At 74.7% G+C, this 56,135-nt stretch carries 51 protein-coding genes and 1 riboswitch (1 of these 52 running past the window's edge); of the genes, 31 read left to right on the top strand and 20 right to left on the bottom strand.

What is annotated here, in order from left to right:
• The 9 genes from ACIA8Q_RS25940 to ACIA8Q_RS25900 form a co-directional block, all read left to right on the top strand.
• Positions 1-1,290, top strand: the 3' portion of a protein-coding gene (locus ACIA8Q_RS25940) for a 3-hydroxybutyryl-CoA dehydrogenase (protein ID WP_360211760.1). It extends 486 nt beyond the left edge of the window; only the last 1,290 of its 1,776 coding nucleotides appear in the window; its start codon lies off the left edge, out of view; it ends in the stop codon at positions 1,288-1,290.
• 194 nt (positions 1,291-1,484) lie between these two features.
• Positions 1,485-2,405, top strand: coding sequence for a TetR family transcriptional regulator (locus tag ACIA8Q_RS25935; protein WP_396317748.1), 921 nt, complete (start codon positions 1,485-1,487; stop codon positions 2,403-2,405).
• A gap of 368 nt (positions 2,406-2,773) precedes the next feature.
• Positions 2,774-4,111, top strand: coding sequence for a crotonyl-CoA carboxylase/reductase (gene ccrA / locus ACIA8Q_RS25930; protein ID WP_360211754.1), 1,338 nt, complete (start codon positions 2,774-2,776; stop codon positions 4,109-4,111).
• Positions 4,112-4,121: 10 nt separating this feature from the next.
• Positions 4,122-6,152 carry a protein meaA gene (locus ACIA8Q_RS25925; RefSeq protein WP_360211751.1) on the top strand — a complete coding sequence of 677 codons (2,031 nt, stop codon included), beginning with the start codon at positions 4,122-4,124 and terminating at the stop codon, positions 6,150-6,152.
• A 27-nt stretch (positions 6,153-6,179) separates the two neighbouring features.
• Positions 6,180-7,142 carry a CoA ester lyase gene (locus ACIA8Q_RS25920; protein WP_360211748.1) on the top strand — a complete coding sequence of 321 codons (963 nt, stop codon included), beginning with the start codon at positions 6,180-6,182 and terminating at the stop codon, positions 7,140-7,142.
• A 3-nt stretch (positions 7,143-7,145) separates the two neighbouring features.
• The gene (locus ACIA8Q_RS25915; RefSeq protein WP_360211745.1) at positions 7,146-7,649 is read left to right on the top strand and encodes a MaoC family dehydratase; all 504 of its coding nucleotides are present in this window, start codon (positions 7,146-7,148) and stop codon (positions 7,647-7,649) included.
• A 153-nt stretch (positions 7,650-7,802) separates the two neighbouring features.
• Positions 7,803-9,005 carry an acyl-CoA dehydrogenase family protein gene (locus ACIA8Q_RS25910; RefSeq protein WP_360211742.1) on the top strand — a complete coding sequence of 401 codons (1,203 nt, stop codon included), beginning with the start codon at positions 7,803-7,805 and terminating at the stop codon, positions 9,003-9,005.
• Positions 9,006-9,518: 513 nt separating this feature from the next.
• Positions 9,519-10,211, top strand: a complete 693-nt coding sequence (locus ACIA8Q_RS25905) for a phosphatidylserine decarboxylase (RefSeq protein ID WP_360211740.1) — start codon at positions 9,519-9,521, stop codon at positions 10,209-10,211.
• Positions 10,198-11,076, top strand: a complete 879-nt coding sequence (locus ACIA8Q_RS25900; RefSeq protein WP_387901683.1) for a CDP-alcohol phosphatidyltransferase family protein — start codon at positions 10,198-10,200, stop codon at positions 11,074-11,076. Before ACIA8Q_RS25905 ends, ACIA8Q_RS25900 begins: the two co-directional genes overlap by 14 nt.
• A 110-nt stretch (positions 11,077-11,186) precedes the next feature.
• On the opposite strand, the gene ACIA8Q_RS25895 is transcribed toward ACIA8Q_RS25900, so the two are convergent.
• From ACIA8Q_RS25895 to ACIA8Q_RS25885, 3 genes are all read right to left on the bottom strand, one after another.
• The gene (locus ACIA8Q_RS25895; RefSeq protein ID WP_360211737.1) at positions 11,187-12,509 is read right to left on the bottom strand and encodes a hypothetical protein; all 1,323 of its coding nucleotides are present in this window, start codon (positions 12,507-12,509) and stop codon (positions 11,187-11,189) included.
• Positions 12,510-13,295: 786 nt separating this feature from the next.
• Positions 13,296-14,408: an alpha/beta hydrolase family protein gene (locus ACIA8Q_RS25890; protein ID WP_387901687.1), complete on the bottom strand. Its 1,113-nt coding sequence runs from the start codon at positions 14,406-14,408 to the stop codon at positions 13,296-13,298.
• 219 nt (positions 14,409-14,627) lie between these two features.
• Positions 14,628-15,338, bottom strand: coding sequence for a transcriptional regulator (locus ACIA8Q_RS25885; protein ID WP_360211731.1), 711 nt, complete (start codon positions 15,336-15,338; stop codon positions 14,628-14,630).
• Positions 15,339-15,634: 296 nt separating this feature from the next.
• Positions 15,635-15,767: riboswitch (cobalamin riboswitch) on the top strand.
• Positions 15,768-15,922: 155 nt separating this feature from the next.
• Here ACIA8Q_RS25885 and ACIA8Q_RS25880 point away from each other — a divergent pair.
• From ACIA8Q_RS25880 to cpt, 6 genes are read left to right on the top strand one after another with little or no spacing between them, the layout of a single operon-like run.
• Positions 15,923-16,903 carry a cobalamin biosynthesis protein gene (locus tag ACIA8Q_RS25880; RefSeq protein WP_360211728.1) on the top strand — a complete coding sequence of 327 codons (981 nt, stop codon included), beginning with the start codon at positions 15,923-15,925 and terminating at the stop codon, positions 16,901-16,903.
• On the top strand, positions 16,900-18,414 hold the full coding sequence (locus ACIA8Q_RS25875) for a cobyric acid synthase (protein ID WP_360211725.1): 1,515 nt from the start codon (positions 16,900-16,902) through the stop codon (positions 18,412-18,414). Before ACIA8Q_RS25880 ends, ACIA8Q_RS25875 begins: the two co-directional genes overlap by 4 nt.
• Entirely contained in the window at positions 18,411-20,525 is a 2,115-nt protein-coding gene (locus tag ACIA8Q_RS25870; protein ID WP_360211722.1) for a putative cobaltochelatase, read from the top strand. Before ACIA8Q_RS25875 ends, ACIA8Q_RS25870 begins: the two co-directional genes overlap by 4 nt.
• Positions 20,526-20,531: 6 nt before the next feature.
• Positions 20,532-21,137, top strand: a complete 606-nt coding sequence (gene cobO / locus ACIA8Q_RS25865) for a cob(I)yrinic acid a,c-diamide adenosyltransferase (RefSeq protein ID WP_360211719.1) — start codon at positions 20,532-20,534, stop codon at positions 21,135-21,137.
• A 10-nt stretch (positions 21,138-21,147) separates the two neighbouring features.
• Positions 21,148-22,533 carry a cobyrinate a,c-diamide synthase gene (locus tag ACIA8Q_RS25860; RefSeq protein WP_396317747.1) on the top strand — a complete coding sequence of 462 codons (1,386 nt, stop codon included), beginning with the start codon at positions 21,148-21,150 and terminating at the stop codon, positions 22,531-22,533.
• A 27-nt stretch (positions 22,534-22,560) separates the two neighbouring features.
• Entirely contained in the window at positions 22,561-23,103 is a 543-nt protein-coding gene (gene cpt / locus ACIA8Q_RS25855; RefSeq protein ID WP_360211888.1) for a chloramphenicol phosphotransferase CPT, read from the top strand.
• A 9-nt stretch (positions 23,104-23,112) separates the two neighbouring features.
• Here cpt and ACIA8Q_RS25850 read toward each other — a convergent pair whose 3' ends face one another.
• The 4 genes from ACIA8Q_RS25850 to ACIA8Q_RS25835 all read right to left on the bottom strand — a co-directional run bounded on the left by ACIA8Q_RS25850 (position 23,113) and on the right by ACIA8Q_RS25835 (position 26,273).
• Positions 23,113-24,759, bottom strand: coding sequence for a serine/threonine-protein kinase (locus tag ACIA8Q_RS25850; RefSeq protein ID WP_360211713.1), 1,647 nt, complete (start codon positions 24,757-24,759; stop codon positions 23,113-23,115).
• Between the two features lie 103 nt (positions 24,760-24,862).
• Positions 24,863-25,219 carry a hypothetical protein gene (locus ACIA8Q_RS25845; protein WP_360211710.1) on the bottom strand — a complete coding sequence of 119 codons (357 nt, stop codon included), beginning with the start codon at positions 25,217-25,219 and terminating at the stop codon, positions 24,863-24,865.
• Positions 25,216-25,677 (bottom strand): prevent-host-death family protein, encoded by a 462-nt coding sequence (locus tag ACIA8Q_RS25840; protein ID WP_396317746.1) that lies wholly within the window; start codon positions 25,675-25,677, stop codon positions 25,216-25,218. Before ACIA8Q_RS25840 ends, ACIA8Q_RS25845 begins: the two co-directional genes overlap by 4 nt.
• Before the next feature lie 89 nt (positions 25,678-25,766).
• The gene (locus tag ACIA8Q_RS25835) at positions 25,767-26,273 is read right to left on the bottom strand and encodes a MarR family transcriptional regulator (protein WP_360211704.1); all 507 of its coding nucleotides are present in this window, start codon (positions 26,271-26,273) and stop codon (positions 25,767-25,769) included.
• Between the two features lie 130 nt (positions 26,274-26,403).
• Between ACIA8Q_RS25835 and ACIA8Q_RS25830 the strand changes: the two genes are divergently transcribed.
• Together ACIA8Q_RS25830 and ACIA8Q_RS25825 are read left to right on the top strand one after the other, a co-directional pair.
• Positions 26,404-27,390: an EamA family transporter gene (locus ACIA8Q_RS25830; protein WP_360211701.1), complete on the top strand. Its 987-nt coding sequence runs from the start codon at positions 26,404-26,406 to the stop codon at positions 27,388-27,390.
• A gap of 61 nt (positions 27,391-27,451) precedes the next feature.
• A complete protein-coding gene (locus ACIA8Q_RS25825; RefSeq protein ID WP_360211698.1) occupies positions 27,452-27,748 on the top strand; it encodes a DUF1330 domain-containing protein in 297 nt (98 codons plus the stop codon).
• A 110-nt stretch (positions 27,749-27,858) separates the two neighbouring features.
• Here ACIA8Q_RS25825 and ACIA8Q_RS25820 read toward each other — a convergent pair whose 3' ends face one another.
• From ACIA8Q_RS25820 to ACIA8Q_RS25810, 3 genes are all read right to left on the bottom strand, one after another.
• Positions 27,859-28,827, bottom strand: a complete 969-nt coding sequence (locus tag ACIA8Q_RS25820) for a hypothetical protein (RefSeq protein ID WP_360211695.1) — start codon at positions 28,825-28,827, stop codon at positions 27,859-27,861.
• A gap of 66 nt (positions 28,828-28,893) precedes the next feature.
• Positions 28,894-29,928, bottom strand: a complete 1,035-nt coding sequence (locus ACIA8Q_RS25815) for a TolB-like translocation protein (RefSeq protein WP_360211693.1) — start codon at positions 29,926-29,928, stop codon at positions 28,894-28,896.
• A complete protein-coding gene (locus ACIA8Q_RS25810; RefSeq protein WP_360211691.1) occupies positions 29,925-31,385 on the bottom strand; it encodes an MFS transporter in 1,461 nt (486 codons plus the stop codon). The genes ACIA8Q_RS25815 and ACIA8Q_RS25810 overlap by 4 nt, the downstream gene beginning before the upstream one ends.
• 313 nt (positions 31,386-31,698) lie before the next feature.
• Here ACIA8Q_RS25810 and ACIA8Q_RS25805 point away from each other — a divergent pair, with 313 nt between their 5' ends.
• Positions 31,699-32,940, top strand: coding sequence for a cobalamin biosynthesis protein (locus tag ACIA8Q_RS25805; RefSeq protein ID WP_360211689.1), 1,242 nt, complete (start codon positions 31,699-31,701; stop codon positions 32,938-32,940).
• Positions 32,937-33,983 carry an Rv2231c family pyridoxal phosphate-dependent protein CobC gene (gene cobC, locus ACIA8Q_RS25800; RefSeq protein WP_360211687.1) on the top strand — a complete coding sequence of 349 codons (1,047 nt, stop codon included), beginning with the start codon at positions 32,937-32,939 and terminating at the stop codon, positions 33,981-33,983. Before ACIA8Q_RS25805 ends, cobC begins: the two co-directional genes overlap by 4 nt.
• 73 nt (positions 33,984-34,056) lie before the next feature.
• On the opposite strand, the gene ACIA8Q_RS25795 is transcribed toward cobC, so the two are convergent.
• From ACIA8Q_RS25795 to ACIA8Q_RS25770, 6 genes are all read right to left on the bottom strand, one after another.
• Positions 34,057-34,860: an MOSC domain-containing protein gene (locus ACIA8Q_RS25795; protein WP_360211685.1), complete on the bottom strand. Its 804-nt coding sequence runs from the start codon at positions 34,858-34,860 to the stop codon at positions 34,057-34,059.
• Complete coding sequence (locus ACIA8Q_RS25790; protein ID WP_360211683.1) at positions 34,857-35,447, bottom strand: hypothetical protein; 591 nt, start codon at positions 35,445-35,447, stop codon at positions 34,857-34,859. Before ACIA8Q_RS25790 ends, ACIA8Q_RS25795 begins: the two co-directional genes overlap by 4 nt.
• 121 nt (positions 35,448-35,568) lie before the next feature.
• Positions 35,569-36,591, bottom strand: coding sequence for a glutamine synthetase GlnII (gene glnII, locus ACIA8Q_RS25785; RefSeq protein ID WP_360211681.1), 1,023 nt, complete (start codon positions 36,589-36,591; stop codon positions 35,569-35,571).
• A gap of 198 nt (positions 36,592-36,789) precedes the next feature.
• Positions 36,790-37,821, bottom strand: a complete 1,032-nt coding sequence (locus tag ACIA8Q_RS25780) for an SCO1860 family LAETG-anchored protein (protein ID WP_360211679.1) — start codon at positions 37,819-37,821, stop codon at positions 36,790-36,792.
• Positions 37,822-37,974: 153 nt separating this feature from the next.
• Positions 37,975-38,652, bottom strand: coding sequence for a uracil-DNA glycosylase (locus ACIA8Q_RS25775; RefSeq protein ID WP_360211677.1), 678 nt, complete (start codon positions 38,650-38,652; stop codon positions 37,975-37,977).
• Between the two features lie 147 nt (positions 38,653-38,799).
• Positions 38,800-39,891 (bottom strand): amidohydrolase family protein, encoded by a 1,092-nt coding sequence (locus tag ACIA8Q_RS25770; protein WP_360211675.1) that lies wholly within the window; start codon positions 39,889-39,891, stop codon positions 38,800-38,802.
• A 171-nt stretch (positions 39,892-40,062) separates the two neighbouring features.
• On the opposite strand from ACIA8Q_RS25770, the gene ACIA8Q_RS25765 reads away from it, so the two are divergent.
• Complete coding sequence (locus ACIA8Q_RS25765; RefSeq protein ID WP_360211673.1) at positions 40,063-41,142, top strand: aminotransferase class V-fold PLP-dependent enzyme; 1,080 nt, start codon at positions 40,063-40,065, stop codon at positions 41,140-41,142.
• 218 nt (positions 41,143-41,360) lie between these two features.
• Here the strand turns inward: ACIA8Q_RS25765 and ACIA8Q_RS25760 are convergent, their stop codons facing one another.
• The 3 genes from ACIA8Q_RS25760 to ACIA8Q_RS25750 all read right to left on the bottom strand — a co-directional run bounded on the left by ACIA8Q_RS25760 (position 41,361) and on the right by ACIA8Q_RS25750 (position 44,439).
• Entirely contained in the window at positions 41,361-43,001 is a 1,641-nt protein-coding gene (locus tag ACIA8Q_RS25760; RefSeq protein ID WP_360218379.1) for an amino acid permease, read from the bottom strand.
• Between the two features lie 137 nt (positions 43,002-43,138).
• Positions 43,139-43,816 carry a hypothetical protein gene (locus ACIA8Q_RS25755; protein ID WP_396317745.1) on the bottom strand — a complete coding sequence of 226 codons (678 nt, stop codon included), beginning with the start codon at positions 43,814-43,816 and terminating at the stop codon, positions 43,139-43,141.
• Positions 43,813-44,439, bottom strand: coding sequence for a hypothetical protein (locus ACIA8Q_RS25750; protein WP_396317744.1), 627 nt, complete (start codon positions 44,437-44,439; stop codon positions 43,813-43,815). The genes ACIA8Q_RS25755 and ACIA8Q_RS25750 overlap by 4 nt, the downstream gene beginning before the upstream one ends.
• A 184-nt stretch (positions 44,440-44,623) precedes the next feature.
• Here ACIA8Q_RS25750 and ACIA8Q_RS25745 point away from each other — a divergent pair, with 184 nt between their 5' ends.
• Positions 44,624-46,198, top strand: coding sequence for a TauD/TfdA family dioxygenase (locus tag ACIA8Q_RS25745; RefSeq protein WP_360218387.1), 1,575 nt, complete (start codon positions 44,624-44,626; stop codon positions 46,196-46,198).
• 95 nt (positions 46,199-46,293) lie between these two features.
• Here the strand turns inward: ACIA8Q_RS25745 and ACIA8Q_RS25740 are convergent, their stop codons facing one another.
• Positions 46,294-47,118 (bottom strand): GntR family transcriptional regulator, encoded by an 825-nt coding sequence (locus ACIA8Q_RS25740; RefSeq protein WP_360218390.1) that lies wholly within the window; start codon positions 47,116-47,118, stop codon positions 46,294-46,296.
• Between the two features lie 349 nt (positions 47,119-47,467).
• Here ACIA8Q_RS25740 and ACIA8Q_RS25735 point away from each other — a divergent pair, with 349 nt between their 5' ends.
• The 10 genes from ACIA8Q_RS25735 to ACIA8Q_RS25690 all read left to right on the top strand — a co-directional run bounded on the left by ACIA8Q_RS25735 (position 47,468) and on the right by ACIA8Q_RS25690 (position 55,971).
• On the top strand, positions 47,468-48,631 hold the full coding sequence (locus ACIA8Q_RS25735; protein WP_387901742.1) for an ABC transporter substrate-binding protein: 1,164 nt from the start codon (positions 47,468-47,470) through the stop codon (positions 48,629-48,631).
• A gap of 7 nt (positions 48,632-48,638) precedes the next feature.
• Positions 48,639-49,655, top strand: a complete 1,017-nt coding sequence (locus tag ACIA8Q_RS25730) for an ABC transporter permease (RefSeq protein WP_396317743.1) — start codon at positions 48,639-48,641, stop codon at positions 49,653-49,655.
• Positions 49,655-50,464, top strand: coding sequence for an ABC transporter permease (locus ACIA8Q_RS25725; protein WP_387901877.1), 810 nt, complete (start codon positions 49,655-49,657; stop codon positions 50,462-50,464). The genes ACIA8Q_RS25730 and ACIA8Q_RS25725 overlap by 1 nt, the downstream gene beginning before the upstream one ends.
• A gap of 67 nt (positions 50,465-50,531) precedes the next feature.
• Positions 50,532-51,614 (top strand): ABC transporter ATP-binding protein, encoded by a 1,083-nt coding sequence (locus ACIA8Q_RS25720; protein ID WP_360218399.1) that lies wholly within the window; start codon positions 50,532-50,534, stop codon positions 51,612-51,614.
• A 148-nt stretch (positions 51,615-51,762) separates the two neighbouring features.
• Positions 51,763-52,461 (top strand): HAD family hydrolase, encoded by a 699-nt coding sequence (locus tag ACIA8Q_RS25715; protein WP_387901747.1) that lies wholly within the window; start codon positions 51,763-51,765, stop codon positions 52,459-52,461.
• 4 nt (positions 52,462-52,465) lie between these two features.
• Entirely contained in the window at positions 52,466-52,786 is a 321-nt protein-coding gene (locus ACIA8Q_RS25710) for a multidrug efflux SMR transporter (RefSeq protein WP_360218405.1), read from the top strand.
• Positions 52,787-53,086: 300 nt separating this feature from the next.
• On the top strand, positions 53,087-53,383 hold the full coding sequence (locus ACIA8Q_RS25705; RefSeq protein WP_396317742.1) for a hypothetical protein: 297 nt from the start codon (positions 53,087-53,089) through the stop codon (positions 53,381-53,383).
• Positions 53,380-54,699, top strand: a complete 1,320-nt coding sequence (locus ACIA8Q_RS25700; protein ID WP_360218411.1) for a putative T7SS-secreted protein — start codon at positions 53,380-53,382, stop codon at positions 54,697-54,699. Before ACIA8Q_RS25705 ends, ACIA8Q_RS25700 begins: the two co-directional genes overlap by 4 nt.
• Positions 54,689-55,363: a hypothetical protein gene (locus ACIA8Q_RS25695; RefSeq protein ID WP_360218413.1), complete on the top strand. Its 675-nt coding sequence runs from the start codon at positions 54,689-54,691 to the stop codon at positions 55,361-55,363. The genes ACIA8Q_RS25700 and ACIA8Q_RS25695 overlap by 11 nt, the downstream gene beginning before the upstream one ends.
• A complete protein-coding gene (locus tag ACIA8Q_RS25690; protein ID WP_360218415.1) occupies positions 55,360-55,971 on the top strand; it encodes a hypothetical protein in 612 nt (203 codons plus the stop codon). The genes ACIA8Q_RS25695 and ACIA8Q_RS25690 overlap by 4 nt, the downstream gene beginning before the upstream one ends.
• The last annotated feature ends 164 nt before the right edge of the window (positions 55,972-56,135 follow it).

The following is a 56,135-nucleotide window of genomic DNA, read 5'->3' as shown; positions in this document are numbered from 1 at the left end:
CCGCAGACCGCCGAGGACGCCGCCGCGTTCGCCCGCGACCTCGGCAAGGAGCCGGTGGCGGCCGGCGACCGGGCCGGCTTCGTGGTGAACGGCCTGCTGTTCGCCTACCTGAACCAGGCCGCCGCGATGTACGAGTCCAAGTACGCGTCCCGGGAGGACATCGACGCCGCGATGCGGCTCGGCTGCGGCCTGCCGATGGGCCCGCTGGCGCTGCTGGACCTGATCGGCGTGGACACCGCGCGGACCGTCCTGGAGGCGATGTACGAGCAGTCCCGCGACCGGCTGCACGCGCCCGCCCCGATCCTCGGCCAGCTGGTCTCGGCCGGGCTGCTGGGCCGCAAGTCGGGCCGCGGCTTCTACACCTACGAGGCGCCCGGATCGTCCCGGGCCGTGGACGCGGCCACCGGCCCGGCCACGCCGAAGGTCGCCGGCCGGGAGGTCCGGACGGTCGGCGTCTGCGGCTCGGGCACCATGGCGACCGGCATCGTCGAGGTGTTCGCCAAGGCCGGGTACCCGGTGCTGCTGGCAGCCCGCAGCCAGGAGAAGGCCGACGCGGCGAAGGCACAGCTGTCGAAGTCGCTGAACCGCTCGGTCGAGCGCGGCCGGATGGGCGCCGAGCAGCGCGACGCCGCGCTGGAGCTGGTCACCCCGGTCGGCCAGTACGCCGAACTGGCCGACGTGGACCTGGTGGTCGAGGCGGTCGCCGAGGACCTGGCGGTCAAGCGGGAGCTGTTCGCCGTCCTGGACAAGATCGTCAAGCCGGGCGCGGTGCTCGCCACCACCACCTCCTCGCTGCCGGTGATCAGCTGCGCGACCGCCACCTCGCGGCCGCAGGACGTGATCGGCATGCACTTCTTCAACCCCGCCCCGGCCATGAAGCTGGTCGAGGTGGTCTCCACCGTGCTGACCGCGCCGGACGTCACGGCCACCGTGCTGGAGCTGGCCGCCAAGGTCCGCAAGCACCCGGTGGAGTGCGGGGACCGCGCCGGCTTCATCGTCAACGCGCTGCTCTTCCCCTACCTGAACGACGCGGTGCGGATGCTCCAGGAGCACTACGCGACGGTGGACGACATCGACACCGCGATGAAGCTGGGCTGCGGCTACCCGATGGGCCCGTTCGAGCTGCTGGACGTGGTCGGCCTGGACGTCTCGCTGACCATCGAGCAGGTGCTGCACCAGGAGTTCCGCGAGCCGGGCCTGGCCGCCGCGCCGCTGCTGGAGCACCTCGTCGCGGCCGGGTGCCTGGGCCGCAAGACCGGCCGCGGCTTCCGCGACCACGCCCGCCGGTGACCACGCCGCCGACCGGGGGCGCCGCCGCGCGGGAGTCGGCGCCCTACGGCAGCTCCGGAGCGTCCCGGCCGCCGGGCTGGAACCCGGGCACGGTGTCCGCGCGCTGGCCCCGGCCCGCCGTCACCGGGCCGGTCACCCCGGTCCGCCGGGGAAGGGCCGCGGCCGCGCCCGCCGGGCCGTGTAGCGTTCCGGACATGGATCGGGTTCAGGCAGCCACCCCGCAGCACTCCGCCGGACCGCGCGGCGCAGACCGGACGACCTCCTCGACCGGGGGCACCGGCCCGGACGCCGGGCCGGGCAGCCGCCGGGCGGCGGCGCAGCGCCAGCAGATGCGCCAGGACCTGGCCACCGCCGCGATGGAGCTGTTCGCCTCGCAGGGCTACGAGGAGACCACGGTCGACCAGATCGCGGCCGCCGCCGGGGTGGCCCGGCGGACCTTCTTCCGGTACTTCCGGTCCAAGGAGGAGGCGATCTTCCCGGACCACGACGACACCCTCGTCCGGGTCGCCGACCTGCTGGCCAGCGCCGAGCCGGAGGAGCACCCGCTGGACGTGGTCTGCCGCGGCATCAAGGAGGTGCTGCGGATGTACGCCTCCACGCCGGGGGTGTCGGTCGCGCGGTACCAGCTGATCCGGCAGGTCCCGGCGCTGCGCGAGCGGGAGATCGCCGTGGTGGCCCGGTACGAGCGGCTGTTCACCCGCTACCTGCTGGGCCGTTTCGACACCGGCGAGTCGATCCCGTCGGGCTGGCAGCGCGGCGGCGAGGACGACTCGATGCTGGCCGAGGTGTCGGCGGCGGCGGTCGTCGCGGCGCACAACCACGTGCTGCGGCGCTGGCTGCGGGCCGGCGGCCGGGGGGACGTGGAGGCGCAGCTGGACCACTCCTTCGAGGTCATCCGGCGGACCTTCTGGGCCTCCAGCGAGCCGGGTGCCAGACGCCGGGGCTCCCTGGTGGCACCCGGTGCCAGTGGGGCGGGCGTGGAAGGGGTGGCGGAAAGCGCACTGAGTGTCAGCCCCGGAGGTGAGGTACTCATCACAGTCGCCCGGACGGACGCTCCACTGGACGTCGTGGTGGACAGCATCCGGGCCGCGCTGAGCGGCGCCAGGGAGTCCTGAGCCCGAAGTATTCGCAGGTCAGGGCAGTTTCGAGGGCCCGCGCCGAACAGTCGGCGCGGGCCCTTCGCATGCCCGCTCAACGCGCGTCACACCCCGCCGCGACGCCCCGGAATTCCTGACACCCGGTGTCTTTACGAGTGGCACAGGGTGCCACTACCTTGTTACTCACCAGTCGCGGCGCCGCGGCTCCCCACCTCGGCGCGCCGTCGTCCGGCGTTCCCACACCCCGGGAGCAGTGCCAGATCGGCCCGGCCCAGTCCGGGCGCCCAGCAGCACCCACCCACCCACCTCAGCGAAGCCGGTGTCCGCTCCCGGCTCCCCCAGACGCCCTGTGCGCCCTCAACACAGGTACGCCTTCGGAGGCAGCCATGCAGGAAATCCTCGACGCGATCCTCAGCAACGACGCCACGTCGGAGGACTTCGCCGCCGTCAAGCTCCCCGAGTCCTACCGGGCGGTCACGCTCCACAAGGACGAGGAGCAGATGTTCGCGGGCCTCGACAGCCGCGACAAGGACCCCCGGAAGTCCCTCCACCTCGACGAGGTGGCCCTGCCCGAGCTCGGCCCCGGCGAGGCCCTGGTCGCCGTCATGGCCAGCTCGGTGAACTACAACACCGTGTGGAGCTCGATCTTCGAGCCGGTCTCCACCTTCGGCTTCCTGGAGCGCTACGGCCGGCTGTCCCCGCTCACCAAGCGCCACGACCTGCCGTACCACGTCCTCGGCTCCGACCTGGCGGGCGTGGTGCTGCGCACCGGCGCCGGGGTCAACGCCTGGAAGCCGGGCGACGAGGTCGTCGCGCACTGCCTCTCCGTCGAGCTGGAGTCCCCGGACGGCCACAACGACACGATGATGGACCCGGAGCAGCGCATCTGGGGCTTCGAGACCAACTTCGGCGGCCTGGCCCAGATCGCCCTGGTGAAGACCAACCAGCTGCTGCCCAAGCCGAAGCACCTCACCTGGGAGGAGGCCGCCTCCCCCGGCCTGGTCAACTCCACCGCCTACCGCCAGCTGGTCTCCCAGAACGGCGCCGGCATGAAGCAGGGCGACAACGTGCTGATCTGGGGCGCCAGCGGCGGCCTCGGCTCGTACGCCACCCAGTACGCCCTGGCCGGCGGCGCCACCCCGATCTGCGTGGTCTCCAGCGAGGCCAAGGCGGACATCTGCCGCGCCATGGGCGCCGAGGCGATCATCGACCGCTCCGCCGAGGGCTACCGGTTCTGGAAGGACGAGAACAACCAGGACCCGCGCGAGTGGAAGCGGCTCGGCTCCAAGATCCGCGAGTTCACCGGCGGCGAGGACGTCGACATCGTCTTCGAGCACCCGGGCCGGGAGACCTTCGGCGCCTCGGTGTACGTCACCCGCAAGGGCGGCACCATCGTCACCTGCGCCTCCACCTCCGGCTACATGCACCAGTACGACAACCGCTACCTGTGGATGTCGCTCAAGCGCATCGTCGGCTCGCACTTCGCCAACTACCGCGAGGCCTTCGAGGCCAACCGGCTGGTCGCCAAGGGCAAGATCCACCCGACCCTGTCCAAGGTCTACTCGCTGGAGGAGACCGGCCAGGCCGCCCTCGACGTGCACCACAACAAGCACCAGGGCAAGGTCGGCGTGCTCTGCCTCGCCCCCGAGGAGGGCCTGGGCGTGCGCAACGAGGAGCTCCGCGCCAAGCACGTCGACGCCATCAACCGCTTCCGGAACGTCTGAGGCCCCTCCGATGACCGAGCAGCAGCAGAAGCGCGACCGGCCCTGGCTGATGCGCACCTACGCCGGACACTCCACCGCGAGCGACTCCAACGCGCTCTACCGGCGGAACCTGGCGAAGGGTCAGACCGGTCTGTCCGTGGCCTTCGACCTGCCGACCCAGACCGGCTACGACTCGGACCACATCCTCGCCCGCGGCGAGGTGGGCCGGGTCGGCGTCCCGGTCGGCCACGTGGGCGACATGCGCACCCTGTTCGACGGCATCCCGCTCGAGCAGACCAACACCTCGATGACGATCAACGCCACCGCCATGTGGCTGCTCGCGCTCTACCAGGTGGTCGCCGAGGAGCAGGGCGCCGACATCGCCCTGCTCACCGGCACCACCCAGAACGACATCGTCAAGGAGTACCTGTCGCGCGGGACGCACGTCTTCCCGCCCGGCCCGTCGGTGCGCCTGATCACCGACATGATCGCCTACACGGTCGGCAACATCCCCAAGTGGAACCCGATCAACATCTGCAGCTACCACCTGCAGGAGGCCGGCGCGACGCCCGTCCAGGAGATCGCCTACGCGATGTGCACCGCCATCTCGGTGCTCGACGCCGTGCGCGACTCCGGCCAGGTGCCGGCCGAGCGGATGGGCGACGTCGTCGCCCGGATCTCCTTCTTCGTGAACGCCGGCGTGCGCTTCGTCGAGGAGATGTGCAAGATGCGCGCCTTCGCCCAGCTGTGGGAGAAGGTCACGCTGGAGCGCTACGGCGTCCAGGACCCGAAGCAGCGCCGGTTCCGCTACGGCGTCCAGGTCAACTCGCTGGGCCTGACCGAGGCCCAGCCGGAGAACAACGTCCAGCGGATCGTGCTCGAGATGCTGGCCGTCACCCTCTCCAAGGACGCCCGCGCCCGGGCCGTCCAGCTGCCCGCCTGGAACGAGGCGCTCGGCCTGCCCCGGCCCTGGGACCAGCAGTGGTCCCTGCGGATCCAGCAGGTGCTGGCCTACGAGTCGGACCTGCTGGAGTACGGCGACCTCTTCAACGGCTCCGAGGTGGTCGAGTCCAAGACCGCCGCGCTGCTGGCCGGCGCCGAGGCGGAGATCGCCAAGGTGCTGGAGATGGGCGGTGTGATCCCGGCCGTCGAGTCCGGCTACCTGAAGTCCAACCTGGTCGCCTCGCACGCCGCCCGCCGGGCCCGGATCGAGTCCGGCGAGGACAAGATCATCGGCGTCAACTGCTTCGACACCACCGAGGAGAGCCCGCTCACGGCCGACCTCGACACCGCGATCATGGTCGTCGACCCGGCCTCCGAGCAGTCCGTGCTGGCCGCGCTGGAGGCCTGGCGCGGCGGGCGCGACGAGGCCGCCGCGCAGACGGCGCTGGCCGAGCTCAAGGCCGTCGCCGCCACCGACGTCAACCTGATGCAGGCCACGCTCGCCTGCGCCCGGGCCGGCGTCACCACCGGCGAGTGGTCCTTCGCCCTGCGCGAGGTCTTCGGCGAGTACCGCGCACCCACCGGCGTCGGCGGCGCCCCGGTCGCCGTCGCGGCCGAGCCCGGCGGCGAACTGGCCGCGGTGCGCGCCGCGGTCGCCGCCACCGCCGAGGAGCTGGGCGCCGGCAAGCTGCGCCTGCTGGTCGGCAAGCCCGGCCTCGACGGCCACTCCAACGGCGCCGAGCAGATCGCCGTCCGGGCCCGCGACGCCGGGTTCGAGGTGGTCTACCAGGGCATCCGGCTGACCCCCGAGCAGATCGTCTCCGCGGCCGTCGCCGAGGACGTGCACTGCGTCGGCCTGTCGATCCTCTCCGGCGCGCACTCCGAGCTGGTCCCGGACGTCCTGCAGCGGCTGCGCCGGGCCGGGGTGCAGGATGTCCCGGTGATCGTGGGTGGCATCATCCCGGCAGCGGACGGCGAGGCCCTCAAGGCCGCCGGCGTCGCCGCCGTGTTCACCCCGAAGGACTTCGGCATCACGACCATCATCGGCCGGATCGTGGACGAGATCCGGCTCGCCAACAAGCTCCAGCCCTGGACGCCCGCACCCGCGACCACCAGCTGACCACTGGGAAGGAACCGAACGACCCTCATGACCACCACGAACCGACTGCGCCCGCGCCGCTCCTGCCTCGCCGTGCCGGGCAGCAACCCGCGCTTCCTGGAGAAGGCCCAGGGCCTCCCCGCCGACCAGGTCTTCCTCGACCTGGAGGACGCCTGCGCCCCCCTCGTCAAGGAGAGCGCCCGCCACACCATCGTCGACGCCCTCAACAACGGCGACTGGGGCGGCAAGACCAGGGTCGTCCGGGTCAACGACTGGACCACCCACTGGACCTACCGCGACGTGATCACCGTCGTCGAGGGCGCCGGCCCCAACCTCGACTGCATCATGCTGCCCAAGGTCCAGGACGCCGGGCAGATCAAGGCGCTCGACCTGCTGCTCACCCAGATCGAGAAGACCATGGGCTTCGAGGTCGGCAGGATCGGCATCGAGGCGCAGATCGAGAACGCCAAGGGCCTGATCAACGTCGACGCCATCGCCGAGGCCTCGCCCCGGCTGGAGACCATCATCTTCGGCCCGGCCGACTTCATGGCCTCCATCAACATGAAGTCCCTGGTGGTCGGCGAGCAGCCGCCCGGCTACCCGGCCGACGCCTACCACTACATCCTGATGCGCATCCTGATGGCCGCCCGCGCCAACGACCTGCAGGCCATCGACGGCCCGTACCTGCAGATCCGCAACCAGGAGGGCTACCGCGAGGTCGCCGGCCGCTCCGCCGCCCTGGGCTTCGACGGCAAGTGGGTGCTGCACCCGGACCAGGTCGCCGCCGCGAACGAGATCTACTCGCCCTCGCAGGAAGACTACGACCACGCCGAGCTGATCCTCGACGCCTACGACTACTGCACCTCCGAGGCGGGCGGCGCCAAGGGCTCCGCGATGCTCGGCGACGAGATGATCGACGAGGCCAGCCGCAAGATGGCCCTGGTCATCTCCGGCAAGGGCCGGGCCGCCGGGATGCAGCGCACCACCAAGTTCGAGATCCCGGGAGCCTGAGCCATGCAGTTCGGACGCACCTACGAGGAGTTCGAGGTCGGCGCGGTCTACAAACACTGGCCCGGCAAGACGGTCACCGAGTACGACGACCACCTCTTCTGCCTGCTCACCATGAACCACCACCCGCTCCACATGGACACCAACTATGCGGAGAAGACGACGGACTTCGGCAGGAACGTCGTGGTGGGCAACTACGTCTACTCGCTGCTGCTGGGCATGTCCGTCCCGGACGTCTCCGGCAAGGCCATCGCCAACCTGGAGATCGAGTCGCTGCGCCACGTCGCACCGACCTTCCACGGCGACACCATCTACGGCGAGACCACCGTCATCGACAAGTGGCCGTCCAAGTCGAAGAACGACCGCGGCATCGTCCACGTCGAGACCAAGGGGTACAAGCAGGACGGCACGGTCGTCTGCATCTTCCGCCGCAAGGTGATGGTGCCGACCGGGACGTACATCGAGGAGCGCGGCGGCGAGCAGCCCGGCCGCCCCACCCCGCTCTCCTGACCCCTCCTGACCCCGGACGGGTAGGCCGCCGTCATCGGCCGATCCCCACCCCGGTACCGGGGGCCCCGTCGCCACGCCGGCGGGGCCCCCGGAAATCCCCCCCCGGGGGATCCACGACTTCCCCCCGACCCCCAGACCTTTCGGAGCCGCACGATGGGACGCCTCGCACAGACCGACGGCCTCACCGAGATCCAGCGGGACATCCTCGCCACCGTGCGGGATTTCGTCGACAAGGAGATCATTCCGGTCGCGACCGAGCTGGAGCACAAGGACGAGTACCCGACCGCCATCGTCGAGGGCATGAAGCAGCTCGGGCTGTTCGGCCTGACCATCCCCGAGGAGTACGGCGGCCTCGGCGAGTCGCTGCTCACCTACGCCCTGGTGGTCGAGGAGATCGCCCGCGGCTGGATGAGCGTGTCCGGCATCGTCAACACGCACTTCATCGTGGCGCACATGATCAACGCCCACGGCACCCAGGAGCAGAAGGACCACTTCCTGCCGAGGATGGCCGCCGGCGAGATCCGCGGCGCCTTCTCGATGTCCGAGCCCGGCCTCGGCTCCGACGTTTCGGCCATCTCCACCAAGGGCGTCCGGGACGGCGACTGCTACGTCCTCAACGGCCAGAAGATGTGGCTCACCAACGGCGGCACCTCCACCCTCGTCGCGGTCCTGTGCAAGACCGACGAGGGCGGCAACACGCCGTACAAGAACATGACCACCTTCCTGATCGAGAAGGAGGCCGGTTTCGGCCCGAACCCGAAGGTTCCCGGCCTGACCGTGCCCGGCAAGATCGAGAAGATGGGCTACAAGGGCGTCGACACCACCGAGCTCGTCCTGCAGGACGTCCGGATCCCGGCCGACCGCGTCCTCGGCGGCGTGCCCGGCCGCGGCTTCTACCAGATGATGGACGGCGTCGAGGTCGGCCGCGTCAACGTCGCCGCCCGCGGCTGCGGCGTCGCCCGCCGCGCCTTCGAGCTCGGCATCTCCTACGCCCAGCAGCGCTCCACCTTCGGCAAGAAGATCGCCGAGCACCAGGCCATCCAGTTCAAGCTCGCCGAGATGGCCACCAAGGTCGAGGCCGCCCACCAGATGATGGTCATGGCCGCCCGCAAGAAGGACAGCGGCGAGCGCAACGACCTCGAGGCCGGCATGGCCAAGTACCTCGCCTCCGAGTACTGCAAGGAGGTCGTCGAGGACGCCTTCCGCATCCACGGCGGCTACGGCTTCTCCAAGGAGTACGAGATCGAGCGGCTCTACCGCGAGGCCCCGATGCTGCTCATCGGTGAAGGAACTGCGGAGATCCAGAAGATGATCGTCGGACGCCGGCTCCTGGAGGAGTACCGGATCGCCGACTGAGCACCCGGTCGACCCGCCCGGACGACGTGGCCCCCGGGCCGCCGCGGACGGCCGGGTCGGCCCCTCCGAACCGCCGGTCGACGGGCGTGCGGGCCCGTCCCGGCACCCCGCCGTGCCCACCACGGCCCCGGCCTGGTCCGCCTGGGGTCCGGCACGGCCCGCCGGAAGCGGCCGCAGGGCGTACAGCTGCAACGACGCGCCCTGCGGCCGCTTCCGCACACCCTCGCCAGGGCGCGTACGGGCCGCTCCGCCCCCCGGGTTCCGCCGGCACCCCCGCTGAGACAAGAGTCACCAGCCGCGTCCGGTCCCTTGGGAACCGGACCGGGTCGAGCTACGGTCGTAGGGGTGGGACGCGCAGACGCGCCTCCCCCGGACACATGAACGAGCAGGCGGGTTGCCCACCCACCGTGTGCTCCCGATAGCATCCACCGGGACAGCAAGCCGTCCCTCTATTACCCGATCCCGCGGTGGCCCCCGTCCAGCGGCCATGATCCCCCGCGACAAAGGTCTTCGATGCCCATCAGCCCGTCCCCTCACTCCTCCGTCACGGACCGCGATGCCCTCGCAGCCACGACGGCCGGTCGGCGACCCCGCGTGACCATCGCGCGCGGAGCCACCCCCTGGTTCGTCCCCACCCTCGCCACGGCCGCCGTGACCACCGCCCTCACCCGGCGCAGCGGCAAGTGGGCCCTGGCGGCGGTTCCCGCCTGCGCGCTCGGCGCCGGCATGCTGTGGTTCTTCCGCGACCCCGAGCGTGAGATCGGCACGGGCAGAGTGATCTCGCCCGCCGACGGCGTGGTGCAGAGCATCGACGCCTGGCCGGACGGCCGCACCCGGGTCGCGATCTTCATGAGCCCGCTCAACGTCCACGTCAACCGCGCGCCGCTGCCCGCCACGGTGACCTCCGTCGAGCACGTCGCCGGCGGCTTCGTCCCGGCGTTCAACAAGGACAGCGACCAGAACGAGCGGGTCGTCTGGCACTTCGACACCGAGCTCGGCGACATCGAGATGGTGCAGATCGCGGGGGCCGTGGCCCGCCGCATCGTGCCGTACGTGGCCGCCGGTACCAAGGTCGAGCAGGGCGACCGGATCGGCCTGATCCGGTTCGGCTCCCGGGTCGACACCTACCTGCCGGCCGGCGTCGAGGTCGGCGTCGAGGTCGGCCAGAAGACCACAGCCGGGGTGACGCGCCTTGACCGTGACTGATCCTGAGACAATCGTCGGCCTGGACGACGAGGAGACGGCCCTGCGCCGCCGCCGCTGGGCGCGCGACCGCGAGCTGCGCGCCCCGCGCTCTCCCCAGCACCTGTCCACCGCCGACTTCCTGACCCTGGGGAACGCCGTCTGCGGCTTCCTGGCGATCTACTCGATCACCACCGGGGTCCTCGTCCCGCACATCACCAACCCGGACGCCGCACCCGACCGGCACAGCGCCGCCACCGCGGTGACCCTGCTGCTCATCGGCTCGATGTGCGACCTCTTCGACGGCCTGGTGGCGCGCAAGCTGCGCTCCTCCGCCCTCGGAGCGGAACTCGACAACCTGGCCGACCTGATCAGCTTCGGCATCGCGCCGGCCTACTTCGTCGCGGTCTGGGGCATGGTCTCCCAGGGCTCCAACAGCAAGCTCTCGGCACTGATCGCGCTGACCGTGCTGCTCGCGGTCGTCCTGCGGCTGGCCCGCTTCTCGGCCGTGAAGATGCGGCCCGGGGTGTTCCAGGGCATGCCCTGCCCGATGGGCGCGATGACGGTCATCGCCATCGTGCTGCTCGACCCGCCGTTCCTGCCCGGTCTGCTCGCCATCTTCGGCGCGGCGTACCTGATGGTCAGCCGGATCGAGTACCCGAAGCCGCAGGGGCTGCTGGCCACCGCGACGCTCTGCTGGATCGTCGTCTCGATCGGCTGCCTGGCGGCCTGGGCCACCGGCCTGCCCGGTGGCGACGCGCTGATGCACGTCGGCGCGTTCGCCCAGATCACGCTCGCCGCGATGGCCCCGCTGCTGGTCATCCGGCGCAAGGTCGGGCAGAAGGTCGGCGACGTCCGCGCCCGGCGGGCGGAGTCCCGGCTCGGCTGAGCCCGCCCCGAGCACAACGGGAAGGGCCCCGGATCCACCAGGATCCGGGGCCCTTCCCGTTGTGCTCCGTCCGGGCGCCGCGCCACGCGTGGCCCGGTGCGGACGCCGGGCTACGCGCCGCCGGTGTGGACGCTGAAGGCCGAACGACGGGCCGCCCGCGCCACGCCCGGATCCGGGTGCACGCCCGAGACCGCCGTCAGCACCGAGGCCGCCCGCGGGTGCCCCGACTGCCGGGCCCGGGCGAACAGCCGCACCGGATCACCCGCCGAGGCGCCCTCGACGTGGCCCACCAGCAGCTCCGTCTCGCCGTGGTCCAGCACCGCCGCCGCGGTGTCCACCCACAGCCAGGCCGCGTCCTCGGCCCCCAGCACGTCCGCCGGGGACACCCCCTCGTCGGCCCGCTCGGCCAGCCACAGCAGCGCGTAGGGGCGCAGCACCGGCTCGTCGACCGCCGCCCGCACCGCCTGCTCGGCCGGGCCGCCGGCCACCCGCAGCGCCTCGAAGGCCAGCCCGCGCACCAGCGCGTCGTCCCCCTGCGCGGCGTCCAGCAGCTCCGCCACCGCGCGGTCCGCCGGACGGGCCGCCACCCAGGCGCGGAACTCCGCCCGGGCCGGGCCCGGCGAGTAGTCCGCGCAGGCGTTCAGCAGCTCGAAGGCGCTCTGCTCGATGTGCCCGGCCGCGGTCTGCGCGACGGTGCAGATCTCCTCCAGCTTCGCCCGCACCGCCCAGTGGCCCAGCGGCGACAGCTCGGCCGCGTCGTCCCGGCGCTCCACCGCGCCGACGGCCGTCAGGCCGTCCAGCATCCAGTCCAGGACGGCGGCGACGTCGGCGGGCGACGGCGGGGTGTCGATCTGCGGCTCCCGGCAGGTGCCGCGGACGGCCGACACGGCGGAGGCCGCGTGCGGCACCGGCGACAGGCCGGAACCGTCCGTCCCGCCCACCCGGCGCTCGTCCAGGCCGCGGCGCAGCAGCTCCAGCAGCTCGCTGTCCGCCACCGGGGCGGCCACCAGGTGCAGGAAGGAGAGCAGTTGCGGGGCCTGGTCCACGGCCTGGCCGGCCAGCACCGCGAACACGCCGCGCAGGGCGGCCGGCGGCACCGGGGCGAGCAGCGTCCAGGCGTCGAACAGCGCGGACCAGCCGCGCACCACCGCCTCGTCGTCGTGCTCCCAGGCGTGCAGGCGCCAGCCCGGCCCGGCACCGCCGTCGCGGGCCTCGACCAGGCCGACCAGCAGGGCCTGACCCCACGCCTTGGTGGCGGCGCCGACCGTCATGGCCAGCGCCCGGCCGGCCGCGCGGGCGTCGTCCGGCAGCAGCTCGCCGCGCTTGTCGACCTCCTCCAGATCGCCCGCCCAGCGGGCGATCCGGACGGCGTCCACCAGCATCCGGCGGGCCAGCGGCGCCAGCTCGGCCGGCGCCGGGAAGCCCTCGGGCACCGGGACCCGGCCGCGACCGGGCGCAGGAGCCGGACCTCGTCGGCGGGGTACCCCGGCCCCGCCCGGCCTGCCACCGGCGGGCCGGTGGGCCGTACCGGGGAGACGGGTCACCGTCGCACCGGTACCGATCGTCGGCGGGAGCGGGGCATCACGGTCGCGCGGATTCCGAGACGTCACGTCGAGCAGTCTTCCCCTTGTACCGGCCTTCTGTCACATCCGGTTGGCCGTACGGACGGGCTGTCGTCCACAGCACCTCCACAAGATCGGGCAACAGAGGCAAACCGCCTGGCCGGAAACGTGTGGCGGGGCCATGCCAGCCCGGCGGGAGGGCCTCGGCGCCGGTCGCGCTCCCCGTCCGTCCGGTCACTTTCCGTGCCCGTCGGCCACCCCGGCACGGGCCGCGGCGAGGATCTTCGGGGACGATTGACGGCGTTTGCCGATCATGCGGGTGACGGTGCGGAAATCCGGCTGAAACGGCATTCCGCACCCGTCCGGAACCGGCCGCCGCGAGGAATTCCGGAGCCGCCGGAACGGCCCGGCGCGACCACCGGGAATGGCGTGGAAAGTCGGCCCGGCCGACTTTCCGCACACGGCCGACGAGGGCCGGCGGGGAGCGGGTGCCGTCGGAAGTCGGCCGTTCGAACGACACCGGCCCCGGGGTGCCGCCGGCCGCGTCCACCCCGCCTCTCCACCCCGCCTTTCCGCAGCCGCCTTTGCGCGCCGGCGTTTCCGCACCGGCCGCGCCTCCCGCGGGCGGCCGCGGGGGGCGGTCGCCGCCCGGACGGATCAGAGCAGGGGGGTGAGCCAGCGGCGCAGGAGTTCGGTGTAGTGGGTGGGGGCCGAGTTCCAGAGCGCGGCGTGGTCGGCCCCCGGGAAGGTTTGCAGGCTGACCACGTCCTGGCGGAGCCCGGCGAGGCGCTCCGCGCTGCGGAAGGGGGCGAGCTGGTCGTCCGGGCTGTGCATCAGGAGGGTGGGCACCCGTAGGTCGGCACCCTCGGCGATCCGGGTGAAGTCGGCGAGGTCGACCCCCGTGCGGCCCTCCGCGGCCAGCGCGCCGAGCTCGGCGGCGGGGCCGGTGTACCCGGCCCGCGCGGCGCGGCGGCGGGCGGTGGCGGGCAGGTCCAGGACGGGCGAGTCGAGCACGATCCCGCTGATCGCGTGCGCCCAGGAGGAGCGGGCCGCCGCCTGCAGGACCATGGTGGCGCCCACCGACCAGCCGTACAGGATGACCCGGCCGGCCCCGTTGTCCAGCGCCAGGCGCATCGCCGACTCGACGTCGCGCCACTCCGTCTCGCCGAAGTGGCTGAGCCCGTCCGGCGAGGCCGGGGCGCCCTCGTCACCCCGGTAGGTGACCGCCAGGGCGGGCAGCGAGAGCCGGTCCAGGACGGGGAGCACCGGGAGGGTCTGCTGCCGGTCGCCGCCGGGGCCGTGCACCAGGATCACCCAGGTGCCGCGCTTGCCGTCGAGGAACCAGACCGGCAGCGCGCCGAGCTCGCCGTCCGCGGCGGTCTCGCGGTACGGGAGGCCGAGCGCCGCGGTCGGGTCGCCGAGGTGGACGCGCGGGGTGAAGCGGACCTCGGTGCCGGGTGTGAGGGTGCCGCGGTCGGCGCGCAGGAGCTTGCGGGTCACGCCCTGCTCGTCGCTGTGCAGGACGTCCTCGACGACGGCGTGGCCGTGGTCGTCCCACTCGACCGCCCAGCGGCCCGGGCGCAGGCTCGCGGGGCGCCGGGTGAAGGTGATCCGGCCGGCCGCCAGGCTCTGCACCAGGACGGGGCCGGAGCCCTCGACGGCGGCGGCCGGGCGGACCGTCCGTTCGGAGGCCCGGCGGCCGATGACCAGGACGGCGGCCCCGGCACCGACGGCGGCGGCGGCCACGACGGCCGCGGTTCCCCAACGCATATCGCTCCCCGCTCTGACGGTCGGACGGTCTTGGACCGGACGGTGTTCGAGCACCAGTTCACCGGGAGGGCGGCCGGGCGGCCACCGGGCTGGGCCGTCCGGGGCACGACGGGGCGGCCGGCGGGGGTGCGGGCGGCGGGCGGGAGGCGGGCGGGCTGGAGGGGTACGGGCGGCGGTTCGGCGCGGGCAGGCGGGGGCGGGCGGGGGCGGGCCGCGGCGTCAGACCGGGATGTCGGTCCGGCGCCGCCCGAGCAACTCCCAGAAGCGCTCCGCCAACGGCTGCTCGCGGACCGGGTCCGGCACCGCGGCGGCCGGGGAGCCCCAGCTGCCGCTGCCCCAGTGGGAGGAGACCTGGTTCTCCTGCTGGAGGGCCGTCAGCACGGCCGCCAGGTCGTCCTCGTGGACCGGCACGATCCGGGCGACGGCCCGGACGTGGGCCTGCCACCGGCCGTCCACGCACTGGCGCAGGCACCGGTCGAGCTCCTCGCGGCGGCCGGTGACGTCGACGAGCTCGCGCAGCCGCAGGCCGAGCACCTGGGCGAGCGCGTGGGTCTGGGCCTCGTCGCCGTCCCACCGGCCGGTCAGCTCGGCGTCCTGGTAGCGGCGCAGGGCGACCCCGATCCGGCGGGCGGCGGCGTCCTGGTGGAGTTCGCGGGCGACCCGGAAGTCCCGCAGCCGGGTGGGGCGGGTGCCCATCAACTGGACGGCGGGGCACCAGAGCGCGCGGGCCAGCGCGATGAACTCCTCCTCGGTCGGCCGCAGCTCGCCGCTCTCCCAGGCGAGGACGTGGGTGGGCAGCAGGCGGACGCCGTGCGCGGCCATCCCGCCGACGACCTGGTCGGGGGTCAGGCCGAGGCCGGCCCGGTGGGCTCGGGCGGCGCCCGGCGAGAACGGCACCGGGGGCAGGGCGGGGGGCTGTCTGCGTCGCATGGGAACGAACGGTAGGTGCGGGTGGCGGCGGGCCCCAGCCGCCGAACACACGAAGCGGCCCTGGAGGTCCCTACGGACCGCTGGACGATCGCACAGGGTGTCATGCCCCTGCGGGCGGGCGGATCGGAGGTACCGACGGAGGTGCCGACGCGGGCCCCGCCGCCCGTCGCCGCCGCCCGGCCGGGAGCCCGCGGCCGCCCCGCGGCCCCCGGTCCCGTGTGACCAACCCCTCCGTGACCTCGGTTGACTCCCGGTTCGGCCGCGTGATGGGATCCGGGGGCCAAACGGAGGCATGCAGAGGAAGCCGGTGCGAGTCCGGCGCGGTCCCGCCACTGTCACCGGGGAGCACGCTCGGCAGGTTGCCACGGCGCGCCGTCAGAAGCCGCTGGAAGGCCCGGGGGTGCGTCCGACCCGGAAGCCAGGAGACTCTCGCCCCCGCTACGTCGAGCCAGGGCGCGGACCCTGAGTGAGGACACGCACGCGATGCAGGCTGCCCCGCCCCGCCGGACCCGACGCTGCCTTCCGCCGCACCCCCCGGTCCCGCCGCACCCGGCCGCCGCCCCCGCGAACCCGCCGCACCCGACGTGCGCCCGCTGACCCGCGCGGCGGCGTTCGCGCTGGGCGCCCTCGCGGGCTACGCCGCCGACGCCCGCTACGCCGACCCCCGCCGCGGCCACCCGGTGGCCGTCTTCGGCTCCGCCGCGGCCAGGCTCGAGCGCCGGCTCTGGCGGGACGACCGGGCGACCGGCGCCGGCTACACGGCCCTGTGCGCGGGCACCGTGGCCGCCGCCGCGGTGGCCCTGGACCGCACCGCGGGCCGGCGCCCGCTCGGCCGCGCGGCCCTGGCCGCCGCCGCGACCTGGACGGTGCTCGGCGGCACCTCGCTGACCCGGGAGGCCCGCACCATCGGCCGCTCGCTGGCCGCGGGCGACCTGACGGCGGCCCGGGCCCGGCTGCCGCACCTGTGCGGCCGCGACCCGAGCGCGCTGGACGAGCAGCAGATCGCCCGCGCGGTGGTCGAGTCGGTGGCCGAGAACACCGCCGACGCCGTCGTCAACGCGCTCGTCTGGGGCGCGCTGGCGGGCACGCCGGGGCTGCTGGCGTTCCGCGCGGTGAACACCCTGGACGCCATGGTCGGCCACCGCTCGCCGCGCCACGCCCGGTTCGGCTGGGCCTCGGCCCGGCTGGACGACGTGGCGGGCTGGCCGGGCGCCCGGCTGACCGCCCTGCTGACCGTCGCCGCCGCGCCGCAGCCGCGCACCGCCTGGCGGGTCTGGCGCCGGGACGGCTCGGCGCACCCGAGCCCGAACGCCGGCCAGGCCGAGTCCGCCTTCGCGGGCGCGGTCGGCGTCCGGCTGGGCGGCACCCTGCAGTACGGCGAGCGGGTCGAGCACCGACCCGTCCTGGGCGCCGAACTGCGGCCGGTCACGGTGGACGACATCGAGCGGGCCTGCGTGCTCTCCCGGAGGGTGGGCGCGCTGGCCCTGGGTACGACCGTGGCGGGGCACGTCGCACTGCGACTGCTGGCCGGCCGCGGAAGCAGAAGCGGAAAGGGACGGGCATGAGCAACGCGCTGCTGGTCGCAGGGACGACCTCGGACGCGGGCAAGAGCGTGGTGACGGCGGGCATCTGCCGCTGGCTGGCCCGCCGCGGGGTCGCGGTGGCGCCGTTCAAGGCGCAGAACATGTCGCTGAACTCCTTCGTCACCGCCGACGGCGCCGAGATCGGCCGGGCCCAGGCGATGCAGGCGCAGGCCGCCCGGGTGGAGCCGGAGGCGGCCATGAACCCGGTGCTGCTCAAGCCCGGCGCCGACGGCCGCAGCCAGGTCGTGCTGCTCGGCCGGCCGGTCGCCGAGGTCGGTGCGCTGGACTACCGCGAGCGCAAGCCCGTCCTGCTGGAGCGGGCCCTGGAGTGCCTGGCGGACCTGCGCCGCCGCTACGACGTGGTGGTCTGCGAGGGCGCCGGCTCGCCCGCCGAGATCAACCTGCGCGACCGGGACATCGCCAACATGGGCCTGGCCACCGCGGCCGGACTGCCCGTGGTGGTGGTCGGCGACATCGACCGCGGCGGCGTCTTCGCGGCCATGTACGGGACGCTGGCGTTGCTGTCCGCGGAGGACCAGCGGCACGTGGCCGGCTGGTTCGTCAACAAGTTCCGCGGCGACGCCCGGCTGCTCGCCCCCGGGCTGGAGATGCTCCACGGGCTGACCGGCCGCCCGGTGCTGGGCACCCTGCCGATGCTGCCGGGCCTGTGGCTGGACGCCGAGGACTCGCTGGACCTGTCGACCGTGGTGGACCGGGTGGACGGCCGCGGCCCGCTCGGCGCGGACGTGCTGCGGGTGGCCGTGGTGCGCTTCCCCCGGCTCTCCAACTTCACCGACGTGGACGCGCTCGCGCAGGAGCCGGGCGTGCTGGTGCGCTGGGCGACCCGGCCGGAGGAGCTGGCCGACGCCGACCTGGTGGTGCTGCCCGGCACCCGGGCCACCGTCGCCGACCTGGCCTGGCTGCGCGAGCGCGGCCTGGAACCGGCGCTGAAGGCCCGCGCGGCGGCCGGGCTGCCGGTGCTCGGGGTCTGCGGCGGCTACCAGATGCTGGCGGGCTCGATCGTCGACGAGGTGGAGTCCGGGGCCGGCGAGGTCGCCGGTCTCGGACTGCTGCCGACGCGCGTGCGGTTCGGCGCCGAGAAGGTGCTCGGCCGGCCGGTCGGCGAGGCGTACGGGCACCGGGTCGAGGGCTACGAGATCCACCACGGGGTGGTCGAGGTGGAGGGCGGCGAGCCCTTCCTGGACGGCTGCCGGGTCGGCCAGGTCTGGGGCACCACCTGGCACGGCGCGCTGGAGAACGACGGGTTCCGCCGCGAACTCCTGCGCGAGGTCGCCGGATCGGCGGGCCGCGCGTTCGTGCCCGCGCCGGACACGTCCTTCGCCGAGGCGCGCGAGGCCCGGCTGGACCGGCTGGGCGACCTGATCGAGGAGCACGCGGACACCGACGCGCTCTGGAAGCTGATCGAGGGCGGGGTGCCGGCGGCCGGATCGCTGCCGTTCCTGGCGCCCGGGGCACCTGGGGAGTATGCATGAGTGACGTCCGCTATCCGTTCACCGCGATCGTCGGCATGGCCGACCTGCGGCTCGGGCTGCTGCTCAACGCGGTCTCCCCGGCCGTGGGCGGCGTGCTCGTGCGCGGCGAGAAGGGCACCGCGAAGTCGACGATGGTGCGCGCCCTGGCCGGCCTGCTGCCGTCCATCGCCGCCGTCGACGGCTGCCGCTTCGCCTGCGACCCGGCCGGGCCGGACCCGCAGTGCCCGGACGGCCCGCACCCGGCCGCCGGCAGCCACGAACGCCCGTCCCAGCTGGTCGAGTTGCCGGTCGGCGTGGCCGAGGACCGGATCGTCGGCTCGCTCGACCTCGAGCGGGCGCTGGCCGAGGGCGTCAAGGCGTACGAGCCGGGGCTGCTCGCCAAGGCGCACCGCGGCGTGCTCTACATCGACGAGGTCAACCTGCTGCAGGACCACGTGGTGGACCTGCTGCTGGACGCCGCCGCGATGGGCCGCTCCTACGTCGAGCGCGAGGGCGTGTCGGTGCGGCACGCGGCCCGCTTCCTGCTGGTCGGCACGATGAACCCGGAGGAGGGCGAGCTGCGGCCGCAGCTGCTCGACCGCTTCGGCCTCACCGTCGAGATCGCCGCCACCCGGGAGCCCGCCGAGCGGGCCGAGGTGGTCCGCCGCCGGCTCGCCTACGACGCGGACCCGGCCGGCTTCGCCGCGCGGTTCGCCGAGGACGAGCGGGCGCTCGCCGGGCGCATCACCGCCGCCCGGGAGCTGCTCCCGGAGGTCGAGCTGACCGACACCGCACTGCGGCAGATCACCGCGGTGTGCGCCGCGTTCGAGGTGGACGGGCTGCGCGCCGACATCGTGATGGCCCGCACCGCCGTCGCGCTCGCCGCCTGGGACGGACGCACGGAGGTGCTGGAGGAGGACGTCCGCAAGGCCGCCCGGCTGGCCCTGCCGCACCGGCGCCGCCGCAACCCCTTCGACGCCCCGGGGCTGGACGAGGAGCAGCTGGAACGGACGCTGGAGGAGCACGCCCAGCCGGAGACCGAGCCCGAGCCCGAGCCGGAGGGCGACGGCCCCGACGGCGGCGACCCGGACGGGGACGGCCCGGACGGCGGCGGTGACGGCGGCCCGGGCGACGGCGGCCCCGACGGCGGCGGCGCACCCGAGCCGACCGGCGACGCGGCCCCGGAGACCTCCGCCCCGGAGCCCGCCCCCGCGGACGCCCCGGCGGAGGCCGGAGCACCCGAGCCGCAGCCCGTCCCGGCCCAGCACCCCGCCCCCGCCCGGGAGTCGGCGCCGGTCGCGGCCGGCGACCCGTACCGGACCCGGCTGTTCACCGTCCAGGGCACCGGCCGCGGCGCCCAGGGCCGCCGCTCCCCCGCCGAGACCAGCGCCGGCCACACCGTGCGCGCCCGCCGGCCGCAGGGCACCCTCAGCCGGCTGCACCTCACCGCCACCCTGCAGGCCGCCGCGCCGCACCAGGTCGCCCGCGGGCGCGACGGCCGCGCCCTGGTGCTGCACAAGGACGACTTCCGGGAGCAGGTGCGCCGCGGCCGCGAGTCCAACCTGGTGCTGTTCGTCGTGGACGCCTCCGGCTCGATGGCGGCCCGGCAGCGGATGACCGCCGTCAAGGGCGCCGTGCTGTCCCTGCTGATGGACGCCTACCAGCGCCGCGACAAGATCGGCATGATCACCTTCCGCGGCACCGGCGCCGAGCTGGCCCTGCCGCCCACCTCGTCCGTGGAGGTCGGCGCGGCCCGGCTGGAGTCGCTGCCCACCGGCGGCCGGACCCCGCTGGCCGCCGGGCTGCTGCGCGCGCACGAGGTGCTGCGGGTGGAACGGCTCCGCGACCCCGACCGCCGGCCGCTGCTGGTCCTGGTGACCGACGGCCGCGCCACCGGCGGACGCGACGCGCTCGCCGACTCCCGGCGTGCCGCCGGGCTCCTCGCCGCCCAGCGCACCGCCAGCGTCGTGCTGGACTGCGAGTCCGGCCCCGTCCGCCTCGGCCTCGCCCGCACCCTGGCCGGGCTGCTCGGCGGCAGCGCCGTCAGCCTGGACGAGCTGCGCGCCGAGGGCGTCGCCTCGCTCGTCCGCGCCAACCGACCCGTCACCACCTCGATGCGAAAGGCGGCCTGAGCCGACATGCCCAAGGGTGTCCCCGAAAGCGTCCCCGACGACGGCCTGACGACCCGTCAGCGCCGTACCCAGCCGATCACCGCCGTGCACACCGGCCCCGGGAAGGGCAAGTCCACGGCCGCCTTCGGCATGGCGCTGCGGGCCTGGAACCAGGGCTGGTCGGTCGGGGTGTTCCAGTTCGTGAAGTCCGCCAAGTGGAAGGTCGGCGAGGAGAACGCACTGCGCGTCCTCGGCGCCTCCGGCGAGGGCGGCACCGTCGACTGGCACAAGATGGGCTCCGGCTGGTCCTGGATCCAGCGCTCCGCCGAGCAGGAGATGACCAGCGAGGAGGCGGCCAAGGAGGGCTGGGAGCAGGTCAAGCGCGACCTCGCCGCCGAGACCTACCGCTTCTACGTGCTGGACGAGTTCACCTACCCGATGCACTGGGGGTGGATCGACCCGGCCGAGGTGGTGGCCGTGCTCGAGGACCGCCCCGGCAGCCAGCACGTCGTCATCACCGGCCGGTACGCACCCGAGGCGCTGACCGGCGCCGCCGACCTGGTCACCGAGATGACCAAGGTGAAGCACCCCATGGACGCCGGCCGCAAGGGCCAGCGCGGTATCGAGTGGTAGCCCCGAGAACGTGAACATCCCCCGCCTCGTCATCGCCGCGCCCTCCTCGGGCGCCGGCAAGACCACCGTCGCCACCGGCCTGATCGCGGCACTCGCCGCGCGCGGGCTGGCGGTGTCCCCGCACAAGGTCGGCCCCGACTACATCGACCCGGGCTACCACGCGCTCGCCGCCGGGCGCCCGGGCCGCAACCTGGACGCCTTCCTCTGCGGGCCGGAACGGGTCGCACCGCTGTTCCTGCACGGCGCGGCCGGGGCGGACGTGGCGGTGGTCGAGGGGGTCATGGGCCTGTTCGACGGGGCGTCCGGGCGCGGCGAGCTGGCCTCCACCGCCCACGTCGCCAAGCTCCTGCGGGCCCCGGTGGTGCTGGTGGTCGACGGCTCCTCGCAGTCCCGCTCGGTGGCCGCGCTGGTGCACGGCTTCGCCTCCTGGGACCCGGAGGTCCGGCTGGCCGGGGTGATCCTCAACCGGGTCGCCTCCGACCGGCACGAGCACCTCCTGCGGGAGGCCCTGGAGGAGGGCTCCGGCGTCCCCGTCCTCGGCGCGCTGCGCCGCTCCGCCGCCGTCGCCACGCCCTCCCGCCACCTCGGGCTGATCCCCGCGGTGGAACGCTCGGCGGAGGCCCTCAAGGCCGTCGCCGACATGGGCGAGCTCGTCGCCTCCTCCGTCGACCTGGACGCGCTGCTCGAACTCGCCCGCACCGCACCCGACCTGGCCGCCGACCCGTGGGATCCGACCGCCGAGGTCGCACCCGTCCCCGGGGCGCCGCGGATCGCCGTGGCCGGCGGGGCCGCGTTCTCCTTCTCGTACGCCGAGAACGCCGAACTGCTCACCGCCGCGGGCGCGCAGGTCGTCCCGTTCGACCCGCTGCACGCCTCCGCGCTGCCGGAGGGCACCGCCGGCCTGGTCATCGGCGGCGGGTTCCCCGAACTCTACGTGCGGGAGCTCAGCGGGAACGCCGAACTGCGCGGCGCCATCGCCGCGTTCGCCGCGGACTGCGGCCCGATCGCCGCCGAGTGCGCCGGACTGCTCTACCTGGGGCGGGAACTGGACGGCCTGCCGATGTGCGGCGTCCTGGACACCGGCGCCCGGATGACCGAACGCCTCACCCTCGGCTACCGGGAGGCCGTCGCCCTGCACGACTCCCCGCTCGCCCCGGCCGGCACCCGCCTGCGCGGCCACGAGTTCCACCGGACGGTCTGCGAACCGGGCGCCGGCGACCACCCCGCCTGGGGCTGGCACCTGCCCACCGGCCCGCGCACCGAGGGCTTCGCCGGCGGCACCGTGCACGCCTCCTACCTCCACCTGCACTGGGCCGGATCGCCCGCCCTGGCGGCCTCGTTCGCGGCGGCCGCGGCGGCGTTCGACGCCGGGACGGGACGGGGCGCCCGCCCCTAGGGTCGTCCTTAGGATGTGGGCATGCACGTGATCGTCCTCAACGGCGGCTCCAGCTCCGGCAAGTCCAGCATCGCCCGGCTCCTCCAGGAACGGCTCCCGGACCCGTGGCTGCACCTCGGCGCGGACACCCTGGTCGACGCGCTGCCGGCCCGGCTGCGGGACGGCGGCGAGGGCATCGGCGGCCTGGCGGACGGCGACGGCACGGTCGGCGTCGGAGCGGCCTTCGCGGCCCTGGACGCCGCCTGGACGCTCGGCGTCGCGGCGATGGCCCGGGCCGGGGCGCGGATCGTGGTGGACGAGGTCTTCCTCGGCGGCGCCGCCTCGCAGCAGCGGTGGCGCGCCGCGCTGGACGGCCTGGACGTGCTCTGGGTCGGCGTGCGCTGCGAGCCGGCCGTGGCCGCCGCCCGGGAGGCCGCGCGCGGCGACCGGGTCCCCGGCATGGCGGCCGCCCAGGCCGAGTCCGTCCACCGGGGCGTCTCGTACGACCTGCTCGTGGACACCTCCCGGACCGCACCCGGCGACTGCGCCGGGCTGATCGCCGCACGACTGGCCGCACCCGCGCAAGCCTGAGGTCGGACCCTACAGCGCGAGGGTCCGCCAGCCCCGGGTGATCTGCTCGTGGAGGGCCGCCGGGTCCGGCGCCGTCGACCGGGCCGCCTCCAGCGCGGCCAGCAGCCCGGTGCCGTCCGCCGGGCGCTCCGCCGGGTCGACGGCCAGGGCACGGGTGACGACGGCCGCGAGCGCCGGGTCGAGGGCCTGGACCGCCGCCAGCGCGGCCGGTTCGGGCCCGGTGTCCACGATCCGGCGGATCACCGCCCCCGTGCTGGTCGCCGCGAACGGGCTGGCGCCGTGCGCCGCGCACACCACGCAGCACGCCCAGGCCCACACGTCGGCGGCCGTGCCGACCGGCTCGTCCCCGAACTGCTCCGGCGCCATGTACGTCAGCGTGCCCGGCCCGCCGCCGGTCATCGTCAGCCGGGTGCCGTCCACGATCGCCGCGATGCCGAAGTCGAGCAGCCGCGGGCCGGCCGTGGTCAGCATGATGTTGGCGGGCTTGAGGTCCCGGTGGACGAGCCCGAGCCGGTGCACTCCGGACAGGGCCACCGCCAGCGCCAGCGCGAGGGCGCGCAACGCCTCCGCGGAACGGATCGGCCCCTGCTCGCGCAGGTGGACGTCCAGCGGGCGGCCGTCCAGGAGCTCCATGGCCAGGAAGGGCCGGCCGGCGTCCACCCCGGAGTCGAGCACCCGGGCGGTGTAGGCGCCGGGCACCATCGCCAGCACCTCGGACTCCCGTTGGAAGCGGCGCAACAGCTCGGTGTCGGTGAGCAGTTCGAGGTTGATGGTCTTCAGCGCGACCTGCGTGGCGGAGCCCTGGCGCTGCGCCAGGTACACCGTGCCCATGCCGCCGGAGCCGATCCGCCCGAGCAGCTGGTAGCCGCCGATCGTCCGCGGCTCGTGCTGCCCGAGGGGCTGCCCGGCGAGGGGCCGGGCCGGCTGGGCGGGCGCCGCGAACGGCTGGGCGGGCTGGGCGGGCTGGGCCGCCGGAACGTGCTGCGTCGGGACGTACGGCGGCGGCGGGGTGGCCGCGACCGCGTGGCTCACGGGTGCCGTCGGCGCGGTCGGTGCGGCCGGCGCGGCGGTGTCCGGCCCGGCGACGACCGGCTCGTGCTTCCTGCTGGTGACCGTCGCGCCGATCTGGAACAGCATGACGGCCAGGATCAGCCAGTACGGCAGGACGAACGCGCCGATCACCGCACGGGCGGCGAGCAGGGCCAGGACCCGGAGCCGGGTGGCGCGTGCCGCCCAGACCCGTGCCGGCATGCGGCGGGTCAGCAGGTTGCGCTGGGTCAGGTACCAGAACAGCAACCAGAGCACCAGGGCCGAGACCGCCGGGGCGAGGTACCAGGGCTCCGCCGTGTGCAGCGCCAGGTGCGCCGCCACGCCCAGGTAGCGCGCGTTGTCGGGGTCGATCGGCTCCCGCAGCATCCGCAGGAGGGGCGTTTCGCCGGCGAACAGCAGAACTTCCAGCCCCACCACGCAGACGAGCCCCACGACGGGCGCGGCGATGAACGGCGCCAGACTGGCCGGCGCACCCGCGCCCACGGCGGCCGCCGCCCGCTGCCGCTCCCCCCGCTGGATCCAGACCAGCAGCGGCAGCGACACCACCCGCACCACCAGCAGCACGAGCAGCAGGACCACCGGTACGACGAGGACGACCACGCTCATGCTCTCCCCCTTGGCCGATCGCGCACCCGGAGTATAGGGCTCCCGGGCGACCCCAGACCCACCCCTGTCGACTTCCCGTCAGGCGGCCTGCCCCGGCGGCCGATTACGTGTCGGTGTCCTTCGGGTGCCGGGGCGAGGCGTAGACGAGGTGCACGGTGCGGGCCGCCTCGTCCACCAGGTACCGCACCCGGCCGCCGGCGGTCACCTCGTACTCCCACTGCGGCAGCTCGACACCCCCGAAGACCCGGGTCGCCAGGCGCCCACGGAGGCGGTGCTGCCGATCGGGGTCGGACCTGGCGAGGGGGTTCGCCCGCAGCGCCTCGAAGCAGCGGCGGGTGTTGCCCGGGGCCTCGGCGCACAGCTCGCCCCAGCCCTTGGCCGCCTCGCTGGTGCCGAAGCGCAGCCGCCACTCGGCGCCGACCGCCGGCGGTGCGACGTCTTCTCCTCGCTTGGGGCTCACGGCTCGACCACCTCTCCGTGATCGAGGCCGGGCAGGGGGCTGCCGAGCTCGGCGGCCAGGTCGGGATCCGCCAGCACTCTGGCGGTGGCGCGCCATTCCGCTATCACGCGGTGCAGATTGGCGTGCACGTCGAGCTCGACGACGTCGCGCGTGGCGTCGACCAGGTCGACGACGAACTCGCGCACCTCCTGCGCGGACAGGTGCCTGACCCAGGGGAAGACGGCGGGCAGGGCCAGGAGCACGGCCCGCGCGCCCTCGTCGCTGCCGATCAGCGCGGTGAACAGCCGGGCGGTGACGTCCGCCGTCTCCTCGCGCTGACGGTCATGACGCTCCGTGGTGAGGTACAGGTCCTCGCCGTCACGCCGCGTGACGTGCACGCGCTGGGCCCGCGCCACGGTGTCCGCGACGCGCTTGGAGTTCTTCGACAGGTCGGAGAAGGACACGGTGAGGGTCGCCATGCATCGACGCTAGTTCGGAACACGATCCGAAGTCAATCGCGATTGCGGCGCGCGGGTGGACGACCCGTGCGCCGCCGCGGAGGGTGCGGCTAGAGGGGCTCGGTGTCGCCGTGGGCGATGAGGAGTTTGCGCAGCAGGGCGTCGAGCCGGGCGCGCTCGGCGGGGTCGAGGGCGGCGAGGATGCGCTCCTCGTTGCGGACGTGGCCGTCCAGGGCGGAGTCGATGAGCTCCTTGCCCGCCGGAGTGAGGCGCACCAGGACGGCGCGGCGGTCGTCCGGGCAGGGGCCGCGCTCGACCAGGCCCTTGGCGGACAGCCGGTCGACCCGGTTGGTGATGGCACCGGAGGTGACCATCGCGGCCTTGAGCAGGGCGCGGGCGTTGAGCTCGTAGGGCTCGCCGGAGCGGCGGAGGGTGGCCAGGACGTCGAACTCGGAGGAGTCCAGACCGCAGGAGGCGAAGTACTCCCGCAGGGCGCCGTCGACCCGGATGTTGAGGCGTCGCATCCGGCCGATCAGACCGATGGCCTCGGCGTTGAGGTCCGGGCGGGTCCTGGTCCACTGGTCCACGATGTCGTCGACGGTGTCGCGCTGCTGCATGGTCGGCCACCTCCCTACGGCCCGGGCGGACCGCCGACAACTATCTTAACATTCACATACTTGACGTTCACTCACTTCGGGGCGTAGAACTTATCTCAACGTTCAGATAATCAACGTTGAGGGGGATTCCATGTTCGGGACCCGAGCAGGAGTAGCGGTCACCGCGGCGCTCGCACCGGCGGCCTGGGGCACGACCTACCTGGTGACGACCCAGCTGCTGCCCGACGGTCGGCCGCTGCTGCTCGCCGCCCTGCGCGCCCTGCCGGCCGGGCTGCTCCTGCTGCTGATCGGCCGCAGACTGCCCAAGGGGCGCTGGTGGGGGCGGGCGGCGGTGCTCGGCATGCTGAACATCGGACTGTTCTTCCCGCTCACCTTCGTCGGCGCCTACCGGCTCCCCGGCGGCGTCGCGGCCACCATCGGGGCGATCCAGCCCCTGCTCGTCGCCGGGCTCTCGGCCGGCGTGCTCGGGGTGCGGCCGGGGCGGCGGGCACTGCTCGCCGGGCTGGCCGGCCTCGGCGGCGTCGCCCTGCTGGTGCTGAAGGCCGGCGCCCGGCTGGACGGCGTCGGGATCGCCGCGATGGTCACCGCGATCGCGCTGATGGCCACGGGGACCGTCCTCACCCGGCGCTGGGGCCGCCCCGAGGGTGCCACGCTGCTCGACCTGACGGCCTGGCAGCTGCTGGCCGGCTCGCTCTTCCTGGTACCGCTCGCCGGCCTGGTCGAGGGTGCGCCGCCCGCACTGAGCGCCGCCAACCTGGCCGGCTTCGCCTACCTCGGACTGTTCAGCACCGCCCTCGGGTACGTGCTCTGGTTCCGCGGCATCGAACGGCTGGGTGCCGGGCCGACCTCCTTCCTCGGACTGGTCAACCCGGTGGTCGCGACCGTCGGCGGCCTCGTCGTCCTCGGCCAGACCCTCACCGGATGGCAGCTCCTCGGGCTGCTGCTCGCCCTCGGCGCGATGTTCGCGGGCCAGGCACCGGCCCGGCGGCCGGCCCCCGCGGCACCGGGCGAGGCCGCCGCAGCGACCGGCACCGCCGAACGGGTCACCCCCCGCACGGCCGCCGCGCCCCGCACACCCGCCGTACCCGTCACCCCCGTCGTACCCGCCGCCCGCTGACCCGCCGCCCCACTGACCGACTGACCGACTGACCCGGATCAAGGAACACGAGGAACACACCGTGCACTACGTCGTCATCACCCGCACCGACCTGACCCCCGACGCCGCCCTCGGCCACTACCTCGCCAACGTCGGCGCCACGATGGAGCCCTACCGGGGCCGACTGCTCGCCTTCGGCGCCCCGGCCCGGCTGGAGGGGGACACCGCGTACACCAGGACCGCGATCCTGGAGTTCCCCACCGAGGCCGACGCCCACGGCTGGTACGGCTCCCCCGCCTACCAGGCCCTCGCGGCCTGGCGCATCGAGACCATGGGACACCCCGTCACCGTCGCGGCCGTCGCCGGCCTGACCGGCTGAGCCGCCCGGCCGGACACCGGACGGCCCACCCCCGCGCCACCCCCCCCTCAGAACAGCCCGAGGCCCCGCCGTTCACCGGCGGGGCCTCGGGCGTGCGGGTGGTGCCGCGCTCAGCCGCTGGCCCGGACGTAGATGTCGGCCGCGCCCGGGGGGCCGCCCGGGATGGTGGCGACGTAGATGCGGCGGGCGGTGGCCGGGGTGCGGGCGGGCGTCGGCCTCGGCCCGGCGGTCGTCGTGGGCGCCGGCGAGGGTGTCACCGTCACTTCGGGGGCGGGGGTGGGTGACGGGTCGGGGGTGGGCGGCACCGGGTCGGCCGTCCCGGCGTCGGGGCCCGGCCGGGGCTCGGTGTCCGTCCGGGGCTCGGAGTCCGGGGCGGCGTCCGGATCCGCGCCCGGATCCGGGTCCGCGTCCGGGTCTCCGGTCGGATCCCCGTCCGGGGCACCCGGATCGGTGTCGGCCGCCAGGAGGCCGGGGGACGCCGCGTCGGCCACCGTGGCCGGGGACGAGCCGGGCGTGACCGTCGCCGCGACCAGCGGGGCCGGCGTGGCCGTGGGCGTCAGGGTCGGCGAGGGCATGGCCGTGGGCGTGGGCGCCGGGGTCGGCGAGGGCGGCGGGACGTCCGCGGCGGTCTCCGGGAGCTCCGGCGCCTCGACCGGCTCGTCGCCGCCGAGGGCCTCGGCGAGGTCGGGCGGCAGCGGGGCCGCGGCGCCGGGGGCGGGGAGGTCGTAGGTGCGCAGGAAGTCGCCGAGGCCGACGCCCCGGCCGGTGACCCGGTAGTGCAGGTAGGCGACGGGGGCGCCGTCCGCGGTGCGCGTGTACACGGCACCGACCGGGACGTAGTACCGGTCGGCGCCCGGGTGCTGGGAGGGGTGGAGGCCGGCGAGCAGTTCGGCGCGGTCGCGGTCCGTCTCGCGGCCGTCCAGCCCGATCGTCAGCGAGTTGACGCCGCGCACGACCAGGGCCGCCGCGACGGAGACGCAGAGCACCAGCCCGACGGCGACGGTGCGCCGCAGGACCGGTCGGCCGTGCAGGACCGGCCAGGAGTCGGTGACCGTCCGCTCCGGTGGGATGCCGTCCACGGTTCTCGTTCCCCCGTTCGATCAGGACGTCATTGTGCTCGACGAGGGACCGTATCCGAGAGTTCCTCAGCCCTGGTAGGCGGGGGCTAGAGCCGCCTCGGTGACCCGCCGCGCGGCGCCGCTCCCGTCGGCGGGGACGGTCCACAGGTCGGCGCCGTAGTCACCGGGCAGGGCGTAGAGCAGGTCGCCCCGGCCGGACCAGACCGCTTGGTCGTCGATGTTGCGCTGCTCGGCGGTGGCGGTCTCGGTCATGGTGGCGAGGTCGAGGACGTAGAGGCGCCAGGGCGCGTCGGCGGACAGGCCGGGCACGCGCTTCTTGTAGGCGATGCGGGTGCCGTCCGGGGAGAGCGAGGGGCACTCGACGTTCTCGTGCAGGGTGGTGAGGGTGCGGGCGGCGAGGTCGCCGCGGACCAGGTAGGTCCGGCCCCCGCTGGCGAGGGTGGCGTAGAAGGCTTCGTCGTCGGCGAAGGTGACGCCCCAGATGTTGACGTCGTGGGCCTGGTACGGCTTGCCGTCCTTGACGACGGCGAACTCCTCGAGGTTCTCCCGCAGGTTCCAGTCGCGGACGTCGACGATGGAGGTGCGGGTGGAGAAGTCGGTCCCCGCGTACGAGTCGCCGCTGACGAAGACCGTCCAGGCGGCGAGGTGGCCGGACGGCGAGACCCGGGAGCGGGTGGGGATGCCGGCGGCCGGGAAGGCGCGGCGCTCGCGCAGGTGGTCGTCGAGGACGACCGCGCGGTAGGTGTCCTCCAGGGCGCCGTGCTGGGCCTGGAGGCAGATGCCGGTGCCGGCGGCGGCGTAGAAGCGCAGGCACCGGACGCCGGAGGCGGTGCGCGGGCCGTCGGGCCGGTCCGCGGGGACGGCGGTCAGCTCGTCGCGGTGCGGCCCCCAGGCCATGTTGCGGAAGACGAGTCGTCGCCCGCCCGCGGGATCCCCGAGCGTGACGGTGCCCTCGGTGACGGCGGGGCCGCCGGGCTGGTCCTGGTCGCGGCGGGCGGTGCGGTCGGCCGCGCGGAGGACGGCCCCGGTGCCGACGGCCCCGAGCAGCAGCACGGCGACCAGCAGGACGAGCACTCTGGTCCGGTTCTGGAGTCGGTTCACCTGGGGTCCTCGGGGGCGACGGTCTCGGATGCGGCGGTCTCGGACGGAATCGGAGCGGACGCGGGCGGCGCGGACGTGGTCGGCGTGGACGCGGCCGTCCCGGGCTCGTCGGGCCCCCCGGCCTCGCGCAGCACCGCCGTCGCACCGAGCACGCACAGCGCGAGCGCGCCGGCCGACCAGCCCAGCGCGGCGGTCCCGCCGACCGCGCTCCACAGCGCGCCGAACAGCAGCGAGCAGGCGAACCGGGCCAGCGCCTGCCCGGTGCCGACCAGCGCGAGCCCGGCGCCGCGCTGCTCGGCCGGGACGGCGTCCGCCGCCGCGGCGGCCAGCACCCCGTCGGTGGCGGCGTAGAAGGCGCCGTGCAGCAGCAGCACGCAGACCACCGCGGGCACCCCGCTGACCGGCGAGAACAGCAGTAGCCCGTACGCGAGCAGCAGGAGCGCGTGCCCGGCGAGGAAGAGCCGGCGGCGGCCGATCCGGTCGGCCAGCGCGCCGAGCGGGACGGCGAGCAGCAGGAAGGCCGCGGCGGTGCCGAGCGGCAGCAGCGGGAAGAGGTGGGTGGGGAGGTCGAGCCGCCGCTGGACGAGCAGGTAGAGGAAGGAGTCGCTGACGGTGGTGAGGCCGAGCAGTACGGCGCAGAGGGTGAGCCGGCGGAGCCCGGGCAGGCGCAGCAGGGTGAGGCTGTCGCGCAACGAGGGGGCGGCGGCCGACGGTTCGTCGGCCGGCTGCCGGCCGGGCACGAACAGCAGCAGGATCAGCACGCCCAGGACGGCGATGCAGGCGCTGACCGTGAACACCGCGTCGTAGCCGTGTCGTTCGCCGCCGTCGGCGAGCAGCGGGCCACCGGCCAGCCGCAGCACCAGGAAGGCGGTGAGCGGGCCGAGCAGGGCGCCGGCGGTGTCCATCGCCCGGTGGACGCCGAACGCCCGGCCGCGGTGGGCGGGTTCGGTGGCGAGCGAGATCATCGCGTCCCGGGGGGCGGTGCGCAGGCCCTTGCCGGTGCGGTCGACGGCGATCACGGCGCCGATCAGCGGCACGGTGTGGGCGAGCAGCAGCAGCGGTTTGCAGAGCGCCGACAGCCCGTAGCCGACGGCGGCGACGGCCTTGTGCCGGGCGGCCCCGTCGCGGCCGCGACGGTCGGCGAGGTGGCCGCCCGCGAGCCGGACGAGGGCGCTGAAGCCGTTCTGGATGCCGTCCAGCAGGCCGAAGCCGAGCGGGGAGAGACCGAGGCCGGTGAGCAGGTAGAGCGGCAGCACGGCGCTGACCATCTCGGAGGAGACGTCGGTGACCAGGCTGACGGCGCCGAGGGCGAGGACGGTGCCCGGCACGGCGCGCCAGGCGGCGCCGCGCCGCCCCGGGAGGCCGGGGGCGGCGGCCGGGCCGGGGCCGGGCGCAGGGCCGGGGCCAGGGCCAGGGCCGGCGGGAGCCTTGGAGCTGCGGGAGTCCGCGACGTACACGGGCGTCAGTTCCGGAGGTCGGTGACGACGGCGGCGGTGGCCGTGGCGTTGGCGGTACCGGGGGTGCGGAGTCGTGCGAAGGCCATCGGGTCCTCCGTGCGTCGGGGCTGCCTGGCTGGAGCGCCGAGAACAGTAGGATCGCGCCGGTGTCGTGTACGGCACAAGGCAGGTGAAGAACAGACGAACACCTGCCGCCCGCGGGCGGTCGACGTCACAGTCGTCCGGATTGACCCGTTCCGCCCGGGCGTGGTGGGATCACGGGGGCTCGGGCCCGCCCGGCGGATCCTGCCCCCGGGACGAAGGAGAGCGGTACGTGATCGGACTGGTCGCCCTCGGCGCGTCCGGACGCCTGCTGGCCGAGGAGATCCACGCCGCCTGGCCCGACACCACCCGCATCCACCAGGCCCGCGTCTCCGCCTGCTTCGGCCCGACCGAGGCCCTGGCGTACGCCCTGGACCGGCACGACCTGGTGGTCTGCCTCGCCCCCGTAGCCGTTACCGTGCGGCTGTACGCGGACGGCCTCCCGCCAGGCCGGCGCCGCCCCGGCCTGGTCAGCCTGGACCTCGACCTGCGGTACGCCGTCCCGCTGACCAGGCGCGACACCGGTGCCGAGGAGCTGGCGGTGGAACTGGCCGCGCTGCTGGGCGTGCGGGCGGTCCTGACCGGCACGCCGGCTCCGGCCGGCGGCGACGCACCCGCCGACGCACCCCCCGCCTCCGGCCTGCGCCAGACCGACCGGCGGCACGGCGACCAGCAGCACGGCGCCCGGCAGCACCGCGACCAGCACCACGGCGACCAGCAGCACGGCGACCGGACCCGCCCGGCCGAGGGCGGGCTCCCGACGCAGCCGCGCAGCCTCGTCGTCGGGGTCGGCGCGGGCGCCCGCGCCGAGCAGACCGAGGTGATCCGGCTGCTGCTGGACGCGCTCCGGGACGCGGGCCTGTCCCGCGGGTCGGTCGCCCGGCTGGCGACGGTGACGGGCAAGGCGGACCACCCGGCGGTGCGCTGGGCGGCGTTCTGCCTCGGCTCCGTCCCCGTGGACGAACACCCGGCGGACGTCCTGGCCACGGTGGCGGTGCCGAACCCCTCCGACCTGGTCGGGGCGGCCGTCGGCACCCCCAGCGTCGCCGAGGCGGCGGCACTGGCCAGCGCGCCCGGCGGTGAACTCGTCGTCGCCAAGCGGAAGTCGGCCCTGGCGACGGTCGCGGTCGCGCGGTCCGCGGTGCGCGGGCGGCTCGCCCTGGTCGGCCTCGGCCCCGGGGAACCGGACCTCCTGGTGCCGCGCGCGGCGGCCGAACTGCGGCGCGCCCACAGCGTCGTGGGCCCCGTCGAGGCCGTCGGAGCAGTCGAGTCGATCGCCGGACTGCTGCGGCCCGGCACCCGGCGGATCACCGCCGGGGACCACGCCCGGACGGCCGTCGACCTCGCCTCGCTCGGACAGGCCGTCGCCCTGGTCGCACTCGGCGACGGCACCGGGCTCGCCGTCCCGCCCGGCCCGTACGACGTCCACCGCGTCCCCGGCCTGCCCGGCCACCCGCAAGGAGACCCCGCGTGACCGCGACCGAACCCGACCTGCGCCACCACGGTGACGCCGAGGTGCGCGCCGACGGGCTCGGCCTGGTCGACCTGGCCGTCAACGTCCGCACCGGCACGCCGCCGGCCTGGCTGCGCGAGCGCCTCGCGGCCACCCTCGGCGACCTCGCCGCCTACCCCGACCAGGGCGCCGCCCGCGCCGCGGTGGCCGCCCGGCACCGGCGGCCGGCGAACGAGGTGCTGCTCACCTCCGGGGCCGCCGAGGCCTTCGTCCTGCTGGCGCGCGTCCTGATGGCACGTCACATCGCCGTGGTGCACCCGCAGTTCACCGAGCCGGAGGCGGCGCTGCGGGACGCCGGGCACCGGGTGCACCGGGTGCTGCTCTCCCCCGGGGACGGGTTCCGGCTGGGCGCCGTGCCCGAGGAGGCCGACCTCGTCGTGCTCGGCAACCCGACCAACCCGACCTCCGTCCTGCACCCCGCCGAGGCCGTCGCCGCCCTCGCCCGGCCCGGGCGCACCCTCGTGGTGGACGAGGCGTTCATGGACACCGTGCCGGGCGAGCGGGAGTCCCTCGCCGCCGCCCGCGGGCTGCCCGGACGGGTCGTCGTCCTGCGCAGCCTCACCAAGACCTGGGGCCTGGCCGGACTGCGGATCGGCTACGTGCTCGGGCCGGCCCCGCTGATCGCCGCGCTCGGCGCCGCCCAGCCGCTCTGGCCGGTCTCCACCCCGGCCCTCGCGGCCGCCGAGGCCTGCAGCACCGCGGCGGCACTGGCCGAGGCGGAGCGGGCCGCCGCCGAACTGGCGCTGTGGCGCGCCCACCTGTGCAAGGGCCTGGCCGCGTTCCCGTCCGTGCGGATGTACGGCGAGCCGGCCGCGTCCTTCGTGCTGGTGCGGCTGCCGGGCGCGGCGGCCGTCCGGGAGCGGCTGCGCGCGCACGGCTTCGCGGTCCGGCGCGGGGACACCTTCCCCGGGCTGGGCGAGGAGTGGCTGCGCATCGCCGTCCGGGACGAGGCCACCACCGACCGCTTCCTGGACGCGCTCGCCGCGGTGCTCACCGAGGCCTGAGCCGCCGACCCGGGCCGCTCCCCCGGTCCCGTACCCCGACGCCCCGACGCAGCCAGGCTCTCCGCCACCAGCCCTAACCCACCAGCCCTACCGCGTCGCCCGGCCCGATCCGCCCGGGCACCAGCACCTGCGCGTACACCCCGGCGCAGGGCAGCGCGGGCATGCCCTCCAGCGGGACCAGCCGGTTCTGCTCGGCGGGCACCCGCAGGGCCGCGGTGCGGCGGGGCAGTGGGCCGTGCCGCAGGGTGGGGACGGCGCAGCGCGGGGTCGGCACCAGGACGCGCAGCCGCAGCGTCGGGCCGATCGCCAACTCCCGCCCCACCCAGGCGTTCTCGACGTAGCCCTCGCCCTCGACGCGGATCACCAGGTTCGGGCGGTAGCGCTCCGCCTCCCCGCCGGTGCCGGTCGCGGCGAGCGTGGCCGTGGTGATCAGGTGCACGGGGGCGAAGTCGAAGAAGGTGCCCTCCGGCGCGGCACGGCCCAACTCGTTGACGGTGACCTCGACCTCGGCCGCGACGCCGCGCGCCAGCACCTCCTCGGGCACCGCCCGCTCGATCGCCGCGCCGGGCGGCCGGTCGGCGATCAGCACGACCTTGCGGCCGAGCGCCTCGGACAGCTCCGCCTCGTCCACCGGCCGCCCGTCCGGACCGGTGACGGCCACGCCGCCGCCCGCGGTGGCCGTCGCGGTGTAGTCGAGCAGTCCGGCCCACCGGCGCGGGTTCTTGGCGCTGGCGACCCGGCCGGTCGCGACGTCCAGCAGGGCGCGGCCGCGGTCCCCGGCCAGGCCGCGCGCGGTCACCTCGACGGACCCGCCGAGCTCCTCCCCCAGCAGCGACTTCACCGGGTAGCGCCGCAGCCGTTCGACCGTCCCGATCACCGGCCGGCCGCCCCTCCGCCGACCGCCCCGCCGCCGTCCACCCCGCCGCCGAGCGCCCCGTCACCGGCCGCCCAGTCCCGCAGGGTCGCGAAGTCGCCCGCGCGCAGGCCGATCCGGGGGTTGACGTGGAGGGCGAGCGCCGGACCGGGGTGGTGGGCGGCGATCCACTCGGCGTCCTGCGGGCCGAGTTCGTCGTCCACCCAGACGAAGGGCCGCCCGGCCGCCCAGGCCACCACGTCCCGGGTCTTCCAGTGCAGGCCGTCCGGATCCGCGCCGAAGACCTCCGTCCACCGGATGTAGGGGAGTTCGGGCAGGCCGATCAGGGGGGCTATGTAGGTGTTCGCCTCGTCCATCCAGGTGGTCGCCCAGACCAGTTCGTACGGCAGGGCCAGCAACTCCGGCCCGTGTGCCGGGTTCAGCCAGACCCGCAGCGACCGCACCCGCCGCTCGGACCACGGCGGGCGGCGCGCCAGCCACGACGGGGGCAGCATCCGGTGGGTGTCGTAGCCGTCCGGCCGGCGGGTGGCCGGCGCGGCGTACGGATTGAGCGGTCCGTCCACGTCGAGGAGCAGCAGGGGCCGTGTCATGGGTGAATTGTGTTGCGGCCCCCGGAGGTTCGCCACCAATTTGTCACGGCCGGGGCGGAACGAGGCCGGGCCTCCCCTCGCGTGGAGGGGAGGCCCGGCGGGTTGCTCGGGGAGCGGCGGATCAGACCTGGCCGGCCTTCTCCAGCGCTTCGCAGCAGGTGTTGATCAGGAGGCGGGTGACGACGTAGGGGTCGACGTTCGCGTTCGGGCGGCGGTCCTCGATGTAGCCCTTCTGCTCCACCTCGACCTGCCACGGGATGCGGACCGAGGCGCCGCGGTTGGACACGCCGTAGCTGTAGACGTTCCACGGGGCGGTCTCGTGCTTGCCGGTCAGGCGGGACTGGATGTCGTCGCCGTACTGGCTGACGTGCTCCAGGACCTTCTCCTGCGAGGCGCCGAGCGACTCGCAGGCGGTGATGATGGCCTCGTAGCCCTCGCGCATCGCCTTGGTGGAGAAGTTGGTGTGCGCGCCCGCACCGTTCCAGTCGCCCCTGGCCGGCTTGGCGTCGAGGGTGGCGTCGATGCCGAACTCCTCGGCGGTGCGGTAGAGCAGGTAGCGCGCGATCCACAGGTCGTCGGAGACGGTCAGGGCGTCGACCGGGCCGATCTGGAACTCCCACTGGCCGGGCATGACCTCGGCGTTGATGCCGCAGATCGCCAGGCCGGCGTCGATGCAGCGGTCGAGGTGCAGCTCGACGATCTCGCGGCCGAAGACCTCCTCGGCGCCGACGCCGCAGTAGTAGCCGCCCTGCGGGGCCGGGAAGCCGCCCTCGGGGAAGCCGAGCGGGCGGGAGCCCTTGAAGAAGGTGTACTCCTGCTCGATGCCGAAGATCGACTCCTGCGCGGTGTACTTCTCCTCGACCTCGCGCAGCAGGGCGCGGGTGTTGGACTCGTGCGGGGTGCCGTCCGTCTCCAGGACCTCGCACAGGACGAGGATGTTGTCACCGCCGCGGATCGGGTCCTTGACGACCTTCACCGGCTCCAGCACGCGGTCCGACGCGTGACCCTCCGCCTGGTTGGTGGAGGAGCCGTCGAAGCCCCAGGTGGGGATCTTGTCGGCGTTGGGCAGGACGCGAGTCTTGGAACGGAGCTTCGCGGTCGGCTTGGTGCCGTCGATCCAGATGTACTCGGCCTTGATTGCCACGGCGGTGTACCTCGCATTGCTGGGTGGTGGGTGCCCGCGTAGCGTCGCAAGCCGCCGTTTCCCGGTTGTTCCTCTCGTGTAACGCGCATGTGAACCAACCGTCCGCGTCGGCACGGTTACGGTGCGGGAGTGCCGGGCCCGGCACTCCCGCGGCCCGTGGTGCCACCGGGCGGCGGCCCCGCCGCCCGGCCCGGTCGGTCAGTGCCGGCGGGCGTGCGCGGCGCGGCGGCGCCGGGTGGCCCACAGGGCGCCCGCCCCGCCGGCGACCAGCGCGGCGGCCCCGGCGGCCAGCGGGCCGGTGGCGCTGCCGCCGCCGGTGGTGGCCAGGCCCTCGGCGGGCCTGCCGGTGCTCGCCGGGGCGCTCCGGGGAGCGGCCGCGCCCGTGGTGGTGTCGGCGACCGGCTGGACGGCGGGAGCGGTGGTCGGCCCGGCGGTGACGGGGGCGTCCGTGGTGGGCGCGGCCGTGGCGGTGGGGGTCGGGGTGGCGGGCGGTGCGGTGGGCTTCTCACAGCTCACCGAGGCGACGGTGACCGTGCCGGTGACCTTGGCGACGTTCAGGTTCAGCGGGTTCACCTCCACCCGCACCTCCAGCGCGGAGGCGGCGGCGGTGGTCGAGGTGGTGGTCCGCTTGGAGAACTCCACCGACACGCTGCCGACCAGCGGCACGTCCACCTTGGTCGGGCCGTAGAGGCCGACGGTGACGGGCTTGCCGAGCACCGTCAGCCGGACGGGGGCGACGACCTCGGCGGTCGGCTGCCCGTCGACCGGGCAGGTCGCCTCGGCGCTCATCGCCTCCAGGCCGAGCAGGGCGGTGGCGGGCAGACCGGGGGCGTGCACGTCGGCGTTGACCAGCTTGACGGAGGCGGCGGTGCCCCGGGCGTCGGCCCGCACCACGGAGGTGCCGACGTCGGCCTTGACCAGGGTGACCGGGCCCTGCTGGTCGACGCCGTCCACCGTGGCGGTGAGCATCGAACCGCCGCCGGTGACGGGCCGCGGGGAGGCCGTCCGCTGTGCGGGTGTCTCGACCTTGTTGAGCGCGATGTTCACCGGGACGTCCACGGCCTTGTTCAGCAGGCTGACGTCCAGGTCGAGCTCCGCGGTGACGGCCCGCGCCCTGCCGGGTGACGGGGTGGGCGCGGGCGCCGTCGGGGCGGCCTGGGCGGGCGGGACGGTGAGCAGGGTGCAGACTCCGGCGACGGCGACTGCGGAAACGATTCGGCGAGCAGACATGGCGGTACCCCCACAGGGCTGAAAGGATGAGCCGCCAGTCTTCTCAAACGATCCGTCATATGAGTGACACAGAACGCCATTTCACCCGTTGGAGTGAGATCGACGTTCGCAGATGACCGGACTCTGTCAGGACCTGCCCGCCCGGGACACGCCCTACGGCAGCCGCCAGTCCACCGGCTGCGCCCCCTGCCGCGCCAGCAGCTCGTTCGCCCGGCTGAACGGCCGCGACCCGAAGAAGCCGCCACTGGCCGAGTACGGGCTCGGGTGCGCCGACTCGATCGCCGGCACCTCCCCGAGCAGCGGCCGCAGGTTGCGGGCGTCGCGCCCCCACAGGATCGCCACCAGCGGGCCGCCGCGCGCCGTCAGCGCCCGGATCGCCTGCTCGGTGACCTCCTCCCAGCCCTTGCCGCGGTGCGCGGCGGGTTTGCGCGGCGCGGTGGTCAGCGCACGGTTGAGCAGCAGCACGCCCTGCCGCGTCCACGGGGTGAGGTCACCGTTGGACGGCTGCGGGAGGCCGAGGTCGGTGCCGTACTCCTGGAAGATGTTGATCAGGCTCGCCGGGACGGGCCGGACCTCCGGCGCCACCGAGAAGCTCAGCCCCACGGCGTGGCCCGGGGTCGGGTACGGGTCCTGCCCGACGATCAGCACCCGCACGTCGGCGAAGGGCTGCTGGAAGGCCCGCAGCACGTTCGGCCCGGACGGCAGGTAGGTGCGGCCGGCGGCCAGCTCGGCGCGCAGGAAGTCGCCCATGGCGGCGACCCGCCCGGCGACGGGCTCCAGGGCGGTGGCCCAACCGGGCTCGACGATCTCGTTCAGTGGACGCGGTGCCATGACGGCACCCTATCGGCCTACCCCGACAGCGCGTTCAGCGGATGATCATGCCGGGGCCAGGACCGCCGCGGGCGCGGGCGGCGCCGCGGCCCCCGGGAGGGCCCGGCCGGTCGCGTCGCACACCCGGCGGCGGTCGTCGGACCCGCCCTACCCGACGGGCCGCCCGCGCAGCACCACCAGCCGCGGGTCGGCGAGCACCCGGACGTCCGCCCTCGGGTCCTCCCCGTACACCACGAGGTCCGCCGGCGCGCCCTCCTCCAGCCCCGGCCTCCCCAGCCACTCCCGGGCGCCCCAACTCGCCGCCGACAGCGCCTCGGCCGGGCTCAGCCCGGCCTTCACCAGCTCCGCCACCTCGTCGGCGACCAGCCCGTGCGCGAGCGAGCCGCCCGCGTCCGTGCCGACGAAGATCGGGACGCCCGCGTCGCGCGCCGCGCCCACGGTGTCGTACCGGCGCTCGTGCAGCCGCCGCATGTGGGCCGCCCAGGCCGGGAACCGGGCCTCGCCGCCCGCCGCCAGGCCCGGGAAGGTCGCGATGTTGACCAGCGTCGGGACGATGGCGACCCCGCGCTCGGCGAAGACCGGGATCAGCTCCTCGGTCAGCCCGGTGGCGTGCTCGACGCAGTCGATACCGGCCGCCAGCAGGTCCGGCAGCGACTCGGCGGCGAAGCAGTGCGCCGTGACCCGCGCACCCTCCTCGTGCGCCGCCGCGATCGCCTCGACCAGCGCGTCGCCCGGCCAGCAGGCGGCCAGGTCCCCGCGCTCGCGGTCGATCCAGTCGCCGACCAGCTTGACCCAGCCGTCGCCGCGCCGGGCCTCCGCCCGCACGTACGCGGCGAGGTCCCCGGGCTCGATCTCGTGCGCGTAGTTGCGGATGTAGCGGCGGGTGCGGGCGATGTGCCGGCCGGCCCGGATGATCCGCGGCAGGTCCTCGCGCTCGTCGATCCAGCGGGTGTCGGCGGCCGAGCCGGCGTCGCGGATCAGCAGGGTGCCGGCGTCCCGGTCGGTGAGCGCCTGCTTCTCGCTGGTCTCCGCGTCGACGGCGCCGTGCGCGTCCAGGCCGACGTGGCAGTGGGCGTCCACCAGGCCGGGCAGCACCCATCCGGTCACCGTCCGGACGTCCTCGGCACCGGGCGGGCGGGTGAAGCTCACCCGGCCGTCCACCACCCAGAGTTCGTCCCGGACGTCCTCCGGACCGACCAGCACCCGACCCCGCACGTGCAGCACCGCGCCATCGCTCATGGCCGCACTCTACCGACGGGGGCGTTCCCCGTGACCGGTGCGCATGCGGCAGACTCGTTCCCGTCCCAACCACCCGTGTGAGAGGCCCCGCGACGTGAGCGAGCGCAGCGAGCGATTCATGGAAAGGCGCGCACGGGCGAACGCCCCTGCCGAGCGAAGCGGGGCGGGAGCATGAGCGCCTTCCTCGACCTCCCCCCGCTCGGCGCCGCCGACTTCGCCGCGATCGAGGACAAGGTGGCCGCGCTGCTGCACACCGGCGCCGACGTCATCGTCACCCAGGGCGAGGCCCTGCTGCCGCTGGAAGCGGCGATCCGCGGCGCCGCGCACCCGGGCTCCACCGCGCTCAACATCGTCACCGGCCCGTACGGGCAGACCTTCGGCGGCTGGCTGCGCTCCTGCGGGGCCGAGGTCGTCGACCTCGCCGTCCCCTTCCACGGCGCGGTGAGCGCGCAGCAGGTGGCCGGGGCGCTGGAGGCCCACCCGGAGATCGACTTCGTCTCCCTGGTCCACGCGGAGGCCGCCACCGGCAACACCAACCCGGTCGCGGAGATCGCGGCCGTCGTCCGCGAGCACGGCGCCCTGCTGATGCTGGACGCGGTGGCCTCCGTCGCCGCCGAGCCGCTGCTCACCGACGAGTGGGGCGTCGACCTCTGCGTGATCGGCGGGCAGAAGGCCATGGGCGGCCCCGCCGGGGTCTCCGCGGTCTCGGTGTCCGGGCGCGCCTGGGAGCGGATCGCCGCCAACCCGGCCGCACCGCGCCGCTCCTACCTCTCCCTGCTGGACTGGAAGGAGCGCTGGACGGACGCCGGACGCACCGTGCTCCCGCACGCCCCGGCCCAGTTGGAGATGCTCGCGCTCGGCGCCTGCCTCGACCGCATCGCCGCAGACGGCCTGCCCGCCGTGATCGCCCGCCACCGCGCCGCCTCCGCCGCCACCCGGGCCGGCGTCCGCGCCCTCGGCACCCTCAGCCCGTTCGTCCCGGACGACGCCCACGCCGCCCCCGTCGCCACCACCCTTCGCACCCCGGACGGCGTCGACGCCACCGCCCTCGCCGCCCGGCTCGAGCCGGCCCTGCCCCTCCAGCCGGGCGGCGGCGCGCTCGCGGCGTCGATGCTGCGCGTCAACCACTACGGGGCGGCCGCCTCGCTGGACACCGTCCTGGCCTGCCTGACCGCCCTCGCCGCCGCCACCGGCGCCGCGGCGGCCCCCGCCCTCGCCGCCGCCGGGGAGGCCTGGACGGCCGCCGTGTGACGCACGCGCGGCGGCCCCCGGGGCGCCGGCCCCCGCGCCCCCCCCGCCGCGGCGGGTCCGGGCCCGCCCCCGGCCCCCCCCCCCGCGCCGCCGCTGGGCCGCGCGCTCCCCCCCCCCGGCCGCCCCCTCGCCGCCGCCCACCCCTGGACGGCCCCCGGGGGCCGCCCGGGGGGGGGCCCCGGGGGTGGGGGCCCGGGGGGCCGCCGCGCCGCGTCGGCTCAGTGCCCGCCCGCGTCCACCACCTCGACGCCGCGGATGTTCCGCTCGATCTCCTCCGCCGGCAGCGCGATCGCCAGCGCCCAGTAGTAGATCACCAGCGAGAACACCACCACGACGAGGATGTCCCACCAGAGCGGCAGGTTGCCCCGGGCGCCCTCGCCGAAGGTGCCCTGCCAGGAGATCAGACCCATGCCGACCAGGTAGACCGGCAGCCACTGCCCCGCCCGGAAGTCCATCCGCGGCGCGTTCGGGACCCCGGTCCGCGCGGCGTACACCGAGTACCCGCCGAGCAGCGCGTAGCCGATGACGATCGCCAGGCCGAGCCGCCACAGGGTGTCCCAGCCCGACCAGTAGATGACCAGGCTGGCCACCACGAAGGCCAGCGGCGAGATGATCGTGCCGCCGGGCAGGTGGTACGAGCGCTCCATCGACGGCAGCCGCTTGCGCAGCACGCCGAAGGCCAGCGGCGCGCCCGCGTACATCAGCACGACGGCCGAGGTGATGAACCCGACCAGCCGCTGCCAGCTCGGGAAGGGCAGGAAGCAGATCACGCCGGCGACCCAGGCGATGATCAGGCCGAGCCAGGGCACCGAGCGCTTGTCGGTGTACTGCAGCGCCTGCGGCGCGTAGCCGTTGCGGCTCAGGCCGTACGTCACCCGGGAGCTGGAGGTGATGTAGACCAGGCCGGTGCCGGCCGGCGAGATGATCGCGTCGATGAAGAGCAGGGTGGCCAGCCAGCCCAGCCCGATCAGCGTCGACAGGCCCGCGAAGGGCCCGCTGATGCCGGGGTAGGTGAGCGTCCCCCAGCCGCCGGCGAAGGTCTCCGGGGGCAGCGCGCCGATGAAGACCACCTGCAGCATGACGTAGACGATCGTGCCGATGACGACCGAGCCGAGGACGGCCCGCGGGATGTCCCGGCGGGGGTTGCGGCTCTCGCCGGCCCACTGGATGGCCTGTTCGAAGCCGAGCAGGGCGAAGATCACCCCGCTGGTGCTGATCGCGGCGAGCACGCCCTTGGCACCCTCCGGCGCGAAGCCGTGCACGCTGAAGTTGGAGCCGTGGAACTCGGTGAACCCGAGCGCGAAGATGGTCAGGACGGGGATGGCGACCTTCCACACCGTGGCCACGCTGTTGGTGTGCGCGAGGAGCCGGACACCGAGGAAGTTGATCGCGACGAAGAGCCCCATCAGCGCGGCCGCGACGACGAAGCCGGTGCCGGTGAGGGTCAGGTTCTCGTTCAGCAGGCCGTCCGCCCAGGACCAGTGCTGGGCGTAGTTGATCATCGCCTGCACCTCGATCGGTGCGATGGTCGCCGCCTGCAGCCAGGTGAACCAGCCGAAGGACATCCCGGCGAAGCCGCCGAAGGCGTAGTGCGGGTAGCGTGCGGTGCCGCCCGCCACGGGGAACAGCCCGCCCAGCTCGGCGTGCACCAGCGCCAGCAGGATGATCGCCAGCGCGCCGACCCCCCACGACACCAGCGCCGCGGGGCCCGCCGCCACCGCGGCCTTCTGCGCCCCGAACAGCCAGCCGGAGCCGATGATCGCCCCGACCGAGGCCCAGAGCAGCCCGATCACGCCGACTTCGCGTTTGAGTCCGGTGTGCCCCGAACCCGTCGGGGCCTCAGTAGTGGGATGAGCCATGGGCCGATCGCCTCTCACGTCAGGGGAATCCACCCCGACAGTGCCGCAGTGGCACGGCTCCCCCGCCGCGAGACGCGCCCCGGGCCCGCCGCCTCACCCGAACGGCCGCGCCGGGCCCGGGGCCGGTCCGACTCAGGTCACGAGGAGGGCACCTCGGCGAGCGCGCGGAACGCTCGGGCGTGGGAGGCGGCGGTGTCGGGCGCGACGGTGGTGTCCCGGACCGCCTCCTGGTAGGTGGCCCACATGCTGCCGTCGGACCAGTCGCAGAAGCCGAGCTGCTGGCCGTCGTCGTCGGTGTTGCCGCACTTCATCACACCGCCGCGTTCGCCGGGGTCGACGTCGTGCAGGTCGGTGACGGTCGCCCCGCTGGCGCGCTGACGGGCCAGGAGGTCGTCGAGTTCCGAGGAGGGCGTGAAGATGTGCTTCTCGTAGACGGTGACGATGACGACCCGTTCCTCGTCGGCGCTGCGGTAGTTGGTGACCGAGACCCCGGACTCGGAGCCCGCACGGAGGCTCCTCCTGGTCACCGACGCCTTCGGAACGAGTGCCAGTCCGTCGAACTCCTTCGGCGCGCTGTACGCGTACGCGCCCAGGTTCGCGAAGTTGTCGGCGAAGGCGACGCCGAAGCCGCCGGCGCCGAGGACGAGGACGGCCGCGACGGTCAGCCAGAGCGTGCGGCGGGAGCGCGGCTGCGGGGCGGCGGGCGTGACGTCGACGACGAGGTCGGCGTCGGCGACTCCCTGCTGCCCGCCGGGCGGCGCGGTCCGGTCGGACGCGCCGGGCTCGCCGGTCGGGTCGGTCGGCTCGGTCGTCATGCCTTCACCTCGGCGAGCGCGCGGAACGCGCGGACGTCGTCGGCCAGCTTCTCCGCGGTGATCGTGACGTCCTCGATGTGCTCGACGTAGACGGCCCACATGCTGCCGTCGACCCAGGCGCAGAAGCCGACGTCCTGGGCCTTGCCGGCCTTCCTGATCGCGGTGGTGTGGCCGCACTTCAGGACGCCGCCGCGGGGGCCCGGGTCGATCTCGTGCAGGTCCGCGACGGGGAGGTTCCTGGTCGCCTCGGAGATCACGCTGTCGATCTGCCCCGAGGGGGCGAGGGTGGGCAGCTCGCGGACGGTGAGGACGACGCTCCGGGACTTGTCCGCGGCCTGGTAGCCGCCGACCTTCACGTCGCGCAGCTGGGGCGACGCCTTGACCACCTGGTCCACGGGGACGCCGGGGAGCCCGAGGAACTCCCCGGGCTGCTCGTAGCGGTACTCGCCGAAGGCGGCGATGTTGTCGGCGAGGGCGACCGCGGCGGTGGTGACGGCGGCGACGCCGAGCGCCGCCAGGGTCAGCCAGAGCCGACGGCGGGAGCGGGGGGCGGCGGGGAGGGGCGGAGCGGCCGGGGTGACGTCCACCAGGGCCTCGGCCGGATTCTGATCTTGATCGAGCACCGGCACATCCGACCAGGTCGGGGCGATGGGCGCAAGGGATTTGGGGACGGTCTCGACGGACAGTTCCCCGGCCGTTCACCCGGCGGGCACGCAGAACTCACCGAAGGGCGGCAGGCTCCAGGCCGACGGGCAAAGTTGGCTATACAACTTTGCCCGCTGGGCCACCGTCGAGGAGGAGACCACCATGTCCGAGCTGCCGCCCTACTGGCTGCGCGACAACTGCCCGTGCACCGAGTGCCGGGACCACCGCAACGGACAGAAGCTGTTCCGGGTCGGCGACCTGCCGGAGGACCTGACCATCGCCGCGAGCAAGGAGATCGGTCCGGACCTCGAGGTGCTCTGGTCGGACGGGCACCGGTCGCGCTACCCGCTGGCCTGGCTCGGGGAGACCGACCACGGCGACGGGCGGACGGAGGAGGGCAAGCGGCTCTGGGCGGCGGCGGACTTCGCCCGCGGCATCCCGGAGGCCGGCTGGGAGGAGTACCTGACCGACCCCGCCGAACGGGCCGCCGTCCTCGCCGCCGTCCGGCACAGCGGGTTCGCCGTGCTGCGCGGGGTGCCCGCGGTGGAGGGACAGGTCCTGCGGGTCGCCGAGAGCTTCGGGTACGTCCGGGTCACCAACTACGGCGAACTGTTCGACGTCCGGGTCGAGCCGGACCCGAACAACCTCGCCTTCACCAGCGCCGCCATCGCCCCGCACACCGACAACCCCTACCGCGACCCGGTGCCGACGCTCCAGCTGCTGCACTGCCTCGAGAACTCGGCGACCGGCGGCGACTCCGGCCTGGTCGACGGGTTCAAGGCGGCCGCCGTGCTGCGCGCGGAGTCACCGGCCGACTTCGCCCTGCTGACCGGCACACCCGTCCCCTTCGTCTTCCGCGACCGCCGCACCGAGCTGCGCGCCGACCGCCCGCTGATCGACGTGGACGCGCTCGGCCGGATCCGCGAGGTGCGCTTCAACAACCGCTCGATCGGCACCCTGCGCGTCGGCGACCGGGAGGCCTTCTACGCCGCGTACCGCCGGTTCGCCGCGATCACCCTGCGCCCCGAGCTGCAGCTCGCCTTCCGGCTCGGCCCCGGCGACTGCCTGGTCTTCGACAACACCCGCCTGCTGCACGCCCGGACGGCCTTCCGGCAGGACGGCCACCGGCACCTCCAGGGCTGCTACGCCGACCTGGACTCGCTCGCCAGCACCCTCGCCGTGCTGCACCGCCGCTCCGCCGCACTGGACGCGATCGCCGCCCTGTTCGCCGACGAGGGTGCCGGGGAGTACCTGGGCGAGGAGGTCACCATGGCCGAGCACATGCTGCAGGCCGCCGCCGCGGCGGAGGCGGCCGGCGCGCCGGAGCACCTGGTCGCCGCCGCACTGCTGCACGACCTCGGCCACTTCCGGGGCACCCTGCACGGGCGGGACCTGATGGAGGGGCGGGACAACCGGCACAGCGACACCGGTGCCGACTGGCTGGCACAGTGGTTCGGCCCGGAGGTGACGGAGCCGGTCCGGCTGCACGTCGCCGCCAAGCGCTACCTGTGCGCGGTCGAGCCGGGCTACCGGGAGCGGCTGTCCGAGGCGTCCGAGTACACCCTCACCGTCCAGGGCGGCCCGATGGACGGCCCGCAGGCCGCCGCCTTCGCCGAACTGCCCGGCGCGGCCGACGCGGTGGCCGTCCGCCGCTGGGACGAGCAGGCGAAGGTGGCCGGCGCCGGGACGCCCGGCTTCGACCACTACCGCCCGCTGCTCGCCGCCCTGATGCGCTGACGCCGGTGCCCGCGACGCACCCGGGTGGCGGTGCGCCCGCACGCTGATGCGCCGGGTGCACGGCCCGACCGCCCGGCCGTCGCCCGGGAGGGGGCTCAGTCCCCTTCCCGGGCGTGCCGCGAGAGCGCCGACGTGGCCAGCGAGTTGTGCACGCTGAAGGCCACCGTCCCGGGCAGGTAGCGGTCCTGGGACCACTCCACCGGCGTGCCGGTCGGGTCCGTGGTGCGCCGCCGCTCGCGCAGCAGCGGGCTGCCGCGCCGGCAGCCCAGCAGCCGGGCGTCCTCGGCGTTGGCGGCCACGATGTCGATGGTGTGGTCGGCGTCGGTGAACAGGATGCCGTGCTCGCGCAGGACCTCGGTGTGCGAGACGACGTCCGGCGGCAGCTCGGCGACGATCTCGCCGACCCGCGGCGGGTAGACCGTCCGCTCGACCATCACCGGCGCGCCGGAGAGGGTCCGCAGGCGGACCGTCACGTACACGTCGGCGCCGGGCTCCAGGCGCAGCTGCTCGCGCTCGGCGGCGTCCGCCGGGCGGCGGACCAGCGAGTCCAGGATGCCGCCGGGCTCCTCGCCCATCGAGTAGGCCCAGTGCGTGAAGCTGAGCAGCTCGGAGAAGCTCTGCACCCGGGCGCCGCCCAGCACCACCCGCCGGGTGCCGCGGCGGGAGGTGACCAGCCCGTCGGAGCGCAGGACGGCGAGCGCCTGGCGGACGGTGCCGCGGGAGACGCCGTACTGCTCGGCGAGGGCGCCCTCGGCGGGCAGGCGCCCGGCCTCGCCGAACGCGCCGGTGGTGATGGCCTCGCGCAGGTCGGCGGCCACCTTCCGGTACAGGGCGCCGGACGCACGGTCCCCGGTCGCGGCGGGCCGCCGCTCGGGGGCGGGGCGCTGCTCGGCCGCGGGGCGCTCGGGCTCAAGTGCCACGTCAGTCAATGTCCCTCCTGGGGCGGTGTCCTGCGCAACCGTGCCGGCGCGGACAGGCCGACCCTATCCGGCTGCGCCTTCGAAGCATCGCACCGAACGGATCACGCTCCGGTGGCCGGATTCCACCGTTCCCGCAGCCGACCCCGGTTCTGGGCCGTCCGTTCACCTTCCCGTCACCGGACTCCGGCGTACTTACCTCCGTCAGCGAAGTTGGCTAGTCAACTCGGACGGCCTCGAACGGCAGTCCGGGACGGCTCCGGGCGGCTCACCCCCCGCACCCGGACGGCCACTCGCCAGATCCCCCGATCAAGACACCCCCTGCAGTTCCCCCTTCTCAGGAGACTGACCCGTGTCCGTGCACCGCGCCCGTTCCGCCGCCTTCGCGGCCGTCCTGACCGCCGCTGCGCTGTCCCTCACCGCCTGCGGTTCCGCCGGCTCCTCCGCGAAGTCCGGCGACGCCGCGGGCGGCAAGAGCGCCAAGACCGCCACCTCGATCGCCGACTTCGGCGGGATGGACGCCCTGGTCGCCGCCGCCAAGAAGGAGGGCAAGCTGCACGTCATCACGCTGCCCCGCGACTGGGCGAACTACGGCAAGCTGATGGACGACTTCAAGGCGAAGTACGGCATCGAGATCGAGGACGAGAACCCGGACGGCTCCAGCCAGGACGAGATCAACGCGATCACCTCCCGCAAGGGCCAGGACCGCGCCCCCGACGTCGTCGACCTCGGCTCCGCCTTCGCGATCAGCGCCGGCAAGCAGGGCCTGCTGGCCCCCTACAAGGTCGTCGACTTCGACAAGATCCCGGCCACCATGAAGGACGCCAACGGTCTGAGCTACAACGACTACGGCGGCTACATGTCGATCGGCTGCGACGCCAAGAAGGTCGCCGCCTGCCCGAAGACCTTCGCCGACCTGCTCAAGCCCGAGTACAAGGGCATGGTCGCCCTGAACGGCAACCCGACCAAGGCCGGTGCCGCGTTCGGCGCCGTCTACGCCGCGGCCCTCGCCAACGGCGGCTCGCTGGACAACATCCAGCCCGGCATCGACTTCTTCGGCAAGGTGAAGCAGGCCGGGAACTTCAACCCGGTCGAGGTCACCCCGGCGACCATCGAGAAGGGCGAGACCCCGATCAGCATCGACTGGTCGTACCTGAACGCCGGCTACGCCGTGAAGTTCAAGGACAAGGGCCTCGACTGGCAGGTGGCCATCCCGTCGGACGGCTCCTACGCCCAGTACTACAACCAGGCCATCAACAAGGACGCGCCGCACCCGGCCGCCGCCCGCCTGTGGGAGGAGTACCTCTACAGCGCCGCCGGCCAGAACGGCTTCATGGGCGGCTTCGCCACCCCGGCCCTGTTCGACGCCATGAAGACCGCCGGCACCCTCGACGCCGACGCCGCCTCGAAGCTGCCGCCGGTCGAGAAGCCCTTCACCACCTTCCCGACCCCGGACCAGACCGACGCGGCCAAGAAGGTCGTGACCGAGAACTGGGCCAAGGCGATCGCGGGCTGACCTGACGATGACCACGGCTCCCACCCCGGTGCCGGCCAGCGCCTCCGCCGCCCAGCGCGGCGGGGGCGCCCCCGGCCCCGTCTCCCCCAGCTCCCCGGCCGCCACGGCGGCCCCCGCCCCCACGACCACCACCGGGACCGCCGCCGGGCGCCGGTCCCCCCGCCCCGCCAGGGGCCGGGCCGGCCGCAGCCGGGCCTGGCTGGCCGCCCTGCCCCTGCTGCTGTTCTTCGTGATCGGCTTCGGACTGCCCGCCGTCGCGATCGCCATCGGCGCGTTCACCACCTCCACCGACGCCCCCGACGGCGGCGGCACCTTCACCACCGACAACCTCACCGGTTCGCTCCAGGGCGCCTACTTCACCGCCCTGTGGGGCAGCGTCAAGCTCTCCCTGCTGACCGCGCTGATCGCCACCGTGGTCGGCCTGCCGCTGGCCCAGGCCGTCGCCACCTCCCGGTTCCGGGTCTTCCGCGAGGCCGTGCTCTCCGCCTCCGGGGTGCTCGCCAACTTCGGCGGCGTGCCGCTCGCCTTCATGTTCGTCGCCACCCTCGGCAACTCCGGCGAGGTCACCAAGCGGCTCCGCCTGACCAAGCACGGCTGGAACCTCTACACCTTCTCCGGCCTCTCGGTGGTCTACCTGTACTTCCTCGTCCCGCTGATGGTCATCACCATCACCCCCGCCTTGGAAGGCCTGCGGGTGCAGTGGCGCGAGGCGGCGTACAACAACGGCGCCACCGTCGTGCAGTACTGGCGGCACGTGGCCCTGCCGGTGCTGGTGCCCTCGCTGCTCGGCGGCTTCGTGCTGCTGTTCGGCGCCTCCTTCGCCGCGTACGCCACCGCCGAGGCCATGGTCGGCAGCTCGGTGCCGCTGATCTCGATGCAGATCGGCGACGCGCTGTCCGGCAACGTCCTGGTCGGCCAGGGCAACCTCGCCCTCGCCCTCGGCCTCGACATGATCGTGGTCGCCTGCCTGGTGATGGCCGTGTACCTGCCCCTTCAGCGCCGGAGTGCCAAGTGGCTCGCCTGATCAACCGCATCCGTCCCGGCCGCGGCCTCGTCCTGCTGCTCTGCGGCGTCTACTTCGCCGTCCCGATGGCCGCGTCGGTGTACTTCAGCGTCGACGACACCAAGGGCGGGGTCACCTTCCGCGCCTACACCGAACTGCTGAACGCCCCCGGCTTCACGGACAGCCTGGTGCTGAGCCTCGAACTGGCCGGCGTCACCGTGGCGGTGCTGCTGCTCCTGCTCGTCCCCGCGATGCTCGCGGCCCGGCTCGGCGCGCCGAAGCTGCGCCCGGTGATCGAGGTGATGTGCTCGATGCCGCTGGTCGTCCCGGTGGTCGCGCTCACCACCGGCATCATCGGCGTGCTGCGCTGGGGCCCGGACTACCTGCAGGACACCCCGTTCTTCCAGACCATCGTGGCCATCCAGGACCCGGCCTTCCCGATCGTGCTGGTCATCGCCTACGTGCTGATGGCCCTGCCGTTCGCCTACCGGGCGCTGGACGCGGGCCTGCGCGGCGTGGACGTCACCACCCTGGTCGAGGCCGCCCGCAACTGCGGCGCCGGCTGGCTGCGCGCCGTGTTCACCGTCGTACTGCCCAACCTGCGCAGCGCGCTGCTGAACGCGGCCGTGCTCACCGTCGCCCTGGTGCTCGGCGAGTTCACCACCGCCTCCATCCTCGGCTTCGCCCCCTTCTCGGTGTGGATCAACTCCAACGGCAAGAGCGACGGCCAGATGTCCGTCGCCGTCTCGATGCTCAGCCTGCTGATCGTCTGGGTCGTCCTGCTGCTGATGTCCGCCGCGGGCCGCGGCCGCAAGGCCGCCCGCTCCTAGGCACCACCCCCCTAGGGCTTGTCCGAGGAACCCCGAACCACCCCACGCCTTCCAGGAGTTACCAGCCATGACCACGGCCCCCGCCCCCGTCGCCGGAGTCGCGCTCGCCCCCGGCGGCGCCACCGTCGAGTTCCGCTCGCTGCGCCGCGCGTTCGGCACCACCACGGCCCTGGACGGCCTGGACCTCACCGTCCACCCCGGCGAACTGCTCGCCCTCCTCGGCCCCTCCGGCTGCGGCAAGACCACCGCGCTGCGCATCCTGGCCGGCTTCGAGCAGCACGACTCGGGCGAGGTCCTGGTCGACGGCCAGGACATCACCGCGATCCCCGCGCACAAGCGCGACGCCGGCATGGTCTTCCAGTCGTACAGCCTCTTCCCGCACCTGAGCGCCCTGGACAACGTCGCCTTCGGCCTGCGGATGCGCGGCGCCGGCAAGGCCGACCGCCGCAAGCGCGCCCAGGAACTGCTGGAACTGGTCGGCCTGCCGCACCGCGCCGAGCACTACCCGCACCAGATGTCCGGCGGCCAGCAGCAGCGCATCGCGCTCGCCCGGGCGCTCGCCCTGCAGCCGCGCGTCCTGCTGCTCGACGAGCCGTTGTCCGCCCTGGACGCCAAGGTCCGGCTCCAGCTGCGCGAGGAGATCCGCCGTCTCCAGCAGGAGCTGGGGATCACCACCCTGTTCGTCACCCACGACCAGGAGGAGGCGCTGTCGATGGCCGACCGCGTCGCGGTGCTGCGCGCCGGCCGGCTGGAGCAGTGCGCCACGCCGTCCGAGCTGTACGGCCGCCCGGCCACCGCCTTCGTCGCCGAGTTCGTCGGCACCATGAGCCGCATCCCGTGCACCCGCACCTCCGACGGCGTCGAGGTGCTCGGCCGCCGGCACGCCGTGGACGGCGAGCTGCCGGGCGACGGCGAGCTGCAGGTGCTGGTCCGCCCGGAGAACGTCACCCTGACGCCGGCCGAGCACGGCCCGGCGCTGGTCGTCGCCGCCTCCTTCCTGGGCGCCGTCACCCGGCTCACCGTCCGCCTCGACGACGGCACCGAGGTCAAGGCCGACCTGCCCACCGAGGCCACCGCCGCCCTGCCGGCCGGCTCGCGCGCCGAGCTGTCCCTGCCGGAGCGCCCGGTGCTGGTGGACCGCCGCGCCTGACCGACCTGCCCGACCGCTGCGCCCGACCGCGGGGCCGCCCGGCCCCCGGCCCGGCCCCGCCGAGCCCCCACCGGGGGGCCGGATGGCCCGCCGCGCGGCCGTCTGAAACCCTCGTACCGCCACCCGATGGACCACCGAAGGTACCGCCATGCCTGAAACCGCCCCCGGGACGCCCCCCGGGACCGTCCTGCCCGCCGCCGTCCTGTTCGACATGGACGGCACCCTGGTCGACACCGAACAGCTCTGGTGGCAGGCCGCCGCCGAGCTCGCCGAGGAGCTGCACCGCCCGCTCACCGACCAGGACGCCCCCGAGGTGCTCGGCCAGGCCGTCGAGCACACCGCCGCCCACCTGCACAGGGTCAGCGGCACCGACCTCAGCGAGGCCGAACTCGCCGACCGCCTCGGCGAGTCCTTCGCCGGCAAGGTCGCCGCCGAGACGGTCCCGCGCCCCGGCGCGCTCACCCTGCTCGCCTCGCTGCGGGACGCCCGGGTGCCCACCGCGCTGGTCTCCGCCTCGCCGCGCCGGGTGGTCGAACTGGTGCTCTCCGCCATCGGCCGGGACTGGTTCGCCGTCACCCTCGCCGCCGAGGACACCCCGCGCACCAAGCCCGCACCGGACCCGTACCTGGCCGCCGCCGAGCGGCTCGGCCTGGACCCGACCGTCTGCGTCGCCGTCGAGGACACCCCCACCGGGGTCGCCTCCGCCTCCGCGGCCGGCTGCGCCGTGCTCGCCGTGCCCTCCACCGCGACGCCCATGCCGGACGGCGCCCGGATCACCCTGCTCGGCAGCCTCGAGCAGGCCGACCTCGCGCTGCTCGGGCGGCTCGGCACCGACCGGGCCGTCTGACGCCATGCCCTACCTCCTGCTCGCCCTCGCCATCGTGAGCGAGGTCTGCGCCACCAGCTGCCTGAAGCTCACCGAAGGGTTCTCCCGCCTCTGGCCGAGCGTCGGGGTCGCGATCGGCTACGTGCTGTCCTTCGTCCTGCTCGGCCGGGCGCTCAAGCACATCCCGGTCTCGGTCGCCTACGCCGTCTGGTCGGGGGCCGGGACGGCCGCGGTCGCCGGGATCGGCGTGGTCGCCTTCGGCGAGTCCCTGGGCCGCCTGCAGTGGCTGGGGATCGCGCTGGTGATCGTCGGCGTCGTCGTGCTCAACCTCCGCAACAGCCACTGACCGGCCACGTGACGGCCCGTCACCGCTGAACCGCCCGCACCGGACCCGGGCCGGGGCCGGGGCCGGGGCCGGGGCGGAGCGGGGCGCCGGACCACCCGACGCCCCGCCCCGGCCCGGCCCGTCCCGTCCCGCCCCGTCCCGCCCCCACGACGGACCCCGGGCCCCGCGGACGCAAAGGCTCCGTCGAAGGCCCGTAAAGATCCCGTCACACCCGCCGGAACCCGCCCCCGAAGCCCCTCGCCCGCCCGCGGAGCACGACTATGCTCACCCGGTCCGACACGGCGATCACCGGGGGAGAAGATGGCCGACTTCACGGTCAGTACGGAGTTCCTCGCCAAACTGGCCACTGACCTCAAGGGCTGCGGCGACGAACTCGACCAGGGCCTGAAGGCCCTCAAGGAGGCGGGCCGCAGCGGGCTGGGCCACGACGTCCTCGACGAGGCCTGCGGGCACTTCCAGAGCACCTGGGAGTACGGCCTCAAGAAGGTCCGCGAGTGCGTCAAGGTGCTCGACGGCGGCCTGGAGAAGGTGCAGCAGGGCTACGACGGCACCGAACGGAGCATCACCAAGGCGCTCACCCCGACCGGGCAGTCGTGACCACCCCCGCGCCCGACTGGTCCGGGCTCGGCTTCAACCCCGCCCCGGGCGAGCCGTCCGCCGTCTCCGGCCTCAGCGGGAGCCTGCGCAGGGTCTCCCAACACCTGATCGACGTCCACACCACCCTCGCCCAGATCTCCGCCGACCAGGGCCAGTGGACGGGAGAGGCCGCCAAGGCCTTCGCCGACCAGTTCGGCAAGCTCCCCGGGTACCTCCAGGACGCCGCCGACTCGATCACCGCCGCCTACCAGGCACTCGACGCCTGGTACCGGGCGCTCAACGAGCACCGGCCCAAGGCCGCCGAGCTGGAGCGCGCCGCCAAGGCCGCCACGGAACAGAAGGCGCAGGCCGACCGGGAACACGCCACCGCGGCCGCCGCCCCCGACCTCCGGCTGGCCGGCCGGACCTTCCCCGACGACGCGAGCCTCGCCGCCGCCGAACAGCGCTACACCACGGCGAAGGGCCACCTCGACGCGGCCGCGGCACTCGTCGCCGGCGCCACCGCCGACCTCGCCGGCATCAGGGGACAGGCCCACGAACTCGCCGAAGGGCACGAGCGGGACGCCCGCCACGCCGCCGACGCCATCCGCAAGGCCGCCGACAGCAAGGCCCCACCGGAGCCCGGCTGGCTCAGCAAGGTCGGCAACTGGCTCAAGAACCACGGCGCCGACCTGCTCACCGTCGCGGCCGGAGTCTGCGGGATCGCGGCGATCTTCTTCCCCGCCTTCGCACTGCCCGCCATCCTGCTGAGCGCCGCTGCCGCGGGCGCGCACGCGACCCAGTACGCCGCCAAGGGCCAGCTGTGGCCGCCGCAGAAGAACATCGGCAACTGGCTGACCCTCGGCGGCGACGTGCTCGGCGCGATCCCCGGGGTGGGCGTCGCCGCCAAGGGCGTGACCGCCGCCCGCGAGGCCCGCCTCACCGGCGCGGGCCTGCGCGGGACCATCAGCGCCGGAACGACCGAGACCAGGGCCGCCGCCCGCGCCGTCGACCCCGCCAACCCGCTCTTCACCGCGGCGATCGAGAAGCCGGCCGTCAAGCTCGGGGTCTCCAAGGCCACCGCGATGGACGTCTCCGACGGCGTCCAGGCCGTCACCACCGCCGGGCTCAACGCCCCGACCGCGTACGCGCTCACCCAGGACGACCCGAGCGACGGTCTCACCAGCGCCGTCAACTACACCACCGGTGGCAACACCGTCCTCGGCTCGGCCGGCACCGCCGTCGGCGGGGGGAAGGCCAACGCCGTCATCGGCACCGTGTCCACGGTCGGCAACCTGCTGGGCCTCGGCGGATGGGCGGCCGGATATGGACGATGAGGCCACCCCGCCGCTCTGGATCACCCTGCCCGGGGGCTTCACCGCCATCGACCTCGACGAGGACCCCGGCGACCGGATGGCCCGCTCGGCCGAACGACTGGACACCCTCTTCCCCGGCGTCGGCGCCGAGCAGAAACTCGGCGCGGTGATCGCCGCCGAGACCGCCCTGCAGGCCCAGCTGCGCGAGGGCGCCGTCCACGTCTCCAGCTGTCTGGTCCGGGCCGTGGACGGCGAACCCCTCCACGGCGTGCTCACCGTCTTCCTCCGCCCCGAGGACACGGGCCCGGTCGGAAGCTACCCCGCCCGCGTGGCCGAGGAGTTGGCCGAGCTCTGGCCCGGCGCCGACGTCGGGGTCGTCGACCACCCGGCCGGCCGCGCCGCCCTCAGCGCCCGCCAGGTCGCCGTCCCCGTCCCCGGCGCGGTCTGGGGGGTGACCGAGTCCACCGTCAGCACGGTGCGTCAGCTCGAACTGCTCCTCCCCCACCCGTGGAGCCCGCACGTCGTCGCCGCCGTCTTCACCACCGAGGACGTCGACCACTGGGACGAGTGGCTGCCCCTCCTGGCCACCGCCCTCCGCGGGATCTCCTTCCACCCTCCCCGCGACGAGAGCCGCGACGCCCTGCCCCCCGACCAGTGGGACACCATCCGCCAGGCCTTCGGATGACGGCCGCCGCCCCGCGTCCCGGGCCCGGACCCCGCCGCGGCTCCGTCGGGCTGACCATCGTCCTCGCACTGGCCGCACCGCTGTCGATCGTCGCCACCGCGGCCGCCTACGGGTCCCACGGCTGGCCGGCCGGCCTGGGCGTCCTGCTCCTGTGCACGGCCGGCCTGTCGGCGGGCCTCGGCAGGCTCGCCGGCGGGACCCCGGGTTGCCTCGCCGCCCTGATCGCCCCGCTCGTGCTCCTGGTGGCCGCCGCCGCGGCGGGAAACGTCCGCGACGACGTGGTGCTGAGCAGCGGGCCGACGGTGACCGCCCGCATCACCGGCGTGGAACGCACCCCGGGCACCCGCAACCCCTCCTGGGACTACGCCCTGGTGACCGCCGACGGCACCCCCGTCCCCGGCGGGCGCCTCAACCAGCGCGTCCAGACCCTGCGGGTCGGCGACCAGGTCACCGTCCGTCTCGCCCTCGACGGCACCGCGAGACCGAAGCGGCCCGAGGAGATCGACCTCGGCACCGACCTGTTCTGGGCCACCGCGGTCCTGCTCACCACCGCCCTCACGGTGGTCGGCCTCGGCACCCTCGCCCGCCGTTCACACCGTGACCGGTAGCGTCGGTCGGCACCGGACTCCGTCACGACGCGGGCCACGAGCGTGGGGGGTGGGGGGGGGGGGGCGCCCGCCGCCCCCGCCCCCCCGGGGCCCCCCCGCCCCCCCCCGGCCCCGGCGGGGGGGGGGTTGGGGGGGGGGCGGTGGGGGGGGGGGGCCGCCGGCGC

The sequence above is a fragment of the Kitasatospora sp. NPDC051705 genome (assembly GCF_044453265.1).
Lineage (GTDB): Bacteria > Actinomycetota > Actinomycetes > Streptomycetales > Streptomycetaceae > Kitasatospora.
This window is presented reverse-complemented; position numbering and strand designations above follow the sequence as displayed.

What these genes read in the sequence shown, in the direction of transcription:
- ACIA8Q_RS25935 (WP_396317748.1), top strand. Translation starts at nt 1,485, where the DNA reads ATGGATCGGGTTCAGGCAGCCACCCCGCAGCACTCCGCCGGACCGCGC.
- ccrA (WP_360211754.1), top strand. Translation starts at nt 2,774, where the DNA reads ATGCAGGAAATCCTCGACGCGATCCTCAGCAACGACGCCACGTCGGAG.
- ACIA8Q_RS25925 (WP_360211751.1), top strand. Translation starts at nt 4,122, where the DNA reads ATGACCGAGCAGCAGCAGAAGCGCGACCGGCCCTGGCTGATGCGCACC.
- ACIA8Q_RS25920 (WP_360211748.1), top strand. Translation starts at nt 6,180, where the DNA reads ATGACCACCACGAACCGACTGCGCCCGCGCCGCTCCTGCCTCGCCGTG.
- ACIA8Q_RS25915 (WP_360211745.1), top strand. Translation starts at nt 7,146, where the DNA reads ATGCAGTTCGGACGCACCTACGAGGAGTTCGAGGTCGGCGCGGTCTAC.
- ACIA8Q_RS25910 (WP_360211742.1), top strand. Translation starts at nt 7,803, where the DNA reads ATGGGACGCCTCGCACAGACCGACGGCCTCACCGAGATCCAGCGGGAC.
- ACIA8Q_RS25905 (WP_360211740.1), top strand. Translation starts at nt 9,519, where the DNA reads ATGCCCATCAGCCCGTCCCCTCACTCCTCCGTCACGGACCGCGATGCC.
- ACIA8Q_RS25890 (WP_387901687.1), bottom strand. Translation starts at nt 14,408, where the DNA reads ATGCGTTGGGGAACCGCGGCCGTCGTGGCCGCCGCCGCCGTCGGTGCC.
- ACIA8Q_RS25885 (WP_360211731.1), bottom strand. Translation starts at nt 15,338, where the DNA reads ATGCGACGCAGACAGCCCCCCGCCCTGCCCCCGGTGCCGTTCTCGCCG.
- ACIA8Q_RS25875 (WP_360211725.1), top strand. Translation starts at nt 16,900, where the DNA reads ATGAGCAACGCGCTGCTGGTCGCAGGGACGACCTCGGACGCGGGCAAG.
- ACIA8Q_RS25870 (WP_360211722.1), top strand. Translation starts at nt 18,411, where the DNA reads ATGAGTGACGTCCGCTATCCGTTCACCGCGATCGTCGGCATGGCCGAC.
- cobO (WP_360211719.1), top strand. Translation starts at nt 20,532, where the DNA reads ATGCCCAAGGGTGTCCCCGAAAGCGTCCCCGACGACGGCCTGACGACC.
- ACIA8Q_RS25850 (WP_360211713.1), bottom strand. Translation starts at nt 24,759, where the DNA reads ATGAGCGTGGTCGTCCTCGTCGTACCGGTGGTCCTGCTGCTCGTGCTG.
- ACIA8Q_RS25840 (WP_396317746.1), bottom strand. Translation starts at nt 25,677, where the DNA reads ATGGCGACCCTCACCGTGTCCTTCTCCGACCTGTCGAAGAACTCCAAG.
- ACIA8Q_RS25835 (WP_360211704.1), bottom strand. Translation starts at nt 26,273, where the DNA reads ATGCAGCAGCGCGACACCGTCGACGACATCGTGGACCAGTGGACCAGG.
- ACIA8Q_RS25830 (WP_360211701.1), top strand. Translation starts at nt 26,404, where the DNA reads ATGTTCGGGACCCGAGCAGGAGTAGCGGTCACCGCGGCGCTCGCACCG.
- ACIA8Q_RS25790 (WP_360211683.1), bottom strand. Translation starts at nt 35,447, where the DNA reads ATGACACGGCCCCTGCTGCTCCTCGACGTGGACGGACCGCTCAATCCG.
- ACIA8Q_RS25780 (WP_360211679.1), bottom strand. Translation starts at nt 37,821, where the DNA reads ATGTCTGCTCGCCGAATCGTTTCCGCAGTCGCCGTCGCCGGAGTCTGC.
- ACIA8Q_RS25775 (WP_360211677.1), bottom strand. Translation starts at nt 38,652, where the DNA reads ATGGCACCGCGTCCACTGAACGAGATCGTCGAGCCCGGTTGGGCCACC.
- ACIA8Q_RS25770 (WP_360211675.1), bottom strand. Translation starts at nt 39,891, where the DNA reads ATGAGCGATGGCGCGGTGCTGCACGTGCGGGGTCGGGTGCTGGTCGGT.
- ACIA8Q_RS25765 (WP_360211673.1), top strand. Translation starts at nt 40,063, where the DNA reads ATGAGCGCCTTCCTCGACCTCCCCCCGCTCGGCGCCGCCGACTTCGCC.
- ACIA8Q_RS25760 (WP_360218379.1), bottom strand. Translation starts at nt 43,001, where the DNA reads ATGGCTCATCCCACTACTGAGGCCCCGACGGGTTCGGGGCACACCGGA.
- ACIA8Q_RS25755 (WP_396317745.1), bottom strand. Translation starts at nt 43,816, where the DNA reads ATGACGACCGAGCCGACCGACCCGACCGGCGAGCCCGGCGCGTCCGAC.
- ACIA8Q_RS25745 (WP_360218387.1), top strand. Translation starts at nt 44,624, where the DNA reads ATGTCCGAGCTGCCGCCCTACTGGCTGCGCGACAACTGCCCGTGCACC.
- ACIA8Q_RS25730 (WP_396317743.1), top strand. Translation starts at nt 48,639, where the DNA reads ATGACCACGGCTCCCACCCCGGTGCCGGCCAGCGCCTCCGCCGCCCAG.
- ACIA8Q_RS25720 (WP_360218399.1), top strand. Translation starts at nt 50,532, where the DNA reads ATGACCACGGCCCCCGCCCCCGTCGCCGGAGTCGCGCTCGCCCCCGGC.
- ACIA8Q_RS25715 (WP_387901747.1), top strand. Translation starts at nt 51,763, where the DNA reads ATGCCTGAAACCGCCCCCGGGACGCCCCCCGGGACCGTCCTGCCCGCC.
- ACIA8Q_RS25710 (WP_360218405.1), top strand. Translation starts at nt 52,466, where the DNA reads ATGCCCTACCTCCTGCTCGCCCTCGCCATCGTGAGCGAGGTCTGCGCC.
- ACIA8Q_RS25705 (WP_396317742.1), top strand. Translation starts at nt 53,087, where the DNA reads ATGGCCGACTTCACGGTCAGTACGGAGTTCCTCGCCAAACTGGCCACT.
- ACIA8Q_RS25695 (WP_360218413.1), top strand. Translation starts at nt 54,689, where the DNA reads ATGGACGATGAGGCCACCCCGCCGCTCTGGATCACCCTGCCCGGGGGC.
- ACIA8Q_RS25690 (WP_360218415.1), top strand. Translation starts at nt 55,360, where the DNA reads ATGACGGCCGCCGCCCCGCGTCCCGGGCCCGGACCCCGCCGCGGCTCC.